This is a genomic window from Campylobacter sp. CFSAN093249 (genome assembly GCF_011067895.1).
Classification (GTDB): Bacteria; Campylobacterota; Campylobacteria; order Campylobacterales; family Campylobacteraceae; genus Campylobacter_D; species Campylobacter_D jejuni.
In genome coordinates this window covers 57,672-112,178 of the sequence record NZ_JAAMWM010000002.1, presented here as the reverse complement: position 1 = coordinate 112,178, position 54,507 = coordinate 57,672, and the positions used below count along the sequence as shown (strand labels likewise).

The following is a 54,507-nucleotide window of genomic DNA, read 5'->3' as shown; positions in this document are numbered from 1 at the left end:
CATATAAATTAAGATAAGTATCAAGTTTTTCTTCATCAACACGGATAAGTTTTCTTTCCATAAGCATAGGGGCTAAAATTTTACGATTTGCATCGGCAATTTTTACAGCATTGGTTAAATCTCTTTCGATCTTAATCGCATCGCTTAAAGGCAAAGAACGACGCAAAGCCATTCCACCTAAAGGCAAAGGCAAATTTTCTTTAGCAAATTCAAGCCATATATCCCAAAGTTCTGCTTCCACGCAAAGACTTTGATCAAATTCTAAAATGCTTTCATGGATCAAAACTCCTGCATCTACTTCGCCACTTAAAACTACATTTTCAATGTCTAAAAAATTCTTATAAATAATTCTTGCTTCAGGGTATTTCATACGAAAAATCAAAGCATTGGTGGTATTTGCTCCACTCAAAGCGACTTTAAAATTTCTTTTTAAATGCGTGTCTTTTTTCTTGATGAGTTTTGGCCCATAACCTTCACCAAAACTCACTGCTGTGCGTAAAAGCGCATACTCAGAAGCGATTAAAGGATAAAGCCCAAAAGAAATAGCCGTAGCATCAAATTCATTTTTCAAGGCAAATTCATTTAAAGTTTGTATATCTAAAGCTGTATTTTCATAAGCAAAATCATTCCCTATCCACCCAAATTTAATAGCCATATACATAAAAATATCATCAGCATCAGGAGAATGTGCAATAGTAATTTTTTTCATCTATGCTTCCTTTAAATCTTTGCTTTAATTCTAGCAAAATAAATCATTATTTAATTTTATTTTGTTAGAATTCTAACTAAAAATTTAGAATTTTTAAGGAAAGTTATGGATGATAATAAAAGAAAATCTCTAGACGCTGCCCTAAAAAGTTTAGATAAAACCTTTGGAAAAGGCACTATCTTAAGACTAGGGGATAAAGAAGTCGAGCAAATCGATAGCATAGGCACAGGTTCAGTTGGACTTGATCTTGCTTTAGGTATAGGCGGTGTTCCAAAAGGAAGAATTATAGAAATTTATGGGCCTGAAAGTTCAGGTAAAACCACTCTAACTCTACACATTATCGCAGAATGCCAAAAAGCAGGTGGAGTTTGTGCTTTTATCGATGCAGAACATGCGCTTGATGTAAAATATGCTAAAAATTTGGGTGTAAATACAGATGATTTGTATGTTTCTCAGCCTGATTTTGGAGAACAAGCCTTAGAAATTGTAGAAACTATAGCAAGAAGTGGCGCAGTAGATCTTATCGTAGTAGATAGCGTTGCAGCACTTACCCCAAAAGCAGAAATTGAAGGCGATATGGGCGATCAACATGTAGGACTTCAAGCAAGACTTATGTCTCAAGCTCTAAGAAAACTTACAGGTATAGTTCATAAAATGAATACCACAGTAATTTTTATCAACCAAATTCGTATGAAAATCGGTGCTATGGGTTATGGTACTCCTGAAACCACAACAGGTGGAAATGCATTAAAATTTTATGCTTCTGTGCGTTTAGATGTTAGAAAAGTAGCAACCTTAAAACAAAACGAAGAACCTATAGGAAACCGCGTTAAAGTAAAAGTAGTTAAAAATAAAGTTGCTCCTCCATTCAGACAAGCTGAATTTGATGTGATGTTTGGAGAGGGTTTAAGCCGTGAAGGTGAATTGATCGATTATGGTGTAAAACTTGATATCGTAGATAAAAGTGGTGCGTGGTTTTCTTATAAAGATAAAAAACTTGGACAAGGTAGAGAAAATTCAAAAGCTTTCTTAAAAGAAAACCCTGAAATTGCAGATGAAATCACAAAAGCAATTCAAAATTCTATGGGAATAGAAGGTATGATCAGCGGTAGCGAAGATGACGAAGGAGAAGAATAATGTTAGTAATTGAAGATGTTAGAGCCTATGAAGTTCTTGATAGTAGAGGAAATCCAACCGTAAAAGCCGAAGTTACGCTAAACGATGGAAGTGTAGGTGCGGCCATAGTTCCAAGTGGTGCAAGTACAGGTTCAAAAGAAGCCTTAGAATTGCGTGATAATGATGAAAGATTTGGCGGAAAAGGCGTTTTAAAAGCTGTTGCAAATGTCAATGAGACCATTGCAGATGAAATTTTAGGACTAGATGCTTTTAATCAAACTCAACTTGATGATACTTTGCGTGAGCTTGATGGAACAAATAATTACTCAAATTTAGGTGCAAATGCGACTTTAGGCGTATCTATGGCAACAGCTCGTGCGGCTGCAGCTGCTTTGGGAATGCCTTTATATCGCTACTTAGGTGGTGCAAATGCGAGCATTTTACCCGTGCCAATGTGTAATATCATAAATGGCGGTGCTCATGCAAACAACAATGTAGATTTTCAAGAATTTATGATCATGCCTTTTGGTTTTACTAGCTTTAAAGAAGCTTTGCGTTCAGTTTGTGAAATTTATGCGATATTAAAAAAAGAACTCGCAAATTCTGGACATTCTACGGCTTTAGGTGATGAAGGCGGTTTTGCTCCAAATTTAGCTAACAACACAGAACCTATCGATCTTTTAATGACTTGTATCAAAAAAGCAGGTTATGAAAATCGTGTAAAAATCGCTCTTGATGTGGCAAGTACAGAATTTTTCAAAGATGGCAAATATCACATGGAAGGCAAGGCTTTTTCAAGCGAGGATTTGATCGAACGCTATGTAGAACTTTGTGCAAAATATCCAATTTGCAGTATCGAAGATGGCTTAGCTGAAAATGACTTTGAAGGCTGGATCAAGCTGACTGAAAAATTAGGCAATAAAATTCAGCTTGTAGGCGATGATTTGTTTGTAACTAATGAAGATATTTTAAGAGAAGGCATCATCAAAAAAATGGCAAATGCTGTGCTTATTAAACCAAATCAAATCGGAACTATTACCCAAACTATGAGAACTGTGCGTTTAGCGCAAAGAAATAACTATAAATGTGTGATGAGTCATAGAAGCGGCGAAAGTGAAGATGCTTTTATAGCGGATTTTGCTGTGGCTTTAAATACAGGACAAATCAAAACAGGAGCCCTAGCGAGAGGTGAAAGAACCGCAAAATACAATCGCTTGCTTGAAATTGAACTTGAAAGCGATGAATACTTAGGAGAAAAGCTCTGAGCGATTTACTTAAAGAATACGACGAAAGCACAAGAAAAAAAAGTTTTTATACCCATGTTATAAAAATGATTTTTTGGGCTTTTCTTGTTGTAATTGGAGCGATTTATTTTGGCAATATGTTTTTTGGGCAGTATTCTTTAGATACTTTATTAAGCTTAGAAAATACCAAAGAAGAGCTTAATAAAAAGATTATTTTGCTCAAAGAACAAAATGCTAAAGCACAAAAAGATTATTTTGAATTAAAAGGATTATACCCAAATGAAAACTAGAATTTTGGCAATATTTTTTATTTTTACCTCTCTTTTATATGCTGATGAAAATCCTTTCAAGACAGATCAAAATATAACCTTGGTTGCTCCACCTGAATTTCAAAAAGAGGAAGTTAAATTTAATTCTAGTGCAAGAATTTTAAAAAGCATCACTTTTAATTATATCAATTTAGACGGAAGTGAAGATAAGATCGATTTAGATGTCAATAAAAGTATTGATTGGCACGATACTTATACTATATCAAGATTTAAAAGTCCTGATCCTTCAAAAGTACTCGATGTTTCAGTTACTATACCTGAAAAAAATAGCTCCAAACAAGAATCAAACTCAACAGCCAATGTTGAAATACCTTTACAGGTTGCAAAGATTTATGATTTTATTTCTTATGCGGTTTATAAAAATAAAATAAAACTTAACACTAGTGATGAAATGATTACAGATTTTTCAGTAGGAAATCCAAGTAAAATCGTTATAGATTTTAGATCTAAAATGATTAGCCCTACAAAAAACATACGCCTTAGCAATTCTATTTTTAAACGCATAGACTTTGGATCTCATAAAGGATATTATCGACTTGTAATATATCTTGATGGAACTTATAATTATAGTATTCAAAAAGATGCAACTGGATATATGATTAATCTGCTTTGATGAGGTTTGTTTTTTTAATATGTTGTGCTTGTTTAGTTTTTGCTAATGAAATTTTACTTCTTAGCAAATTCGATAAGCAAGATTTTAACTCTAAAGATTTTAATGCTTATTTGATGAGCGAAAAACTTGATGGAGTGCGTGGAATTTGGGATGGGAAATATCTAAAAACTCGCCAAAATTACAAAATAAAAACTCCTGACTTTTTTACAAAAAATTTCCCTCCTTTTGCTATTGATGGTGAGCTTTGGCTAGCAAGAAATAAATTTGATGAAATTTCAGCTTTAATTCGTAGTGGCGATAGTAATTTGACCTTATGGAAGGAAGTAACTTATAATATTTTTGATGTACCAAATGCTTGCGAAGAATTTCAAATTTCTACTTGCACTCTTAAAAATCGTTTGGCTGTTTTAGAAGAGTATTTGCAAAAATATCCTAGTGCCTATATAAAAATTATTCCTCAAATTCCAGTTGAAAATCAAAATAATTTAAATCAATTTTACGAAAGCATTATAAAAAATCAAGGTGAAGGTATTGTCATACGCAAAAATTTAAGTCCTTATGAAAAAGGCAGAAGTAAAAATGCTATGAAATTAAAACCCTATGATGATGCAGAGTGTGAGTTAGTAGGATTTCGCAAGGGCAAGGGTAAATTTGAAAATCAAGTAGGTGCCTTACTTTGTAAAATGCCTAATGGACAAATCATTAAAATAGGCAGTGGTTTAAAAGATGAAGATAGAAAAAATCCTCCAAAAATTGGTAGTATTGTGACTTATAAATTTAATGGATTGACCAAAAATTCCTTACCTCGCTTTCCGGTGTTTTTAAGAATAAGAGATGAAAATCCTTGACTTTAAAATTATTTTGTGATAAAATATTTCCTTTTATTTATTCGGGGTGTAGCGCAGTCTGGTTAGCGCACTTGGTTTGGGACCAAGGGGCCGAAGGTTCGAATCCTTTCACCCCGACCATTTTTTATAAATTTATACAAAATGGTGAGTGTAGCTCAGTCGGTTAGAGCATCAGATTGTGGTCCTGAGGGTCGTGGGTTCAATTCCCATCACTCACCCCACTAGCGCTCGTAGCTCAACTGGATAGAGCGACAGACTTCGGATCTGTAGGTTATGGGTTCGATTCCTATCGGGCGCACCACCAAGATTTTATATGCGTTCATAGCTCAGCTGGATAGAGCAACGGCCTTCTAAGCCGTAGGTCAGAGGTTCGAATCCTCTTGGGCGTACCACTTTGCGGATGTGGTGAAATTGGCAGACACGCCAGACTTAGGATCTGGTGCAGCAATGCGTGAAGGTTCAAGTCCTTTCATCCGCACCACTCTAAACCCCATTTTACCATACTTTTAGAGATTTTGCTTAAATTACGCTGAAGCCTTTGAAGTCCCATTGTATCATTTCGAATTATTTCAAAAAGGCAACCTTTTAGCAGGTAACTTTTAATAGTAACCGGATGAAAGGATAGCTATAAAATAGTCCTTTTCATCCATTTAAGTTTAGCGGTAAAAAAATATCAAATTTGGCAAGACAAGAAGCCAAAATAAGAGAACTTAGCGGAGTAAAAGAATGGACGCCCCATTTTTCAAGGCACATAAAGGCTAGTTTTTTAATGCAAAATGGAGTTAATCCCGCAGTTATTAGTGGAGCTTTAGGGCATAGGGATTTAAGTACTATAAATATTTATGCGACTAATGATACACTTAAAGCAAGTCAAAGAGCTAATGAAGCTTTAAAAAAGCTACAAGAAAAAGATTAAAAATGTTAGGTTTAGAATTTATCTTTTCAAAGCAAAGATTAGAGCATTATAAAGATATAAACGAACATTTTGAGAACTTGAAATTAATATCTAAGATAATGCCTAAAATAGCAATACTTGAAATTTATCTAAGAAATGCCCTAGATTATGAATTAAATAGTAATTGCAAAGAATGGATAAAAACTAGCGATAATCCTTTTTTATCGGCTAAAATAAATGAGTTTAAAGATAAAGATAGTTTAAAACCTCATCAAATCTTATCACGCCTTAGCTTAGGTGTAGTGGCTAAATTAATCATATCTTACAAGGTGCAAAATAAGATTTTAGATTTAAGGGCTTTTGATTTTAGGAAGTATAGCAGTAGTAATAGAAACTTTTTTATTTACGAAAATACAAAACAAGGCTTTGATAATATAGATAAAGTTAATATAGTTTTAAACTTGCTACATACTTTAAGGAATAGAGCCTGTCATTTTGAAAATCTTTTAAAAATTAGAGAAAATGATAATAAATTATATCCACGCATAAGCACAAAAGAAAAAAAGGGACTAATATAGGTTTAATGCCTGATAAGATAGAAAACTTTTTAAATGATTTGATTTGTTTAATAAATAAAGATTTGTTAGATTATCTTAGGTTGAGCCCCCCCCCCCTTTTTTTTGAATGTAAAAGAATTATAAAATACAAATACTTAATAAAATATAAAATACTTTGCAAGGCTTTGAATGCATTTAAAATATTTTAAGATAATTATATATATAATACATATATGAACAACAAAGAAAAGTTAATCAAAGAATTAGAAAATAACCCCAAAAATGCAAGTTTTGCTAACATAGAAAAGCTTTTAAGTTGGTATGGTTATAAACTAGTTAGCATTAGGGGAAGTCATCATAAATTTAAAAAAGATAATAAAAGCATTATTGTGCCTTTGCATAAACATATAAAAGAATTTTATGTAAAGCAAATATTAAAACTTTTAAAGGATGAAAAATGAAAAAAGATATAAATTATTATTTGAATTTGCCTTATAAGATTAATTTAGTAAAACTTGATGATGGCGATTATTTCGCACAATTTGATGATAAAGAACTTAATAAACTTGTCTTAATGGCAGGAGATGGTAAAACACCAAACGAAGCAATAGAAGATTTAAAAAATGCCTTTGCTTGTTATTTAGAAGAAGCTTTGGCTAAAAATGAGTTTATCCCAGAACCCATACAAAAAGACAAAAGTAAAAATCTAGCTATTACCTTAAAAAATAGTCTTGTAGATGAGATAGATTTTTATTCTAAAAAAATGGGCTTATCAAGAAGTGCATTTCTAGCGGTATCGGCTAAAGCATATATTAAAACACTTTAAGGGGTTAAAAATGAACTTGATTTTAGAAAATGTAAGCGATGATTTGGCAAAAGTCATTAAAGCAATGGCAAAAATAGAAAATACAAAAGTAAAGTTAAAAAAAGAAAAGAAACTTACTATTAATGGTTTTAATTTAAGTTTATTTTAATAAGTGGTTAAATGGGAAAAAGAGAGTAAAATAAGCGATGTTACCAAGTTTTAAAGCTGATTTTGAAGTGGCGATAAAATGGGAAAAAGAAAGAGAATGTCAAGAAGCCATTAATGATAAAATAGAGCCATATTATAATATAGAAATAGAAAAAGCAAAAGATGAAAACTATTTATATGATTATTTATGTAATAGTTGGCTTGAAAATCCTTTATATTTTATCTTTCAAAGTGAAGAATGCACAATTTTAAATAATAAGATAGAAGAACAAAAAATAGTCTTATGTGATTTTTTACTTAATAATGATATTCTTTTTAATAGCCTTAAGATTTTTAACAAATTATCCCCAAGAGAAAGAGTAAAAGAAAGAGAAAATATAATACATAATTTATCACATTTTGTAAAATTTTCAATGGAAAAGTTTTTATATAATACTATATTTAAAAGCGAAATAAAAAAAACTTCAACACAAATAAAAAAAGATAATGAAATATTAGTCAAAGCTTTAAAAATATTAGATGAAAATTTGAAAGATGAAAATATACTAAAAAATACAAAAATAGTCCAATATCATTTTTATAAATTTTGTAATGCTTGTAGAAAAATACCAGCAGCAGAAGAATTGAAAAATTATATATTTACCAATAGACTGCTAAGTAGAAATATAAAAGAATATATCAATTTTTACATAAAGCTAGCTATTAATAAAAATATTTTATTTTCTATAGATTTTAACAATAACAAAAATTACATCAATGCTTGTAATAATAATTTCGATGATTTTATGTTTAAAATGCAAGAAAAATATAAACTGAATAAAAGAGAAGTTAAAAGAAAAGAGCTTAAAAATGCTATTATAAAAGCTTTTGATAATTATTTAAGATATAATTAATATATAATACAATTAATTAAAATATTTTAATTTTAATTTTGTCTTGTCTTTTATTTTAAAAACTGCTAAAATACTTCTTAAATATTTCAAATAATATTTTTTAATTTAATGAAATTTGAAAAGCTTTAAACTTTTTGATCTAGTGCGTTTCAATCAAGTCGCCAAACAAAGAATTAAAACGCACAATTTCATTATAAGAGCCATAGTTTAAGCCCTTAAAAGAAATTGTAATAAATTTAAACTTACTAATTCCTTTTTAATGGCTTTATTAATTGCATTAATAAAATTTAGAAAGGATACAAAATGCAAGACACAAACAAAGACTTTTTAACTATACAAGAAGTAATTACACTTTACAGCTTAAGCAAAGATACTCAAAATAAATACAGAATGCAAAAGAAAATACCTTATATTAAAATAGGTAAAAAAATCTTTTATGAAAAAGTTAAGCTTGATGAGTGGTTTAAAAACCATACTATCAATTAGGGCGGTAGTTATGAATAATAAACAAGCCTTAGAATATTTAAAAAGCGAATTATGTTTTATATTTAATACTAGATTTAGATACTTTGACTTTGAAATTTTTAATTTACTTGAGAAAAAAATACAAATTTTGCAAAAATTACCAGACTTTGAAAGAGAAATAAAAGAGCTTTTAGTAATTTTAGAAAGTAATAAAAAACTTTTTCTTAAAAAGAATACTTTCATTAAAAAAGAACAAAAAAGGCAAATTCTTTTAAATGCTTGTAAGGCAACTTATGAAGCTTTAAAACACAAATTAAAGCCTTAAAATGAGCATAAGTCTTTTTAATGATGAAATAAAGGCGTATATAAAAAATTATTATTCTATAGTTGATTTTTTATATTTACGCTATGGTTTGGAATTTGACAAAGCAGGAAATGAAAGACACAATAAAAGCCTTAAAATAAAAACTAACACTTGCTTGATTACTGATTTTAATGGAAGTTTTAGTGGGGATATAATCGATTTTATAGCCTTTAAAGAAAATGTAGAGTTAAAAGAAGCTTTGATTATATTTAGTGATTTTAACAGGTTGCCCACGCAAAAGGTGGGTAGCTTTAAACCACAAAAAGAGCCTTTAAAAGATAATAGCTATTTAAAAAATATAGCTTATTCTTTACAGGCTAATTTTATTTAGCTAATAGCGATTTTATAGAATGTAAGGCTTTAGAAAAAGCTTTTTTTAATGATTTTAGACTTTTTATGCACTTATGTAAATTAAATTTTTCAAAAGATGATGAGTTTGAAAGTATTTTAAAAGACTATTTTGCTTTTTCAAAAGATGATAAAAGTTTGGCTTTTATCTTGAAAGATAAAAACGAAATTAAAAGCGTGGCTATTAGAGAAAAGCTTTTTAAAAATGAATTAGTCAAATGGTTTAAAGTTAAAGGTAGTAGCAATAAATTTATAAAACTTATAAAAGCCAAAGAAAAAGGCTTATTAAAAGATTATTGTTTTATCTTTAGTGGCATAAAAGAAATTATAGTAAGTGAATTGCTAGGATTAAACGCTGTTTGTTTTCAAAGTGATAGCATGATGAAAAATATACACTCACACGAGCAAATCAATGAGCTTTTAAACCTCATCGATAATAAAAGAATAGTTTTTATAGTTGAAAACGATGAGAGCAGTTTTAAAGCTAATTTAGAGCTTTTAAAAGAATTAATACAAATAAATCCTTTGGAAAAAGGCTATTGTGTTTTTAATTATGATGAGGTAAAAAACGCTGATTTTATAGATTTTTTAGCTTATTTAATGAAAGAGTTAAGACAAGACTACCAAAGAGATAAAAAAGGCTTAAATAGTTTTTTTTCTTATATGGAAAAATACTTTAAGAATTATTTTAATAAAAAAATGAATTTATTTTTAAAGGTAATAAAATGAAAGATTATAGTAAAGAAATTAATGATTTAAAAAAAATAAAAAGCCAAGTTATAGATAAACTTGACTTTAAAGAATTTGAAAATATTAAAAGTCAAATAAATGAAACAAGTTGCAACCCTAGTAAAATTATATCACAAAAAAATGCAAATATAAAAAATAATTCTTTTGTAGATTTAACACAATGGGCTATAAGAAGCGTTGATTTAGAAAAAATAGAATTTACATCTTTAATCGATGATTTTTTGGATAAAGGAAGTATTAGTTTTTTAACAAGTGAAGCTAATAAGGGTAAAACTTTTTTAAGTTTTGCTATTTGCAAGCATTTATTAGAATTTAACAAGATTAGAAAAATTATTTATTTTGATGGTGATAATAGCAAAATAACCATTAAAAGCAGGATTAAAAAAAGTATGCAAATAGGGGGATATTATTTTTTAGATTATCCTGCTTTTAATTATATACAAACAAGCAATGCTTTAGAGTGTGGAACTGATGAGATAGAAGTTGATTTTAACTTTATTGTTGAAAAATATCTAGAACCTTTAATGCAAAGCGGTGGTTTGGTTAATGTTTTTATCGTATTTGATAGCCTTTTTAACTTTTTTAATGGTGATATGAATGATAATAAAAAAGTAGTTGAATTTATGAAAATAATTAAAAAAATAAGTCATAAAGGCGAAGCTACTTTTTTATTTATACATCACAAGGGAAAGAGTGCTAAAAGTGAGTTCATGGGTGGGGTTAATTTCTTAAATGCGACCGATAACCTTTTTAAAATACAAACAAGTAATAACGATGGAGAAATTTTAAATATAGAATTAAATACAAAAAAGGCAAGAAATTTTTTACCTTATAATTTAAAGGTAGATATAGACTTAAATACGCTTGATTTAAAAATAGAAAGAGCAATAAATGAAAACGATACAAACTTTCTTACAAAAGCTAAAGAAATCATAGAACAAAAAGGCGAGATTTTGCAAGGGGGAGTTATTAGAGCTTTTAGAAAAATCAAAAACCGATACACATGCCATTAAAAAGCTAGAAAGTGGAAAAGGGTTATATTTTAATATAATAGAAAAATCAAGAGCAACGGGTGGAAAAGCTTTAAAATATTATGTGCCTTTAAAAGAGAATAAAACCATCATTAACGGCATAGAAATAAATGCCGAGCAAACTTTATTTAGCGAATAAGTAAAAAGCTATGTGAGTTTAATTCATATAGCTTTTTACTTAATTATTATCTTATAGCCATAGCTTAATAAAAACACTCCTAAAATCAAAAAAGTATTTTTACCGATAAAACACCTTAGACAAAAAATAAAAACGCTTAAAATCGCTTATTTTAATATTAGTTTATTTTTATATTTTAATTTAGTATTTTTTATAAAAAGTGGTTGAAGGGGGTGTCTTCAAATTTGAAGACACCTAGCAATTAGCACTGCTCAATTTTGAGCACACATCATCAAAACTTACAAATCATCTTTTATTAAGTCTTTAATCTTATTGTATTTTTGAGCTTTGATATAGTTTTCAAGCCAAGATTTAACCCAGTTAGGCGTTTTATCGGCTTTAACCCAATTCATCAAAGTAGGATAGGGCAAGTCGCAAAGAGTAGCAAACTCTTTTTTAGATAGGTTGCATTTTTTTAAAATGCTTTCAAAATCGTTATTAGTCATAATTAAGCCTTTATATTAATTTAATAGCTATATTGTAGCATATAGCATTAAAATAATACTTTAATACTTGACTTATAGATTAAAACAATATATAATTATGATTTTTAATTATTAAATCAATACAAAAGGATAAAAAAAATGGAAAAGTAAGATTTTTTGTTTTTCCATAGATGGAAAAACATAGTATGGAAAAAGAAAAGATTTTAAAAAAATGTAAGAATTTTAAGAGTGAAAATAAACTTTTAAAGGCTTATTCTAACTTCTCTTTGTTTTTGTATTTTTCTAGTATTTTTAATAACTCATCTAAGGCTAAACCTTTTTCATAATAATATAAAAAAGGCTCCACCCACGATGGAATTTCTTTGTCATCTTTCCAATTTGTAGAAATTCCGCTATAACTTACTTTTGCTATATCTGCAAATATTTTTCTTGTTAATCCTAATTGCTTAATTTTTTCATCAAATTCTAATCTTGTCATTTTATAACCTTTTTAGTTAATTACAAAATAATTATAACATTTTTTTATTAAATAACATAAAAATATATTGACTTTTTTAGTAAAAAACTATAAAATTACACTTTATTTTTAGTTAAATACATAAAAAAAGGAGAAAAAAATGGAAAAGGTAGATTATTGTAGAATGAGTTGCCTAGATGGCAAAATAAACGCTTTTAAATATCTTTTAGATTTATTTTTAAGTGATTTGGAAAACGAAAACGATGTTAAAACTTGTAATATGTTTGACAATGATACAAGTATAGAGTATGTAAAAGATATGCTTATGATGATGCTTGATAAGATAAAAGAAATTGTTATCGACCAAGATAATTGTCATCACAATATAGATATGTACGCAAGTGTTTATCATGAAATTATAAAAGATGAGTTAGGTAAAGAATTTACCCCTAAAGAGCTTAAAGAACTGCATAAGAAACAAGAAGAGAGATTATTAAAAGAATTACTTGAAGGGAGTAAAAAGAAATAAAACAAGGTAGTAAGTTTAACTTGCTACCCTTACCTTTAAGGGCAAAAATCTATTTTTAATCTTCTAAATTCAAATACAAATAAACCACGCAATAAAATCCTTATAAAGTATATAAAAAAGATGATGTAAATAAAATTTACTCCATATAAAACAAACTTTGAAATATACAAAAATTAATTTAATATTTAAGATAATTTTAAGAAAGGTTGAAACGATAAAAGAAGCTAATTTTAGGGCTTTTGTATAAAACACCACTTAAAAAGATGAGCTAATTAGTGGGGGGGCTAATGGGTAGATTAAACCTAGGGCTTAAAAGCTACCTAACTTTAACTTATATAGATTTGTCAAAGTATTTTAATTAAATAGCCTTTCTTTTAAAGGCTTATAAAATAAAATAAGTTATAATAACTAAACTTTGAATCAGTAAAGGAAAAGCTATGCAAACCATAACAATAAAAGCAAAAGAACAAGAAATAAACAAGCTTTTAGATATTTTAAAAGAGTTAAATATCAGTTATGAACTAGAAAGCAACAACTATAAAAAGGCTTTAAATGATTATGAAAGCGGTAAAAGTTGGCAAGAAACAAAACAAGAACTACATAAGGCTTTAAATGATTATGAAAGCGGTAAGGCTAAATTAACGCCATTAGGCAGTGAATGGCTGTAATGCAAATCCTAGAAAGCGATTTATTTACAAATGAATTAAATATTATTTTATCCTTTATTGTGAGAAAGGAAAGTATAAAAGTTAAAAACACTTTTAAAAATGATTTATACAAGGCTTTAAAAAAGCTTGATTTTATGCCTTATAAGTTTAGAAAGTCTTTAGCCTTTGATGATGAGAATGTAAGAGATTTTATATTTAAAGGTTATGTAATACCTTACAAAATAGACAAAGAAAAAGATTTAATTATTATCTTAGGTATTTATAAAGAAAACCTACCAAACTTTTAAAAAATTACTTTTTAAGCTTTTGAAAAAATGAGTTTAAGTTTCAAGCTAAAAAAGCTTAAAAAAATGAGAAAACTTAAATAAAAAAAGCGTGAAACATTCTATTTAAGCTAAATAAACTTAAATGGCTTTAAAAATACCTTAATATAATTTTTAATAACCCTATAAAATAGGGCTTTAATGATGATATAAATAAATAAAGCTTGAAAAGTGTAGTTTTCAAATTTGATTTAAGTTTTCAAAGGATATTCTTTAAATTTCTATACAAATAAAAAGGTAACTTAATAAAGGTAACTATTATAAAAATACTATAAAATAGGTATTTATTTTTAGTTATATATTTCAAGTCCTTTCATCTGCACCACTTACTTTTATCATTTTCAAACAAGAGTTGATTTCTCATAAATTTTTATTTCATTTTAAAATTTCTTATGATTGTTAGATAAAATGCAAATTTAATTTAAATAAATTTAAAAATTATCTTGCAAAAGATTTGAAAAATAATTCAAATATACAAAATTCAATTCAAGGAGATAAAATGAAAAAATTAGGTTTAGTTTTAGCAGCTTTAGTTGCTTTAAATGTGTCAGCATTTGCAGATTTGATAGTTATCAATAAAAAAGATTTAGTTCCAGTTTCAGCAAGCGAAATGCAAAACAAATATTTCCAAGAGAGTATAAAATCAACTTTAACTGAGCCACTTTTTAAAAAGGCAACTTTTTATGAAGCAGATATTGTTGCAAAAGTTGATCCAAGAACTTATAATTCAACTCAAGCTATAATACAAAAAGAATATTCAGATAAAAGCAATTATGTTTATTATAAACAAGTTCTTATATTAACTAGTAATGGTAAAAGAGCTAGATTATCTACTCTTTCTTGCGAAATTGCAAGTTTTGATAAGAAGGGGTATTTATGTGGAGGCACAGCTGATCATAATTATTCTATTAAGTAAATATTGCAAATAAAAATCCGCCTTGAGTTTTCACTCTTGGCGGAAATCCACCATTAGAACATACTATGAAAAAACATAGTAAGTATAAAATATATCTAAATTTTAAGCTTTTTAAGTTAAAAATTTCTAGTTTTTTAAATCGTTTTATCTTTTATATCTTTGCTGCAAAGACAAATCAACACTCATTAAAAGTCTTTTCTTGATTAAATTTTTGTAAATTCATTTTTAGTGTTAAAAATGTGATGATATTAACTTTATAAAAGTATTATTATATACTTTTTACTTAGGATAGCAATTATGAAAAAAACAATTTTAACCATTCTTTTTTTACTCACTCTTACGCAGGCTAAGGAAATACAAGTTTATGAAAGTCCTACTTGTGGCTGTTGTGATCTTTGGGCTGATTATATGAAAGCTAAGGGTTATGAGGTTAGTGTTCATAAAACCAATGATTTTCTTAAAATCAAAGAAAAAATGGGTATAAAAGATGAGTATCAAAGTTGCCATACAGGTGTGATTGAAGGCTATGCTATTGAAGGGCATGTTCCTGAAAGTGCTATAGCATGGTTGCTTGAAAACAAACCTAAAGATGTTATAGGAATTTCAGCTCCTGGCATGCCGCAAGGAAGTCCAGGAATGGAACAAGGTTACAGTGAAAAATATCCTGTAATTTTGATGAAAAAAGATGGAAGCTATGAGCTTTATGGATATTTTATAGGGGGTAAAAAGCTTTAAAGTAAATTTTTAGCTTTTTACTTTTTTGATTTCTTTTTCAAGTATGCTATAAGGAGTTAAGCCTATGAATTTTTCATCCATTTTTCCTTCTTTGAAAAAACTAAGCACAGGTACTCCATATATTTCCCCAATGGCACTTGAAAGGTATTTAGCTGCTCTTTTTTCATAAAACATTGCTAAATTAGATAAACCTTTTTCATCAGCCCAAGCTTTTGCATCATTTGCATCATTTGCATCGCCTAAAACCACAAAGATATTAAAATCATAATTTTTAGCCAAATTCTGCAAAATAGGAATTTGTTCTTTACAAACTCCGCAATCTTTTGTGAAAAATACTAAGGCAAAATTTTGTGCTTTATCATTTAGTTTTAGGCTTTTTTCAAAACCATTGTAGGCAAAATTATAGGTTTTATCGCTATTTAAAGCTTTAAAATTTTCTCCACTATCACAAGCTACAAAAAATAAAGCTATGATTAAAGCAAAGAAATAAGCTTGGATTCGAAAAATTCCCATGGTTTTTCTCCTAAAATTCTATCTTTTATCATCCCATCTTTAATGATGATGGTAGTAGGGGTTGCAAACACAGCGTAACGATCATTGGTGATTTTAAGATCGTCTTTTAAAACTTTTACATTTTTAAAGTTAAATTGTTCGGCTAAAACCTTAACCACATTGGCATTATCGATGGAATTTATAGCATAAACACTGATTTTATTGGGGTGATTTTGTATGAATTCATCTAAAGAAGGGAGTTCTTTTAAGCAAGAAGGGCAGCCATTTTGAAAAAAGACTAAGACTTTTAAACTTGTATTATCATCAGCAAGTTTTACAGCTTTTCCTAAGGTATCTTTAGCTGAAATTTCAGCGCTTTTTTCTCCAACTTTTCCAGTATCTTTTGAATTTTCAAAAGAACAAGCATTGAGCAAAAACAAAATGCTTAAGATTAAAAGGCTTTTTTTCATTTTAACACCCCATGTTGTAAGATAAGGGTTCGATCTGCGAATTTGGCTAAATCAGGATTGTGTGTGATTAAAACTATGGTTTTACCTTCATTTTTTAATTTTTGCAAGGTTTGAAGAACGATTTGTTCATTGGCTTCATCTAAATTTCCTGTGGGTTCATCTGCGAGTAAAAGCTCTGGGTTGTTGATTAAAGCTCTTGCTATACAAACTCTTTGTTGTTCTCCGCCACTTAATTGGCTAGGTAAATGAGTGAGTCTATGCGAAAGTCCTACTTTTTCAAGAACCATTTTGGCATCTTCTTCATCTACACTTGAGTGATAATGCTGAGAGAGCATAACATTTTCTAAGGCGTTAAGATAGGGGATAAGATGAAATTGTTGAAAGACAAGCCCTATTTTTTCACGACGCAAGGTGATTTTTTGCTCTTCATCCATTTGCTCTAGGTTTTCATTATCCAAGATATACTCTCCAGAGCTTGGAGTATCCATGAGTGATAGTATGTTTAAAAGCGTTGATTTTCCACTTCCTGATGGACCCATGATGGCAAGCCATTCTCCTTCATAGACGCTTAAGTTGATATTGTTTAAGGCTTTAACTTTGCCAAATTCTTTATTTAAATTGTTGATTTTAATAAGTTCTTTTTTCATCATTCACCTTTCAAATTTTCACACACATTGATTTTTAATGCTCTTTTTATAGGAAAAAATGCAGCCAAAAAGGCAAAAATCAAAGAAATGATTAAGGCTATAAAAACAGCTATAAATCTAAAATCAATACCAGAATTAAAAATCAAATAACCAAAGACATTGGCTAAAAATATCCCACAAAAAGCTCCGATTAAACTAGCAAAAAAACTTACTATAAAGCATTCACTAGCAAAAAGTTTAAAAATTTCACTTTTTTTCGCACCCAAGGCTAAACGCAGTGCGATTTCTTTTTTGCGAGAAAATACAATAGAACTTAAAGTTGTATTAACGCTAGTAGTAACTATGATCAATACTACAAGTATGATTAAAAACATTAAAGCTTTGATTTTTCCAAGCACTAAACCTTCACTTAAGGATACTGAAGATATAGGTTTTGCATCGATGAATTCATTACTGATTGCTTGTGTTTTGGCTTTAACTTCATCAAAATTTCCATAAACTACAGCATTAGCATAGTTAATACCGGCTCTATCGCTTAAATTTTGCACCACGCTTAAAGGGGCTAAAACAATGCTATCAAATTCATCATTGCTTGAAAGTATGCCTTTTATGGTAAGTTTTATGCTTTTTCCATTGTTTGGATTGTAAATTTGAAGTTCATTACCTGTTTTTAGGCCTAGTTGCTTGGCTAAATTAACCCCTAAAAAGGCTGAATTTTCATCAAAATCATTTAGAGAAAAGCTTCCTTCTTTAACTTCTAAAAAAGGTTTAGTGATTTTTAAAGCCTTAAAATCAGTGCCTAAAACCACTCCGCTTGTACTGCCTAAATTTAAAAAATCATACAAAAAAGGAGTTAAAGCCCTAGCCTTTAAATTTTCTTTTATTTTTTCATACTCAGCATTGGAGATAAAATTTTCATCCTGTTTAGGGCTTATCATTACATTTGCTCCATAAGCTTTTAATTCTTTAGAAAGTTTGGTGTCAATATCAAAATAAATATTTAAAAAAGCTGAGCAAGTAAGTGCTCCTATAAAAACACTTAAAACTATTATAAAAAGTCTTTGATAAGAAAAGCTAATGCTTTTAAAAAGCTCATTAAGGAAAAACTTATCTACCATAAAGCACTCCTGCAGCTGAAAGTTGTGTGATATTTTTTATAGGAAGCAAGCAACCAAGTAAGGCAATAAGTCCTCCAAAAATAAAGCTTAAAGGTAAAGCTATAAAGGCTATATCAATAAAATATCCAAAAATACTAAGACTGATGATTTGAGAAAGTGCTGTGCCAAAAATAAAGCCAAATAAAGCAGCAAATAAAGCTACGATTAAATTTTCACTAGCAAAGATGAGATAAATTTGAAAAGTATTAGCACCAAGTACTTTTAAAAGTCCTATTTCTTTCTTTCTGCGATGAATTTCAGAACTCATTAGACTTGAAATCGCAATGCTTGCAACAATAAGACAAATAATGCAAGTAATGCCCATTAAGGATTGGATCTTTTTAACCACCAAGCTTTGAGCATCACTTATAGCATTTAGAGCTTTTGCATCAGCACCTGGTAAGCCATCGCTAATTTGACTAGCGATTGAGCCTACATAAGCTGAGCAATACCATTTGTCATATTCTAACTGATCTAATTTTTCTTCTCCCATGCGACGTACTTTTTCAGAAAGGGCTGATTCAGGTATGGTAAAAGCTCTTACTTCTGCACTTGAGTAAAGCCCTTGTTTGTTGAGTAAATCTTGAGCTAAATTTAAAGGAGCGATGATTTTATTTGACATTTTAGGATTGGCATGAAGTAAAATGCCTACGATTTTTGCTTCTTTGCTTTGATTGTTTTCTCCTATGAGTTTGATAGTATCTCCTAATTTTAATTTATTGTTTTTAGCAAAGTCTTCGCCTAGCATGATTTCATTGCTATCATCTTTTGCCCATTCTCCTTGCACTGCTAAATAAGGATAAAGACTTTTTATACCTGTGATAAAATCATCATCATCTTTAATTTTTATGGCTTTTTGAAAATAAGTACCATAAATAAGTGCTTTTTGTTGGGAGTTTTCAATTGTGATTTTACCTTCCAAAAAAGGAGCAAGTGCGGTGATGTTGTTACGCCAATAAATGTCTTTAATCATATATAAATTTTTTTCTTCTAGGTAGTTTTTGTTTTTTAAGGGTTCATAAAGTTCATTACCTATTTCTATACTAAGGCTTGAGCCTTTGGGTAAAACAAGGATATTAGAGCCATAGCTTTTGAGTTGTTTAGTTACTTCATCACCTATACTTAGGGTAATATTTAGCATAGTAGAGAGCAAAAGCGTGGCTAAAAAACAAGTAAGAAAGGCTAAAAATTTTTGAATTTTGTTTTTAAATATAGAGTTAAAAATCATTTTAGCCAACATCATTTCTCCTTTGGATTAAAAATTGGGCTTCGTTTTCTTCTACATATTTTGTAGGATCTTTTTTAAATTCTTCATAGTTGTTTTGATTTGAAAAATAATAAGTAATCCCTTTATAGCTATAAGAAAAAGGAGCTTGGGTGTTTATAACCTTTGTTTTTGATACAGGATCTTGCACTTCAATTTCTTTGATTTGACTAAAATAATTAGATCCCGCTATTACATCTTTAACATCTATGGTGATTTTTTTACCATCGTATTCGTATTTGAGTGGGATAGGATTGCAACCCCCGCTTTTACCTACACTTGGCAAGAAAATACGCACATTGCAAGAAATGCAAATGAGTTGTCCATCTTTTTTGATATAGCCCATATCTCCACAAATCATACAAGCATCAAAAACAGCTACAGGAGAATCCTTATCTTCTCTTTTGTTGATAAGAAAAAACCTTATCACTTTGCCTTCAGCACTGATATAAGCAAAGCGGTGGAGTTTGTTATCCCTTAAAAGAGCTATATCAAAGATAAATTTGCCATTCTTATCGGGTAAAATTTCTTTAGGCTCATCTATGGTTAAAGGCTTAGAGCTTACCATAAAAAAGTATAAAACAATGCAAAAACTTATAACACAGGAGATAAAAACACTGGAAAAATAGCGATTAATAAGACTTGTTTTAGCTTCGTTTTTGCGATAATTTATATCTAAAATTTGTTTTTTGCTTATATTTTTTTTGCGAATTTTTAAGCTTAAGAATGCTAAAAAAGTGATGAAAATTAAATAAACATAAATTCCAAAAACACCAAAATAATTACTTTTTCCTACAAAACTCACCAAAAAAGTATGAGTTTCTATGATAGAATTTCGCATTAAAGTAAGCAAGATATTGGCTAGAGCTTTATCGCTTTCTATAAGGATAAGCAGTAAAAACAGCATAAAGCTTGTTTTTTGATTAAAATTTTTTTGCCATTTTAAAAAGAAGAAAATCAAAATACAAACAAGCAAGGCTAAAGCAATAAAACCTAAAGAACTTATACCTTCGCTATCGATTAAAGAGCTAGTAAAAATAGGGAAATCTTGACTTAAAAAATAATAATGCAAAGCGGTGCAAAAACTTAAAATTCCCAATAAAATAAAATTTAAAATTTCAATTTTTTTCCAAAAATAAAATATAAAGCTTACTAGCAATAAACCTATAAAAACAAAATCAAAATTAAAGATTAAATTTTCGGTTTTTAAAAATTGTGCTGCGATAAAAAAAGCAAAATATCCAAATAAAAAGCCCAAAAAAACTACTAAAAAACTTTTAAAAATATATTTTTTATTAGGAGTGATAAAGGCCATTAAAATACTTAGCGGTAAAACACTGATAAGAAAATGCACAAAATATATACTCATAATTTACTCTTTAAACATTGTTATTTTAATTTTTCAAATAAAAATAAAAATATTCAAACACTCGGAAAATCCGAGCGTAAAATTATTTTGGCGTGCCTGTGTATTTGAATTTATAATCTACTTTAAAAGGTTCAAACCACTTACCCACACCTGTTTCTTCATCAACATGGCGTCCAAAACCTTGTTTTTCTGGATTTGAGATATAAAAAGTAAGTTCATAATTTCCTACGCCAAAGCCACCTTTTTTATCTTTTTCCATAGCAATATTTGCACCATAGTGAGGACCATCATCAGCCACCATAGGCATCAAAGTTCCACGTTTAATTGCACCTGTGTCGGTATTTTTAAGTTCATAAGCTATAGTTAAATAAGGCATCCAAAAACCTTCTGGAAAACCATTTGGATTGTTTTTAAGTGCGTGAATGTCAGCTTCTAGGTGAATATCTGCTAAAGATGCAGCTAAATCAATACCTCTTGGCTCCATTTCAATAGGTTGTAAATAAACAGCGGCTATTTCCATGCCATTAAGTTCTTTTGGATCGCCGATCGGCACTTCGCCTGCAAATAAATTTGTACTAATAACCGCAGCTGCAGCAACTACTGATAAAACTTTTTTTATCATGATTTTACTCCTTTTTTTGAAATTTGTTTTGTTATTAAAATGCCAATAATTAGCATAATTAAAACTATAAATTGAGGGATTAAAGTTTCATAGTAAGGATAAATTCCAAGCCATAAAATCGGTTCAAAATTCATAGGTATAAGACCAGGAATGATGACTTTTCCTTCTATGAGTTCGGCTATGCCTTTGCCTGTAAAAACAAAAACCATGTAAAAAATAATGTAAGAAGTGATATAGAAAAATTGTTTTACAGGTATGCGAATGGCTCCTGCTTTTAAAAGAAAATATAAAACAATAAGTATTAAAATTCCAAGTCCAAGTCCGCCAAAAACAGCGCCAAAATCAGTGCTTGTTTTAGCATCAAAAAGCAAGGCTTGATAAAAAAGCACAGTTTCTGCACCTTCTCTATAAACAGCTAAAAATACGGTAATCCAAAGGGTTTTTGCACTATTGTTTGATATAGCATCTATAGCACCTTGTTTGATAAAGCTTGTCCATTTTTTATTTTGTGCGTTTGAAAGTAGCCAAAAGCCCACATAAAAGAGTAGCAATACGGCTATAAGCATGGTAATACCCTCTATAAGCTCTCTACTTTGTCCTGCATTTTCTTTAAATAGCCAAGAAACTCCAAAAGCGGTAACAAAACTTAAAATTACTCCTGTAAAAAGAGCACTATAGGCGATATTTAAACGATTTTTGTTGCCACTTTGCACAAGATAAGAAACAATGGCTACAACGATAATCAAAGCTTCCAAGCCTTCACGCAAAATAATACCTAAAGCCCATATAAACAGCGAATAAGGAGTAGAATATTGAATTTTATCCACACTGCTTGCTATGAGTTGTTCTAAGTCATTAAAAGTAGCTTCAAGCTCTTTTTTATCTGCACTTGCTTTAATCAGTGCCACGCCTTTGGAAAATAAACTTTCTATTTTAAGTTTTAAGCCGCTATCTACAGCACCGATTTTATTTTCCATACCGCTTGCTTCAAAAATATCTAGATAAATTCCTTGTAAATCATCTACTATAGAAGCACTAAAGCCATCATAATTTTTTAAAATTTCATCTAAAGCAAGTTTGATATCATTAGAAACTTTGGCATAATCTTTGCCTTTTGTTTCATCATTAAAGCCTGAAATTTGCAAACTTGAAAGTTCTGAATTTGGAATTTGTAAGAAAACATCAAAAATTTGTTCTTCTATGTTATCTAAGCCATCTCTTAAGCCTTTTTCATCTATTTTTGCATCGTTGATTTGGCGTATAAGGGTGCGTATGGCTTGTTGAATTTTTTGATCGTTTCCTGCTTTGGTAAATTTATTTACTAAAATTTCTACTTTGGTATTGCGATAATCACTAAATAAGGCATCATTTAAAAAATCTTTACTAGTTTGGTAGTTTTTTTCTTTAAAAGCATTAGCTGCCTGTGAAAATTTGGTAGAGATATTATCTAGTATAAATTGCAATCTTACGTCCATTGCAGCGGCAGCTTGTAAATCAGTGCTTGCATTATCATCTATAAGTTTGCTTGTATCATTATTTACAGGTATAGGAGCTTGGGTGGTTAAAGAGCTTTGTGCTAAATCTTTTTTATCTACACCCATCATTTGTGCGATTAAAGCTTCTGCATCAGCTTCGCGTTTGGCATTGGCTTCTAGGCTTGATTTTTCAGCTTTAGTCTTATCATAGTTTATATCGCTTGCTTCTGCTTTTAAACGATATCCATTTTGTAAAATCGGAGCTACTTCATCAAGATCATAATAAAGACTATCAATTAAAGCATTAATTTGTGTTAAAGGAGCTTCATCTTTATACATGCGACGCAAATTTACAAATTTACGCTCCATAGTGATGGCTTTTCTTCCTATGTTTCTTCCTATTGGGCCTTCCATATTTTCAAAATGTTGAAAATACGCATCTTCGCTAAGCTTTTTGGCGCCTAGATTATCGCCCTTTTTATAAGTTTCTATGCTTTGTTTTAGCATATCTTTGATAAGATTTGCTTCATTAATATAATCATCTACCCTAGCAAAAGCTGAGCTTGATAAAAAAATACCTATAATTAAAAATATAATTTTAAAAATTTTCATTATCATTATCCTTGATTTTTGATAAAAATAATATTTATTATCAAAATAAATAATGGCTAGTATAATACTAAAAATCTTAAATAGAACTAAAAAATAAGCTTTTATGTTGATAATATTTTTTTTATTAAATTATAAAATGTATTTTAATAAATATTTAAATATATTTTATTTTTGTGATTTAATATGGGTTGTTTTTAAGTATCGCAAGGTCTTCTTCTAAGCTATGGACTTTGGGATATTGTTTTTGTGTTTTTTAATTTTTCCTTTTTTCGATGTTTTAAAAGCTTAATAAAAATCAAAAAATCATTTATTGCGTATTCTTTAAGGAGATATAGCTATAGTATATTTTAGACTAAGCAGATATATCCAAAAGTTTATCTTTTTTATTGGTATTTGTGTTTGTAGAATTGCTATTGTCTTTATTTGCTTCTTCTTTCTCAGCCTTAGCTTCTACTTTTTCTTTTTTTCTTGAAATTTTAAAGTTGAAGTTATGCTAATTCTTTTGCTTTCAAAATTTGTATCTACTATCCCCCTGCAAGGCGTGTTAAGTAACATTAGCAAGCTCCTGATTTCTCATTTAAAATTATAATTTTAGATTATATTAAAAATTGTATAAAATAAGATAAAACTTAAATTTATTGAAATAAATTTTTATCCATTTAATTCGCTTTTAAAAGCATCAATCATTTATATTTTGCTTATTGTTTCATAGTGTAAAAATTTTTAAAATAGGATTTTATCTTAAAAAATTTATGATTTTTAATTTCAGATATTGGTTCCTTTGAAAAATTTTAAAAAGTTTAGTAAAAAATATTAAGTTTTAAAAATATCATCCGATTTAAATAAAGTCTTAAGACTCAATCTAAAAGGAGGATGTATGGTTTCAGATGTTTCTATGGGTAATGTTAATTTAATGACTGCTGTTAATACTTCAGTTTTGAAAAAATCTATGGACACAAACGAGGCATTGATGAATGAACTCATCGAAGGTATGGAAGGTGTCTCTCAAGCCTCCGCTCTACAAGCGTCTAGCTCTAGTGGTTTGGATATTTACGCTTAAATATCTTAAGAACAAGCTTAAGAACTTTTTGGTATCTTGGGCTTGTTTTTTTAAATAATTATTTCTTTAGTATTTTTTCGTTATAATTTTATCATTTTATTTATCGTATTAAATTTTTACAAATATTTACTTAGGAGCAAGGATGCAAATGATAAAGAAGATGGTTTTAAGTGAAACTTTCCCTGGTATTTTGCTTATATTTTTTACATTTTTAGCTTTATTATGTAAAAATTCTTCTTTAAGTGTTATTTATACAGATTTTTTTCATGCTAATTTTACAGTAGGATTTGATCATTTTCAAATTTCAAAATCGTTGGATTTATGGATAAATGATGGTTTGATAGCTATATTTTTTCTATGTATAGGGCTTGAGTTAAAATATGAAATTTTATGTGGGCAACTTAAAAATATAAGAGCTGTATCTTTACCTATATTTGGAGCTTTAGGGGGTATGATTACTCCGGCTTTAATTTTTATTGCTATTAATTATTCTCATGATTTTGCTATGAAAGGTTGGGCAATACCTACAGCAACTGATATAGCTTTTGCAGTGGGTATTTTAATGCTTTTGGGAAATAAAATTCCTACAAGTTTAAAACTTTTTTTACTCTCTTTAGCTATTTTTGATGATTTGGGTGCTATTGTTATTATTGCTTTGTTTTATACAGATCAGCTTTCAGCTTTAGCAATTATTATTTGTTTGTTTTGTATATTTGCTCTGCTTTTGTTAAATTATTATCACATCACCCATCTTTCTTTGTACGTGTTGGTAGGTGTTGTGTTGTGGATAGCTATGCTTAAAAGTGGAGTGCATGCAACTTTGGCTGGTGTGATCATTTCTTTGTTTATACCTCTTGATACAAAAAATAAAAAACCTTATTTACATGAAGTTCTTAAGGATTTAAATCCTTGGGTAGTTTATTTTATTTTACCTTTATTTGCTTTTGCCAATGCTGGAATTGATATTAGAGATATGCATCTTGGTTCAGTATTTTCTCCTGTAAGTCTTGGGATTATTTTAGGACTATTTTTAGGAAAACAATTAGGTGTTTTCACTTTTTGTTTTATTGCTATCAAACTTAAACTTGCAAAATTACCTGAAAATATTAAATATGGAAAATTTTATGGTATATGTATTTTAACAGGCATCGGTTTTACGATGAGCTTGTTTATTGATGGTTTGGCTTATAAAAATAGTGATATTTTTGAATATGCGGATAAACTTGCTATTTTAGTAGCTAGTTTTTTAAGTGCCATTGTTGGTTTTATTTATCTTAAGATTGTTAAATGAATAATATAGTACATAAATTAAAAACTTTAGTTTTAAATGAGGCTTTTGGCGGCGTTTTACTTATAGTTTGTACTTTGCTTGCTTTGCTTGTGCAAAATGGATCTTTTAGCGAACATTATCGAGAATTTCTAAATTTAAAAGTCGGATTTAGCGTAGGTGAATTTGAGCTTAATAAGCCTTTTTTACTTTGGATAAATGATGGGCTTATATCTATATTTTTCTTTGCTATAGGGCTTGAGCTTAAGAAGGAATTTTTGCACGGGGATTTTAAAAATCCTAAAAATATTGTTTTACCTTTTATGGCTGCTTTAGGCGGTATACTTATACCTGCGATGTTGTTTGCTTTGGTAAATATAGGAGATGCTTATACTTTAAAAGGTTGGGCTATACCTACAGCCACAGATACAGCGTTTGCCTTAGCGATTTTAATGATGTGTGGCAAGCACATTCCATCAAGTTTAAAAATTTTCTTACTTTCTTTGGCTATTTTTGATGATGTGGGTGCTATTTTAATTATAGCTATTTTTTATACGACAAAATTATCAATAGTTGCTTTTGTCGTTGCAGGACTTGCTATTTTGGTAATGCTTATTTTAAATCTTTTGGGGATAACAAGAAAGTCTTTTTATTTTATTTGCTCAGTTATTCTTTGGATTAGTGTTTTAAAAAGTGGAGTACATGCAACTTTAGCTGGAATTGTAACAGCATTTTTTATACCGATGCAAACTAAAAATGGGGAAGCATTTTTAGAAGAAATTTATGAAAGCTTAAAATTTTGGATTGCTTTTATTATTTTACCTTTATTTGCTTTTGCTAACGCTGGAGTAAATTTATCCAATATCGATATAGGAGCAATTTTTTCAGGTGTAAGTGTAGGTATTTTCTTAGGGCTTTTTGTAGGTAAACAAGTGGGTGTATTTTTATTTTCTTATTTGGCAATCCGCTTTAAATTTGCAGCTTTGCCCCAAGGTTCAAATTTGAAACAACTTTATGGGGTTTGCATACTTACAGGAATTGGTTTTACAATGAGTTTGTTTATTGATGGATTGGCGTATGAAGTTAGTGATATTTTTAATTATGCAGATAACTTAGCTATTCTTATAGCCTCATTTTGTTCTGGGATTTGGGGTTTTATTTATCTTAAATTCTTTACTACTCGATCTTAAGGGGATTGATGAGGCATATTTTTTTTATTATTACGATTATATTTTTTATAAGTGGATGTAGTTTTTATCAGAATCTAAACTATCATCCTAGTTACAACACAAATAAAGAAGCAAGGCTCAAGGTTATTGCAAATGAATGGAAAAAAACCCCTTATGTTTTAGGTGGAACTAGTAAAAAAGGTGCTGATTGTTCAGGATTTACACAGAGCGCATTAGCTCAGCTTAATATACGCATACCTCGCACTACAAAAACTCAATTAGGTTCTGGAAGAAAAGTTTCTAAATCAAAATTGCAAACAGGAGATTTGGTATTTTTTAAGACAGGTAGAGGGCCAAATGGTATGCATGTTGGTATTTATATGAGCAAGGGAAAATTTATACATTTATCTACTAAAGGTGGAGTAAAAGAAGTCGAGCTAAATAGTTCTTATTGGAAGGCTCGTTATATAGGAGCAAGAAGGTATTAAAGTGAAAATAGGTGTATTTGATAGCGGAGTAGGAGGGCTTAGTGTTTTAAAATCTCTCTATGAAGCTAGGCTTTTTGATGAAATTATCTATTATGGAGATACCGCAAGAGTTCCTTATGGAGTGAAAGATAAAGATACTATTATAAAGTTCTGTCTTGAAGCATTGGATTTTTTTGAACAATTTCAAATTGATATGCTTATCATTGCATGTAATACCGCTAGTGCTTATGCTTTAGATGCTTTAAGAGCAAAAGCACATTTTCCAGTATATGGCGTAATTGATGCAGGGGTTGAAGCAACGATAAAAGCTTTGCATGATAAAAATAAAGAAATTTTAGTCATTGCGACAAAAGCAACCATTAAATCAGAAGAATATCAAAAGCGTTTGTTATCTCAAGGATATACAAATATAAATGCTTTAGCTACAGGGCTTTTTGTGCCTATGGTTGAAGAAGGTATTTTTGAAGGAGATTTTTTGCAAAGTGCTATGGAATATTATTTTAAAAATATCACAACTCCAGATGCTTTGATACTCGCTTGCACTCATTTCCCTTTACTAGGATGTTCTTTAAGTAAGTATTTTGGTGATAAAACAAAATTAATTCATTCAGGAGATGCTATAGTTGAATTTCTTAAAGAAAGAGAAAATATAGATTTGAAAAATCATAAAGCAAAATTACATTTTTATGCTTCAAGCGATGTTGAATCTTTAAAAAATACTGCTAAAATTTGGCTAAATTTATTAAGGAAATAAAATGATAGAATTGAAAAAACCAGATGAAATAGAAAAATTAAGAATAGCAAATCAAATTGTAGCAAAAACTTTAAATTTTTTAGAGAATGAAATTAAAATAGGAATGAGCTTAAAACAAATCGATAAAATGGCAGAAGATTATATTTTAAGCCTTGGCGCCAAGCCATCATTTAAGGGACTTTATGGTTTTCCAGGTGCCATTTGCACATCTTTAAATCAAGTTTGTATCCATGGAATTCCAGATGATAAAATTATCAAAGAGGGTGATATTTTAGGTCTTGATGTGGGAAGTTTGATTGATGGGTATTATGGGGATGCAGCAAGAACTATTGCTATAGGAGAAGTTTCACCCGCTGATAAAGCTTTAATCTCTTGTGCTAAAGACGCGTTATATCATGCTATAGATATTATTCGTGATGGAATGCGTTTTAAGGAACTTTCAGCTGCTTTAGGCGAATTTATCCATGTAAGAGGTTTTGTCCCGCTTCGTGGATATTGCGGGCATGGTATAGGACGAAAGCCCCATGGAGAGCCTGAAATTTTAAACTATTTAGAAAAAGGTGCGAGTGCAAAAAGTGGCCCTAAAATTAAAAATGGAATGGTGTTTTGCATAGAGCCTATGATATGCCAAAAAGATGGAACACCAAAGCATTATAATGGAAAATGGGATGCTGGAAGTATTGATGGGCTGAATGCGGCTCATTATGAACATTGTGTTGCCGTGATTAATGGGCGTGCTGAAATTCTTTCTATGATATGATATTAAATTATAAAAATAATATTTTTTTCTTAAAATCCTAAAAATTTAAAATTTTTTAATAATATTGTAGTAATATTCTTTAATAAGTTAAGTTACTAAATGATATTTTATAGCAGATTAAGTGTTTTTAGAATAAAATGTCACATCGTATTAAACTAAAACATAAATATGGTTTAGATAATTTAATAAAAATTGTTAAATTATCTAAATATTTATTTTAGTTTAAAGAGATCTTTTAAGATCTCGTTTGGGTTAGGCTATTTCCCTCCCCCTTTTTATTCGTAGCCTAACTCTCTTTTAGAGTTTGGAAAATCTCTTTAAGCTAAAATATATTATATTTGCTTAAAGAGAACAAACGATTACTATTCTTATTTAAATAAATTTTTAAAATCCATTGTAGAGTTATAAATTCCAGCATTATCCATAGTTTCGCCCATGGTAATTGCGGTTGCTAATTCTGATAGAATGATTTTTATTTCATCTCTTTTATCTTGTATATAGGCCAATACACCTCCGTAATTACTTGTTTGAAGAATTAAAAGTGGATTAGCAATTTCAAATTCAAAAAGTTTTTTACCAACATAAACATTGAAAATATTTCCAAAAAGAGCTGTTCCCATGAAAGAGCAGTTTTGTATAAGTTGTGACGCTGTGGCATCAAGAGTTCTTTTTTGCATATCATCTGAATTTTCATCTATTCTTTCTAGAATGCTTTTTTCTATTTTTTTTAAAGACATATCAAGCACTTGAAGTGCTCCTATAAAATCATTTGCATCATTGATTTGAGAGCAAATTTGATTTGCTTTAAATTCATTCACGCCCTGAATTTCACCTAAGTGTTTTTTAAATATATCTAAATCACTTTTCATTGTTTACCTTTCAAAAATATTGCTAAATATTTAAAAAGCAAAAAGTGTTCCTAAATTAGGATAAGTTAGAATTTACCCAAAAAACAATCTCATTGCCAATTTTATTCAAGGCTTTTTGAAAAGCATTATAAGTAGAGCGGATATCTTTTTTTTCTATTTTTTCTTTGGTATTGAAAATTTTATGAGCTATTATTTGATTGTTTTCAAGATTTATGAAATTTACGCTTATAGAAATTTGAGCGTAGTTTTCATTGTTATTAAGAATTTGCTCAAAAGAGTTAATCCTGCTTTCAAGAGCATAATCCGCACTTAAAGAGCTTGTTGAAGAAAGTAAGGTTGTAAAAATATTGCTTTGTTCAAATTTTGATAAAATTAAAAAAGAATAAAGATTGCTTGGCAAATCTCCCCAGAAATAATGTGCGTATTTGTTGCTAAAACCATTATCTATATAAACAATAGCTCGCGAGTTTAAATACAAAGGTGCATTTGTATTGCGAATTTTAAGAATTTTACCGGTTTTTTTAAAAAAAATATTTGAGTCTATTCCTTCGTCTTTTAATATGATATTTTCATTTTTATTGATGGTTTCGTGTCTTAAAGAGCATCCGCATAACATAAAAATAAAAGTCAAAATACAGAATAATTGCTTTAGCATTATTTTTCTCCTGGTCCTAGTTTAGGTTTGGTTTCTTTAAAAATCAAATCAGCAGGGCTGTTTTGTAAATTTTCTATTAGAATATTGCTTTCAATTAAAACTCGTTTAAAAAGCTCTAAATTTTGAATCAAAGATGCTTTAATATCATCATAAGTGTTTAATTTTTCATCAGCTTTTTTTATGAAATTTTTTAAAATCATTGTGCTTTCTTTTATGTCTTTAAGACTGGAGTTGAAATTTTGTGCACTAAGGCTTATATTATCAGCCATTTTTCCTATTTTTAAACTTGCGTTTGAAAGATTAAGGCTTAAATTTTTAGAATTAGCGTTTAAATTTGCACTTAGTTCTGCTAGATTTTGCAAAAGGATTTCTAGATTTTTAAGATTTTTTTCGCTTAAAAGTTCTTTTGATTTATCATCGGCCGTTTTAACCAAAGAAAAAATATGTTCACTTTGTCTGTCTATGGTCGCTAAAAAACTTTCTTTAAAAGGAATGACTGGAAGTTTTCCCTGTATAGATACTAGATCTTTGCTATTTTTACTTCCGCCTTGAAGTTGGACAAATTTAAGTCCTGTAATACCTTGAAGTTGCAAAGTAGCAAAAGTATCTTCTTTTATAGGGGTGTTATTTTTAACCTTAATGCGTATGTTAACGCCGAGTTCATCTTGATTATAAATGCCAATTTCTTCTACACTACCTACTTCCACGCCCAAAAGCCTTACGGGTGCTTTTACGCCAAGTCCTGCAACGGATTCTTGTGTGTGAATTTCATAATACTTAAAACTTTCTTCTTTAGAGTATCCACCAAGCCAAAGTATGAAACCAAGGCTTGCAAAAAATACTCCAAAAACAAAAAGTCCTACAAAAAAATAATTTGCTCTATTTTCCACTTTTACTCCATAAATCTTTTAAAAAGTCGTTCATTTTGCAAGCGTAATTCTTCATAAGTGCCGCAAAATCCAACTTTTTTATTTTCTAAAATGATAAAACGATCGAGTAAATTTTTCATACTTTCTTTATCATGTGTAACCAAAATGATATTTAGATCAAAACTTTTTTTTAACTCTAAAACCAAATCGTCAAATTCACGACTACTATGAGGGTCAAGTCCTGAAGTAGGTTCATCTAAAAAAAGCAATTTACTATCAAGTGCTAAAGCTCTAGCAATTGCCACTCTTTTTTGCATACCGCCACTAAGTTCGCTTGGAAATTGTTTTAAAACACTTTCGTTTAAGCCTACCATTTTTAGCTTCATTAAAACCAGTTCTTGTATGCTATTTTCATCTAAATGAGTGTATTCTTTTAAAGGAATGGCGATATTTTCATAAACATTAAAAAAGCTAAAAAGTGCAGCAAACTGAAAAACCACACCCCATTTTTTACGCAAAGCAAGTGCATCTTTTTCGTTGATGTTTTTAAGTTTATAGCCTAAAATTTCATATTCTCCACCATCAAAATGTTCAAGCATAAGCATTTGTTTTAAAAGGACGGATTTTCCACTTCCACTACCTCCTAAAATACCAAAAATTTCGTTTTTTTTGATTTCAAAACTTACGCCATCATGGACAATTTTTTCTCCAAATTTTGTAATGATATTTTGCGCTTTAATAACCATTTAAATTCCTGCAGAAGTTAAAACAACAGAGAATAAAGCATCAAAAGCTATCACCCAAAAAATAGCATTTACAACGCTTTTTGTTGTATAAATTCCTATGCTTTGTGTAGTGTTTTTTACCTCAAAACCACGAAAACAAGCAATAAGTCCTATCAAAAATCCAAAAATAGGTGCTTTTGCAAGTCCTATAAAGATATGTTTTATATCTACAGCTTCTCTAAAGCGTCTTAAAAATTCGGCAAAAGAAATATCAAGATTTAATTTTGCAACCATCATTCCACCTATAATACTGATCGCATCACTAATGGCAACGATTAAAGGCATAGCCACTATCAAAGCCATGACACGTGGAATAATAATAAATTCAAAAGAACGAAAACCCATAGTATTCATAGCTGCAATTTCATCAGTAATTTTCATCACTCCAATTTGTGCGGTATAAGAACTTGCACTTCTTCCTGCGATCACTATGGCAGCGATTAAAGGTGCAAGTTCTCTAGTGGCTGAAATTCCCATCAAATCCACTATGAAAATATTGGCTCCAAATTGTGCGAGTTGATAAGCAGCCTGATAGGCTAAAACCACTCCTACTAAAAGAGCAGTTAAAATAACTATAGGTAAGGCTTTAAAAGCAGAATTTTCTATATGATATAAAAAAGCAATAAAGCGAAAATTTTTAGGATTTTTAAGGCATAAAAAAAGACTTGTGAAAAAAGCTCCTGTGAAATTGATGAATTTTCTTAAAATTTTTAAAAGTTCTAAACTTAATTTTCCAAGATCGATAAAGTATTCACTGAAATTTTTATGTGATTTTTTTGTTTTGCTTAGTCTTTGGTAGTTTTTTTCACAAAGTTCAAAAAGGGTTTGAAAGCGTGAATTTAAGCCTTCTTTGGCGATTTTAATATTTTTATCTTTAAGATCATTTTCCAAAGCAAGGAAAAATCTCACTCCAGCGGTATCGATTGCTTTTAGATCTTTAAAATCAAAAATCACTTCCTTGCTTTGGATCAAAGCTAAAAAATCTTTTATTTTTAACTTATAAATGCTTGTTTTATCCCAAATTCCAAAGATAAAAAGAGTGTTATTTTGAAATTTGAAATTTGTATTCATTTTATTTGCTAAGGATAAAATTTACAAGCTTTGAAACGCTAAATCCAAAGTGTTCAAACACATCTTTGTCTTTGCCACTTTCTCCAAAACTTTCTATGCCATACACTTTATGGCAAAATTTATAAAGTTCATTAGAATGTGCTGCTTCAACACCTATAACTTCACCTTTTAACAATCTTTCTTGATAAGCTTTATCTTGTTTTTCAAAAAGTTCAAAACAAGGCATGGAAACAACATTACAAGCAAAACCTTGTTTTTCAAGTTCGTTTGCACTTTCTAAACAAAGCCAAACTTCACTTCCACTTGCTAAAAGTGTAAATTTAGCCTCTTTGCTTTCTTTGAGTAAATACGCTCCATTTTTTACATCTCCAAAAACAGGTTCATTTAGAGCTTTGAGTTTTTGGCGTGAAAGCAGAAAAGCACTCGGAATATCAGCATTTAGGGCTATTTGCCAAGCTTTGACATTTTCCACCCCATCAGCAGGTCTAAAGGTTAAAAAATTTGGCATAGCTCTAAAAGTGCTAAGTTGTTCTATAGGTTGGTGTGTTGGTCCATCTTCGCCCACGCCTATGCTATCGTGTGTGAAAATGAAAAAATGTTTGATTTTCATTAGAGCTGCTATTCTTGCGGCAGGTTTTAAGTACTCGCTAAAGATGAAAAAAGTTGCCGAAAATGGTAAGAAAATTCCATATCTTGCAAAAGCATTGTTAATCGCTGCCATAGCGTGTTCTCTGATACCAAAATGGATATTTTTACCTTCTACAAAGTCTCCCATACTGTGAAGTTCTGTTTTATTCGAAGGGCCTAAATCTGCACTTCCACCTAAAAATCCTTCTAAATTTTTAGCTAAAACATTTAAAATTTCACCATTACTATCTCTTGTAGCAAGATCTTTTCCTTTAAAATCAGGATAAGCTATCTTGTTAAAATCAGGATTTAATAGCCTTTCTAAAAGTTCTTTTTTAGCACTTTTTTCAAGCTTATCTTTCCATTTTGCTTCTTCTAAATCCCCAAGTTCTACAGCACTTTCAAAGCGGATTTTGCTTGCTTGTGGGATATGAAAACTGATATTTGGATCAAAACCTGCTTGTTCTTTGGCTTTTTTAATCACTTCTTCACCCAAAGGTGCGCCATGGCTTTTATGACTGCCTTCAAGCTCTCCTGCACCCTTTGCTATAGTTGTTTTTGCGATGATAAGACAAGGTTTTGTGGATTTTTTAGCTTGTTCTAAGGCTTTATTGATTTCTTCATAATCGTGTCCATTTATACTTAAAACTTCAAATCCTTGTGCTTCAAAACGCATTTTTACATTTTCGTTAAAGGCTAAACCTACATCGCCTTCTATGGAGATATTGTTGCTATCATAAATAAGTATGAAGTTATCAAGTTTGTGAAGTCCTGCTAAAGAACAAGCTTCATAAGAAATGCCTTCTTGTAAATCCCCATCTCCGCAAAGACAATAAATTTTATGATCGATTAAATCACTGCCTAGCAAATTTTGTGCTTTTTTTGCTGCCATAGCAAAGCCTACAGCATTGGCAACGCCTTGTCCTAAAGGGCCTGTAGCGATTTCTACTCCAAGAGTTGAAATTTCAGGGTGTCCAGGGGTTTTAGAATGAAGTTGGCGGAAATTTTTAAGATCTTCTAAGCTTAAGTCATAGCCGCTTAAATGTAAAAAACTATAAAGCAAAGCACTTGCATGTCCGCCTGAAAATACAAGTCTATCGCGGTTTAGCCAAGTGGGATTTTTAGGATTGTGTTTTAAATGATAACTTAAAACACTTAAAATATCTGCTAAACCCAAAGGTGCACCTGGGTGTCCTGAGTTTGCTTTTTGCACCATATCGGCACTTAAAAATCTTAGAGTATTTGCCTGTTCTTGTAAAATTTGAATGTCCATTTTTTGCCTTTATAAGTATTGAATTATTAAATTTTGTATCATTTGTGCGAGTTTTTCATTAAGTTTTTCTAAGTCTTGTTCGCATTCACTAAGAAGATTTTCTTTTGTTTTTATGGCTTGTTCAAGTCCAAGTAAATTGACAAAAGAATTTTTATGAATATCGTTGTTAGTAGGCTTTCCGCTTTGTTCTTGACTTGTGGTTACATCGATAATATCATCATTGATTTGAAAAATCAGTCCTAGTTTTAAACCAAGTTTGTAAATTTGATTGCTTTCTTCGTTGTTAAGTTCGCAAATTTCACAACCCATTTTTAAAGCTGCAGCGATTAATCTTGCGGTTTTATGTGTGTGTAAAAACTCAAGTTCATTTAAACTCAGTCTTTTGTCTTCAAAAAAACAATCAATAGCTTGTCCTATGACCATTCCATTAAGTCCTGCATTAAAGGCAAGGGTTTTGATGAGTTTGATTTTGATTTCATCTTTTAAATGAGCATGACTTAGAACTAAAAAAGCTTCAGTATTTAAAGCATCACCCACTAAGATGGCTGTAGTTTCATCGTAGCTTTTGTGTAAGGTTGGAATTCCTCGTCTAAAGTCTGCATTATCCATAGCGGGTAAATCATCGTGTATGAGTGAATAAGTATGGATAAACTCCAAAGCTAAAGCCACATCTAAAGCTTGATTTAAAAGTTCAGGTTTATTGCTTTGTACTACGCTTAAAAGCAATTGTGCGCGAAAATGCTTTCCCCCCGCTTTTAACATAAGTGCTAAAGCTTCATTAAAAAAAGGATGAAAGCTTTCAACTTTAGGTAGATTTTTTTCTAAGTGATGGATAAAAAGTTCTTTTAAATTCACTTAGTAAGCCTTATGAAAAATTGAAATTTACCATCGCCACCTGAGTTGGCATTTCCGCCTAGTTCATTGTTGAAATTTGATAAAGGTAATTTAGTACTTTTGCGTTCAATTAAGATGCTAAAGTCATTACCAGCACTTAAAATATTTTGTAATTCTTTAAAATTATTTAAAATAATATTATTAACGCGTAAAATTTTATCTCCTACCATAAATCCTGCATTTGATGCTTTTGATTTTGGATCTATTTTGGTTACAACAAGACTAGTATTAACCGTTAAACCAAGATTGCTTGTGAAATTTGTAATTTTTGGTTTTGGTTTAGAATCAGGAAGGTTAAATTTGCTCAAATCTTTTGCAAAAACTTCAGTAGAAATATTTAAATCCATATTATCACGCAACACTTGAAAATAAAGAGTGCTTCCGCGATCTGCAAAAAGAATTTTTTCATTGAGTTTTCTTAAATCATTGGCGGGCAAGCCATCAACACTTATAACTTGATCGTTGATTAAAAATTGTGGATTTTTTCTTACATTGTTAACATAAATTTTATTTTCTCGAACAACAAAATCAACGCCAATATCCCCCCAATAAACATCGTTATATTTCATAAAATGTTTTAAATAGCGATTGCCTATAAAAGAGCTATTATTTAAAGCAATCCCCATCATTTCACAGCATGGAGTCCCTAAAAGTCCTATTTTAGAATTAAAATCAAGTTGATCTTTTTCATCAATATTTTGAGCTAAATACTTAATATGCCCTATATAAGGTTTATTAGGATCCCAAATTCCAACCCAATCATTACGAGTAAGTTTTTCTTCATCACCCATAGGAGTAGGGATTAGGCTAAAGTCAGTTCTTACAAGATATAAATTTAAAAATGGATCGTATTTTACATATTTGTTAAGCTTAGCATTAGGCTGTTTTAACACAGCAAGTAAATTTTCACTGAGTGCAAAAGCTGGCATTCCTTCATAGTTGAGCATGCTTGCCTTATTTCTTTCATAACCTGCTAAAAAATCTTCAAATTTAGGTCTTTCTATACCAAAAGACAAAGTAAAAAGCATGCAAATAATTAAAATTTTTTTCATAATTTCATACCTCCAAAACCGCCTAAAACATCATTCGCCATACTTGAACGATTTTGTGCAACCATAGCCAAAACATCATTAATTGCAGAAATAAGTAAAATTTGCAAGGATTCTTTATCTTCAAGTAAAGAATCATCAATGCTAACATCGATAATTTCACCCTTTCCATTGGCACTTATTTTAACAAGTCCTGCTCCACTTTTGGCACTAAATTCACGATTTGCAAGTTCTAGTTCTATATTTTTTGCTTTTTCTTGAACTTGATTTAAAAGTTCTCCCATTTTAGAAAAATCCATATTTTCAAACATTGATTATCCTTGATTTTTTAAAATTTCATTAACAACTACTTTATCACTAAAAGGATATTTTATCCCTTTAATTTCTTGAGTAGTTTCATCACCTTTGCCTAAAATAACGACTAAATCGTCATTTTCTTTTAGTTCTAAAGCTCTTTTTATAGCTTCTTTTCTATCTTCTATCATTAAAACTTTTTCTTTTTTAGTAAAGCCTGATAAAATTTCTTCCATGATGGTTTTTGGTTCTTCGCTGCGTGGATTGTCACTTGTAATGATAGCAATTTTTGCAAAATGTTCGACGATTTTTCCCATTAAAGGGCGTTTGGTTTTATCTCTATCTCCACCTGCTCCAAAAACAACGATGAGTTTTTTATTTTTAAGAGTGTCAAGCACTTTTTCAATGCCATCGGGCGTATGAGCAAAATCTACAATCACACCTTTTGCTACTTGTTCTACCCTGCCACAAACCCCGCCAAATCCACTGATAGCTTTTTCCAAGTCTTTTAAATCAGGCTTTACGAGTTCATTCACACAAGCACTAGCAACTAGAAGATTGTAAAGATTAAAAAGTCCTAGCAAGGGCGAGTCTATGTGAAAAGTTTGATTTTTATTTGTTACAATAGCACTAATGCCTTCTTCTAAAGAATAAGCTTTGATTTGATATAAAGCAGGATTTTCTATGCCATAAGTAAAAGCATTACGCACATTAAATTTAATAGCCAAAGCATCTTTGTTGATAAATTTTAAACTCTCATCGGTAAAAAAAAGTTCTTTTGCTTCTTTATAATTTTCAAAAGTACCGTGAAAATCTAAATGATCTTGAGTGATATTGGTAAAAATTTTAGCAGCAAAATTTAAGCCTTCGATGCGGTTTTGAACGAGCGCGTGTGAGCTTACTTCCATGATGAAAAAATCACATTTTTTTTGAGTGGCTATTTGTAGGTATTCTAAGGTTTTAAGAATAGGGGAGGTGGTTAAGGATTTTTCATCGATTTGTTCATCGTTGATAAAAGCTCCTCTTGTCCCACAAAGCCCGCATTTATAACCTAAATCCAATAAGATAGAATAAATCGCTGCTGCGGTTGTGGTTTTGCCATTGGTTCCTGTGATTCCTATGATTTGAATCTTTTCATCGATTTTTAAAAGTTTTTTACACTCATTTACATCAATGATTTTTGCACCTTTTTCTAAGGCTTGAGCGTGAAATTTAGCATTTTGTGTGGTTTGCAAAAAAAAGCATTCTTTTTCACACTCTAAGGTGTTATCTGTAATGAATGAATTTTCAAGTTTTAATTTCACTTTTAAATCCCATGAGTTTTTCTTGGAGTTTGATAAATCTATTATTTGCCCAAAAATGAGGCATAACATTTTCTATGTAATTTAAAGTCATATCTTTATAGCCATTATCAAGTAATTTTTCCAAAAAATCTAAAAAATCATCACGATTATCAATAACTAATTTAGTGCTGTTAATGATATTTTCAAAACTTTTTTGAAAGCCAAGTTCTTCTTCGCTTTTTAAAAAATCTTGATAATTTAACGCATGCCCATCTTCAAATTCGTTTTCAAATTCGTTTTCCTGTTTGTTTTCTTGTTTTTTAAATTCAATTGTACTTAAAATTTCTTCTAAGTCTTTATCAATGCTAGAGATTTTGTAATGTTCTATATAAAAATCAAAAAGTAAAGAAGCTTCTTTAGGAGATTTTAAAGCAAGATCACAAAGGCAGATAAAATTTAGCAAGCGTTTATTTTTGCGTTTTTCATAAGCCATAGAAAAATACATTTTTGCAGTTTTAAAATCTTTTTTGTAAAAATGTTCAATTCCAAGTTTTTTATAATTTTGCAAATTCGTCTGCTCCGCCGTTTAAATTGATTATAGTGATTTCCGGATGAATATCAATCTTAAGTTGCCTTTCAAGACCGTATTTTAGCGTTGTTCCACTCGATGCACAGCCTTTACAAGCTCCTATTAAATGGACATAAACGATCCCATTTTTAATTCCTAAAAATTCAAGCCCTCCGCCATCATGTTCAAGCATAGGTAAGCTCTTTTCTAAACTTGCTTTAACAGGATTTATAAGCTCTTCATCACTAAAAGGCATCATAATTTATCCTTAAAAATTTTTATATACTTTAGCGTGATTGTGTTTAAAAAAAGGTAAATTAAGGCTTGAAATTTAAATAAATTAAAAAGGTTCGTCATTATTTTGTATGCTAAATCCTAAATCATAAGCTGTAAAGTTTTTGTTACCAAAAATTCCATTTAAGTTTCTAAATGATTGTTGCAGAATTTCTTCGTTTTTTTCATATTTTAAGAAGCTTAAATATTCTTTTAAAAAATTATTTAATTCTTCGGTATTTAAATTTTTAATTAAAAGATTTAAATTTTTATCAATAAGCGTAAAAAGTTGTTTTTTTAATGCGAGTGTAGAATTTTTAATTTTTACATTGTTTAAAAAAGCTAAATTAACCTTGCAAATACCTAACAAGAATTCGCTATAGTTTAAATTTTTTCGAATATTTTTACTTTCAAATTCTCTAATATCACTATCTTCATAACCTTTTTTTTCTAAAATTTTATCCAATAAAATCTTATGTTTAAAACAAACACTATCACTAATTTGCTTAAAATCGTTACATATATCTGGATGCTGTTTTAAAAAGGCTATAAGTTCTAATTCTGCAATGTGAATTTTTTCTTTAGGAAAATTGTATTTATTTTGAGAAATTAAAGGGGTTTGTATGGTTTTTTTTGAATTTTGTGATAAGACAATAAATTTTTCATCCACTTTTAATAAATTTGAAACTAGACTAGTGTAAGAATTTGCCACTAAAGGTTCAAGATTAAAGGTGAATTTTTGTATAGTTTCTAAAGCTTTTTGTTTATCAAGAGCAGAAATTATGGAATGAGTGGATATTAAGCGTCTGATATAAAATTCACCAAGCTCTATTCCTTCATCGAGTATATTATGGAGTTTTGTGCTTTCATTTTTTGCTACGAGCTCAGCAGGATCTTTTCCGCCTTGCAAAATTGCCACTTTACCGTCTATTTTGTTTGTGCTTAATAAAAATGCAGATCGTGTCGCAGCTTTTAATCCTGCTTCATCATTGTCAAAACATAAAATCACTTTTGCATCATAACGGCGGATTAAGGGTAGATGATGTTCGGTTAATGCTGTTCCAAGAACTGCTACAGCATTGTTAAACCCTGCTTTGTGAAAAGCTATTGCATCCATGTAGCCTTCACATACTATTATTTCTTTTTTTTTGGCTATATTTTCTTTAGCGATGTTAAAAGCATAAAAAATTCTACTTTTATCAAAAAGTATATTTTGGGGTGAATTTACATACTTTGCCGGTACATTGGGATTTAAAGTGCGCCCTCCAAACCCTACCAATAAGTCTTTATGATCGTAGATTGGAAAGGTGATACGCCATATAAAACTTGCGTAAAATTCATTATTTTCATCTTTTTTTAAAGCTCCAACACTCATAGCATCTTCTAAAGGAATTTTTTGATTTTGCAATAATCTTATACTATCTTCACTTGCTCCTGCAAAACCTAATTCGAATTTGGCTATATCTTTGTCATTTAAAGCTCTCTGGTAAAGATAGGTTAAAACTTCTTTGTGGTGTTTGAGATTATCTTTAAAATACGCATTTAAGCTTGGTAGTATAGACTTTAGCTCTTTTTTATTTTCTTGTTTTTCTTTTGTATAACTCAAAGTAAAATTACTAAGGCTTGCAACTTTTTCAACTGCATCGGCAAAACTTAATTTTTCATAATCCATTACAAATTTAAAAGCATCTCCACCAGCTTTGCAAGCAAAACAATGATAAAAACCTTTGGTAGGATTGATATGCATAGACGGGTTTTTATCTGCATGAAAAGGACAGATACATACAAAACTAGAGCCTTGTTTTTTTACTTCAATATAATTTTCTATAATATCAACAATATTAAGTCTTTGGGATAAATTTTCTATACTTTCTTTAGTTATCATTTTACAAACCTTGTTAAAATTATACAAAGATTTGGCTATAATTTGGCATAAAATTTTTAGAGCGAGACTATGGATTTTTTCTTTGTAGAATACAGAGACCCTTTAGTAGGGCTTATAATTTTAACCATTTTAGTATTTGTTGTAGCTGTTGCAAATTATATTTGGAAAATATTTGCTAGCAAAGATGAAGAACAAAAGCTTGAAAAATTTATAAAAAAATTTGAAATGGATAACGCTCATAAAGAGTTATTAAGAAATAGTAGCTTGAGTTTTGGAAATTTAAGTTTTTTGGCCGAAATTTTTACCAAAAGTGGGGAATTTGAAAAAGCAACTCAAATTTATTTGATTGCTCTTGAAAAATGTAAAGATAAACAAGAAAGAGAATTTATTTTCCTTTCTTTAGCAAAAGTTTATTTTAAAGCAGGATTTTTAGAGCGTGCAAAAGAAGTTTTATTACAAGCTTTAAAACTGCGTCCAAGAAATATACAAGCCTTAAAACTTTTAAAAATTGTTTATTTAAAACTTCGTTCTTATAAAGAAAATTTAGAACTTTTAGAATGTCTTTTTGAACTTAATGAAGATGTACAAAAAGAGAGTGATTTTATCAAAGCTTTAGAACTTTGTACTTTTAATATTACTGATGAAGAAAAAAAGAAAAAACTTTTAGAATTTAAAATAGAAGATAATCCTATGTTGGGGCGTTTAGTTTTTGAAAAATATCATATGTTTTTAGGGCAAAATTTTTTTGATATTTGTGATTTGCTTTATAGAGAAAATGAAGCGTTTAATTTAGAAAATCAAGATTTTTTAGAATTCTTTTATGCTTTGGGTAAAATTTCAAAGCATGATGATACGCACCAGTTTGTTTTTAAAAATTCTAACTTTAAAATGTTAAAAATTTTAAAAGATAATTCTTTTAATGCGGGGTTAGAATTTTCATATCGTTGTTCTGAGTGTAAAAATGTTATGCCTTTGTTTTTTTATCACTGTCCTGTTTGTTATGAGTTTAATACTTGTAAAATTATTTATGAAGTGAAAAACAATGAAACACATTGAAATTTATACAGATGGCTCATGTCTTAATAATCCAGGTTTTGGCGGATGGGCTTATATTTTGCGTTATAAGGAGTATCAAAAGGAAGGTTTTGGAGCTGAGGCTAATACCACTAACAATAGAATGGAGTTAATGGCAATTATTGAATCTTTGAAGGCTTTAAAAGAGCCTTGTGAAATTTCGCTTTTTACAGATTCTAACCTAATGGTTCAAAGTATTAATGAATGGCTAGAAGGATGGATAAAAAAGGATTTTAAAGGTAAAAAAAATATAGATTTATGGAAGGAATATATTAAAGTGGCAAAATCTCATAAGATTAAGGCTTTTTGGGTAAAAGCACATAATGGACATTTGGAAAATGAAAGGTGTGATACATTGGCGCGTGAAGCTGCTTTGAAAATTGCAAGGGAAAATGATGAAAAACATTGAAAAACTAGAGCAGAGTTTAACTTATGAATTTAAAGATAAAAATCTTCTTATACATGCTTTAACCCATAAAAGTTTTAAAAAATCTTACAACAACGAACGCTTGGAATTTTTAGGTGATGCTGTGCTTGATTTAGTTGTGGGTGAATACCTTTTTCATAAATTCGCTAAAGATGCCGAAGGAGATTTATCTAAGCTTAGAGCGGCTTTAGTGAATGAAAAGTCTTTTGCAAAAATTGCAAATAGTTTAAATTTGGGCGATTTTATTCTTATGAGTGTTGCTGAGGAAAACAATGGAGGAAAAGAAAAGCCTTCTATACTTTCAGATGCGTTAGAAGCTATTATAGGTGCTATACATTTAGAAGCTGGGTTTGAGTTTGCAAAAACTATTGCTTTAAGGCTTATAGAAAAAAATTTCCCTCAAATTGATGCAAAAATTCTTATAAAAGATTATAAAACAAAATTACAAGAGATTACACAGGGAAAAATCGGACAAACTCCGCAGTATGAAACAGTGCGTGCTTTTGGCCCTGATCATTTAAAGCAATTTGAAATTGCTTTAATGCTTGATGGTAAAGAACTTGCAAGAGCTATTGCAGGAAGCAAAAAAGAAGCACAGCAAATGGCAGCAAAAATTGCACTTGAGAAATTAGGAGCTTTATAGTGAATACCTTTGGTACGAGATTGAAATTTACAAGTTTTGGTGAGTCTCATGGTGTGGCTGTTGGATGTATTATTGATGGAATACCTGCTGGAGTTAAATTTGATGAAGAATTTTTGCAAAATGAGCTTGATAAACGCAAAGGCGGAAGTAAATTTGCAACACCAAGAAAAGAAAGCGATAAAGCTCAGGTTTTAAGCGGGGTTTTTGAAGGATATACAACGGGTCATCCCATAGCTATAGTGGTTTTTAATGAAAATGCCCATTCTAAGGATTATGATAATTTAAAAGATCTATTTCGTCCTGCTCATGCGGATTTTACTTATTTTTATAAATATGGCATAAGAGATCATAGGGGTGGGGGTAGATCAAGTGCTAGGGAAAGTGTTGCTAGAGTGGCTGGTGGTGCAGTTGCAGCGATGCTTTTGCGTGAATTTGGCATTTGTGTTCAAAGTGGTGTTTTTGGGGTAGGAACTTTTGTATCAAATTTGAAAGAAAAAGAATTTGATTTTGAATTTGCTAAGAAAAGTGAAATTTTTTGCCTTGATCCAAAACTAGAAAGTGACTTTAAAAATGAAATTTTAAATGCTAGAAATTCAAAAGATAGCGTAGGCGCTGCTGTTTTTACAAAAGTTAGTGGTATGCTTATAGGACTTGGAGAAGTTCTTTATGATAAGTTAGACTCTAAATTAGCTCATGCTTTAATGGGAATTAATGCTGTTAAAGCAGTTGAAATAGGCGAAGGTATTAATGCAAGCAAAATGCGCGGATCGTGTAATAATGATGCTTTAAAAGATGGCAAGTTTTTAAGCAATCATAGCGGAGGAATTTTAGGAGGAATTTCAAATGGAGAAAATCTTATTTTAAAAACTTATTTTAAACCTACTCCTTCTATTTTTGCCAAGCAAGAAAGTATAGATAAATTTGGCAATAATTTGGAATTTGAACTCAAAGGTAGGCATGATCCTTGTGTAGGTGTTAGAGGAAGTGTTGTAGCTAGTGCTATGGTGCGTTTAGTTTTGGCTGATTGTTTGCTTTTGAATGCGAGTGCGAATTTAAACAATTTAAAAAATGCTTATGGATTAAAATAAAAAAAGCCCATTTTCATGGGCTTGATTGCAATATTTTGAAAAGATTCAAATACTATATCGCTTGTTTTGCTAAATACTTTATACTTTAACTAATAAAAAATTGATTAATATCAGCCTTATTTTCAAAAGCTATACTTGTATAAGCTTGATTTTTAAATTTAAGTTCATAGCTTTTTCCTACTTCGTGTTTAGTATAGGTAAGGGCTATTTTTAAGGCAAGTTCTAAGTCTTTTTCTGAAATTTTTTCATCTACCAAAGAGTAAGCTCCGATTAAATCTCCAAGTTCTATTACTTCATATTTAGGAGTTTTTAAACCTTTTAAAAGAGTATTTTCAAGTTCATTTCTACCTATGATCATTTTAGCTCCATTGGGTAATCTTAAATGACGACCATATTTTAAAAGTTGTGCGTCATTAACCTGCATATCTTTGTCAAATTCTATAAAATCTCGAATTTTTTTAGCAAAACTATCAAGGGTCAGCAAACAACCTCCGCCTGGGCTTTCAAAATCTTCTAAGCCAAATTTAGTTGCAAGTTCAAGTTGTCTTTTGCGACTTCTTCCGCTAATGCCTTCGAGTTTTTCTCTATCTACCCAACCTTCTCTTTCAGGTTTGGTTAGAGGTAGGTTTTTTGCGCACATAGGACGCAAGATTAAATCTTCTTCATCAAGAGCAAGTTTTTTAACCTTTGCCATTGCATCACTTCTTTGACTCATAGGGCGTTGTCCTAAAACTTCTCCTGTGATGATAAAACTTGCATTTTCTTCTTTTAACATAGCAAGAGCAGTTTTAAACATAAAAGCATGACAATCTATACAAGGATTAAAATGTTTGCCATAGCCATATTGTGGATTAAAAAGCACTTCTTGAAGATAGGAATTTCTTACATCTATCATTTCAAAATCTGCACCTACCATCGCTGCACGCTTTTTCATGATTTCGCTTTTATCACTTGTACTTCCAAAACCTATGTTGATATTTAGAGCTTTAACTTCTATGCCTTGTGCAGTGATGAGTTTCATTGCAAGCATACTATCAAGCCCACCGCTAAAAAGAGCTAATGCTTTCATTGATTCCTTTCTAAGAATATAAAATTTTTTAAGATTTTGTCGATTATAAAAGATATAATTTTAACTAAAAAATCTTTAAAATAAGGATTGGAAAGTGTTAAAAATAATTTTGGTTTTAAGCATTTTGAGTTCTTTTGCTTTTGCAAATTCTTGTGTTAACTACGAGCAAGAACTTAAAAAGTGTAATTCTTTAAAAAATTCACATGAGAGAAAAATGTGTCGTTTAGGCTTATTTGCAAAATGTAAAAAAGGATAAATAATGAAAATCGATACTTCTGCTAGTTTAACCCATTCTTTAACTAATAATGTTGATAAAAAAGAGCTTAGCGTATTAAAAAAAGAAGATCAAGATAAAATTCCCGTGCAAGATCTTTCGAGTTTAAATAGCGATGGTGTTAAGGTTGTTTTTGAAAATAAGCAAGGTGAACTTATAGCTTTAAATTTAAGCGATGAAAATTATAGTAGTTTACAAAAAAATTTCGGTTCTTATACGAATTATGTTGCTAGAAATGATGGTAGTATAAGGCTTAATGGCGAAGCAAACCAATTTGTTTCAAATTGGTTTGAAAGTGTAAAAGATAATTTTGGTTCTTTAAATTCAAATTTAAATAATAAACAACAAAGTGTAAAATTAAATTTTAATACAAATACCCTTCAACAAAGTATGCAAAATTTAGGCTTTAAAACAAGCGATGAAAAAATATCTGATGATGCAAATATAGAAGAAAAATTAAATTTTTTTATTGATAAAGATGTAAATAAAGATGGTAAAGTTGATGATAGTGATGTTAAAGAACCTAGCATGAGAGAAATTTTAAGCGACATTAAAGAAGCATCAGGTAGTGGAGCTAGTGCTATGAAAACCATAGATCCGCAAAAAATCAATAAAAAAGATGATAAGGAAAATAATATCAAAGAAAAAGAAGACGAAGATTTGCTTCAAAAAGCCCAAGAAAAAGGTTTAAATGCTTTAAGTGCTGATGAGCAGGCAAAGCTTGAGGCTAGCAATCCTGAAGAATTTGAAAAACTGAAGCAAAAATCTTTGCAAGAATTAAGTCAGAATTTAAGTAAAGATTTTCAAAATAAAATTGAAAATCAAGAAGCACAAATTGTAGATAAGAGAGTGTAGCAAATTATAATTTTACCCTCTTAGGGTTTTAAAATCATATATAATAGGTAGTGTAATTCTTAAATCTCCATTATAGTGTGGAAAATTTAAAGAAGCTTTTCTTATGCTTTCTAAAGCACTTTTATCTAACAAATCATATCCCGAGCTTTCGATGATTTTTAAATCTGCTAAAGTTTTGTTTTCTTTCCATAAAAATTCTACTTTTACAGTTCCTTGCATACGCATTTTTTTGCTTGCCTTGGATAAAATTGTGCTTGTTGTATAGCTTTTTGGATTTCTTTTAATACAGGGTGATTATCTTTTCCTTGTGTTAATTGAGTGATCTTAGGTTTGACATTTGTATCAGTTGTTTTTGTAAAAGTTTTAACTTCTTGAGTTGGTGCTATTGGGGTTTTATTTGGTATTGGGTGTGGAGGTGTTTTTTTTATCTTTTTTTGCATTTTTTCAGGAGTTTTTTAATAACTTTTGGCTGAGGTTTTGGTTTGATAGGTTCTATAATGGACTCTGTTGGTTTAGTCTCATTTGTTGGATTAGTTTGGGTAAATTGTTTTATTGCCAAAGAAAAAGAATCTTCATTTTTAATTTCCATTTTAAAAAAGTCATTCGAGTGAAAAATGACAAAAAGTAAAGGTATAAAGACTATAAAAGTTATATAAGAAGCTTGGTATTTATGATTTAAAAATAAAGTTTTCATTTGTTTTTCTCAGTAAGAATCTGAAAATTTTCATGTTCTTTGGCTTTTAAAAAATCTATAATTTTTACAAAGCTTTCAAATTTAGCATTTTTATCGCTTTTTAGTTCTACTATGGTTTTTTTATCAAGTGAAAAAATAGCATTTTGAACTTCATTTAAATCAGCTAATTTATCATTTAAATAAAAAGTATTTTTTTCGTCTATGGTTATAAGAAGTTTTTTTTCATTATTGCTTATATTGGTAGCATTTTCACTTGAAGGAAGTGAGATTTGAATTTTTCCATGCGCAATAAAGGTTGAAATACTAAGCACTATAGCAAGCAAAACAAGCATAATGTCTATAAATGGGACTATATTTAAACCTTCATTTTTTGGTAGTTTAAGCATTTTTATTTGCCTTATAAGCATTGCTTAAGAGGGAAACTTTTCTAAGTAAGGCATTATAAGCCATTAAAGCAGGAATAGCAACCAAAAGTCCTAAGGCTGTAGCTTTAAGAGCTAAAGAAAGCCCCACGATTATAGATTTGACATCTATATTGCCCGCCAAGCCCATTTCGTAAAATGTAACCATGATGCCTATTACAGTGCCTAAAAGTCCTATATAAGGGGCATTGGAATAGATGATATATATAGTGGTTAAATTTTCACTAATCGCATCATCAAATTGCTCTTGATTCTCATAATTTTTAAAGTTAATTTTTCTAAAAAATAGCATTCTTTCTACAACACACCAAAAAGCTATAAATGCCATAATTCCTAGAATTAAAAAGATAATTAAATCGATGTAATCTTTTAAAAATTCCATATTTTTCTCCAAAAATATACTTATAAATTTTAAAAGATTATACTGTATAAAAAATAAATTTATAATTAATATCAATTATCATAATTTTTAAGAAATTCTTGTTTATAGTATTTATTTTTATTAGGTTATAATTTATAAAAATTTAATAGGGTTTAACATGACTATAGATTTAAATCACAATTTTACCTCTTTTGTTCTTCTTGATGAAGTTGATTTTAATTTTTCGGAGTTAAAAAGCATTTTAGAAGATAAATTTAATATAAAAATAGCTGATGAAAATTTTACCAAAGAGGGCGTGATTTTTTCATATGAAAATATGTTAGTTACTCTAAATTTGATTAAAAATCCTATACCTAATCACGAAGCAGAATACTATGCAAATTTTAATTTTATGTGGAAAGATGCCTTAGAGCAAACTAAAAAACATAAAGCTCATCTTCTTATAGCGGTGCTAAGTCAAGATCAAAGCAAATTAGAACAAGCTAAAATGTTTACGAAAATTGCAGCTTTATGTTTGGAAAATAAACATGCTTTAGGTTTTTATACAGGTGCAGTTGTTTTAGAGCCCAGTTTTTATATAGAAAATGCAAAAATGTTAGATGATAATCGCTTGCCGGTATATAATTGGATATATGTTAGTGTTTATCCTAGTGAAAATGGAGTTAATGCTTATACTTATGGGCTTAGAAATTTTGATAAATTAGAACTTGAAGTTTGTGATTTAAACATAGAAGAAAAAGAACTTTTCTTTTGTATTTATGATATTGTTTTGCATATTTTAACTTATGATATTAATCTAAAAGATAAAGATATTTTAAAATTTGAAGATGGAAAAGAAATAAAATTTATAAAAAGTCAAGGTATAAGTGTTGAGAATGAAAGTTTGAAAATTATTTTTTAAGTTTCACATTCACTTCACAGTTTTGAGTTAAACTTTCGCCAACCAAGACAAAAAAAGGAGAAATTATGAAAGCAAAACTAACTTTACTTGCTTTGTTGGGTACTACGGTGCTTTTAGCTAAAGATATGGTTGTTCCTGCTAGCGAACTTCCAAATAATGCCAAAGAATTTATTTCTAAAAATTTTAAAACCGCTCAAATTGGTTTGGTGAAAAAAGATATAGATTCTTATGATGTGATTTTAAATGATGGAACTGAAATTGATTTTATGATCAATGGAGAGTGGAAAGAAGTTGATGGAAAATATAAGGCTTTGCCACATACTATCTTACCTAATGTTATGAAAAAAGTGAGTGCAACTCAATCAAATGCTCAAATTCTTGAAGTAGACAAAGAAATTAATGGTTATAAATTTAAGTTTAATAACAATATGGAAGTTTATACAGATATGCAAGGAAATATCCTAGGTCAAAAATTAGATTAATTTTTGAAAATTTAACTCCCTTAGAAAATTTGATGCAAAAATTTGGAAGCATAGTCTTCCAAATTTTTATTTTTTGATTGCAAAACCCAAAATATATTTAGTTTTAAAATAATACTTTATTGATACAAGTGATTGTTTTTTTATAAAATTAAATTTATAAAATGTTACATAAGATTTAAAATATTTTTTTTAAAAAATAATTATTTATAAATATTTTGCTAAAATAAAAGAGATGTAATCTTAAATTTAAGGAAGAATAATGAATACTCCTAAATGGACTAGTCACGATACAAGGTGGGTTTTATCTCTTTTTGGAACAGCTATTGGAGCCGGCGTACTTTTGTTACCTATTAGTGCTGGGCTTGGTGGATTGATACCTTTGTTAGTTATACTTGTTTTAGCTTTTCCTATGACTTACTTAGCTCATAGAAATTTATGTCGCTTTGTGCTTTCAAGTTCTAATCCAAAAGATGATATTACTTTTGTTGCAGAAAGTTATTTTGGCAAGGGCGGTGGATTTTTAATTACACTTTTGTATTTTTTTGCTATTTTGCCTATTTTATTGGTTTATAGTGCTAATCTTACAACAACTTTGCTTGAGTTCTTAATCAATCAGTTCAATTTCAATGCAGATCTTACTCATGCTGCTCGTTGGTGGGTGAGTTTTTTGATTGTTGGAGTTTTGGTTTTGATTTCTATTCTTGGTGAAAATGTTGTAACAAAAGCAATGAGTTTTCTTGTTTTTCCTTTTATTATATTTTTATTTATTTTTTCATTGCTTTTAATTCCACAATGGAATTTATCGTTATTTGCAAATGTTGATTTTTCCGTAATTTCAACAAGTAATTTTTGGGTTACTTTATGGCTTGTTATTCCTGTGATGGTATTTAGTTTTAATCACTCTCCTATCATTTCTTCACTTGCTTGTTATTGTAAAAAAGAATATGGTGGTTATGCTGAACCTCGCGCTAGAAAAATTATTTCTTTGGCAATTATTCTTATGGTTTTTGTTGTAATGTTTTTTGTTTTTTCTTGTGCTTTAACCTTTACACCAGAAGATTTTGCATCAGCAAAAGATCAAAATATCAATATTCTTACTTTTATAGCAAATAAATTTCCTGAAGTTTCTTTACTAGCTTATGTTGGACCTATTGTTGCACTTGTGGCTATTAGCAAAAGTTTCTTAGGGCATTATCTTGGTTCTCAAGAAGGCTTAAATGGTATTTTATATAAAGCAAGTAATGGTAGAATTCAAGGTAAATTCGCTCAAACTTTAACAGCGATCATTACCTTTGCTATCGCGTGGCTTGTTGCGTATAAAAATCCAAGTGTTATAGGAATTATCGAGGCTATTGGTGGCCCTGTTTTGGCTATTTTGCTTTTTTTAATGCCACTTTATTGTATTTATCGTTTTGATATTTTGGCAAGATTTCGTAATAAATTTTTAGATCTTTTTATTTTGGTAATGGGGATAGTTGCAATTTCTGCTGCAATTCATGATCTTTTATAAATTAAGGATAAAAAATGAGTAATTTAAGCATTTTTAAAATAGGTGTTGGTCCTTCTTCTTCTCATACTTTAGGGCCTATGCTTGCTGGAAATTTATTTTGTAAAAAAGTCGCTAAAAAGCTTGATGAAATTGATAGAGTTGAGGTTACTCTTTATGGTTCTTTGTCATTAACAGGTAAAGGACACTTGAGTGATAAGGCTGTAATTTGGGGGTTAAATGGCCTAGAAGCTAAAAATTTAAGCACAGCAATACAAGATGAAGTAAATAAAAATGCTATTGAAAATGCTCAAATTGATTTTTGTGGTGAGAAAAAACTTTGTTTTAATTATGAAAAAGATTTGATATTTTCCAAAGATTTTTTACCTTTACATGAGAATGGTATGAAGATTAAAGCTTATGATTGTAAAGGTGGGTTAGTTGATGAAGAAACTTATTATTCTGTAGGTGGAGGCTTTGTTTTAACAGCTGCACAATTAGAAAAAAAAGATAAAAATTCCAACCAAAATAAAAAGAAAAAACTAGATATAGAGCTTAACAATGCAAAAGAAGCTTTAGAGCTTTGCGATAAAAGAGATTGGGATTTAGCAGAGCTTTCTTATCGTTACGAATTGCAATTTCACACTAAAGAGGAAATTCGTGCTTATTGTCTTGAAATTTGGGAAGTAATGCAAGAAGTGTATTATAATGGCACTCATCCAAATGAAGATTATTTGCCTGGAAAACTTCATTTAAAGCGTAGAGCTAAAGGACTTAAAGAAAGAGTGGCGATGACAGCTGATCCTATGGGCATTATCGATTTTATTTCTTTATATGCTATTGCGATTGCTGAAGAAAATGCTAGCGGAGCAAAAGTTGTAACCGCACCAACAAATGGAGCATGTGCTGTTATCCCTGCTGTTATGCTTTATCTTAAAAACCATACTATAGGTTTTAGTGATGAAAAGGCTATAGAGTTTTTATTAACAGCAATGCTTATAGGTTCTTTTTATAAGAAAAATGCAAGCATTAGCGGAGCAGAAGCAGGCTGTCAAGCAGAAATTGGTAGTGCTAGCTCTATGGCAGCTGCAGCTATGGCAACAGTTTTAGGGGCTAATGCTTTTAAAGCATGCAACGCTGCTGAAATGGCAATGGAACATCATCTAGGTTTAACTTGCGATCCAGTTGCAGGGCTTGTGCAAATTCCTTGCATAGAAAGAAATGCCTTTGGAGCTATTAAGGCTATAAGTGCTGCTAGAATGGCAATGACACGCAAATCTACTCCTATGGTAAGCCTTGATGAGGTTATAGAAACCATGTATGAAACAGGAAAAGATATGAATTATAAATACAAAGAAACTTCTTTAGGTGGTCTTGCTACAAATTTAAAAACAGTATGCTAAAGTGTTTTTACACTTTAGTGTATTTTTTCATTCTTAGACTTAAAAATTCTTTCATTTCTTCTTTGGAAAAACTTTTAAGAATACGAATTTGCTTAAAAAGCAAGCCAAGATTGATTACTCCCATCACTAAAAGCAATAAGCAAATCATTAAAAAAACAAGATCTATGGCTCCAAATTCATTAATCATAGCCAAACTTGCAAAAAATACGCTCGCTAATAACAAAAAAAATAAAAGCAATATTTGTTTTAATTTTGCCTCATTAAAATTATCGCAATTTTGAGTGAAATTTCTAAAAAGTATGATCTTTTTACCCAAATTTGAAACTAAAATTTCATCATTTTCTTTAAATAAGCCTTCTTTTAAACTTTGATAAAAAAAGATTTCATTGTTTAAATTTAAATCATCTTTGTAGCTTGATAAGGTGTAGTCTTTGTAAAAAAAGGATTTTAATTCATTTTTCTTTTCTATTTTAAATAATCTTAAATCATTTCTTGCATAAAAAAATCCACTAAAGTTCATAAATGCCATAAGTATCACTCCCTAAAAAATTCCTATAAAGTGGCTTGAAATTTAAAGGTATTGTAACATTTTTTTCATCATTTAAACTTGAACTTTGAAAAATCAAAAACATATCTATTCCATCTTTAAAGATTTTGAGAAAATTTTCTCCACCCTCATACATTAAAAATTTAGCCTCACTTGGAATTTGGGTATAAATTTGGCGGTTTGGAACTTTAAATAAAGGGATATTTTTATCAAAATTATCTATATTTTGACGGCTTAAGATACAAAGATTAGGCGCTTTTGCTTTGCAAAGCCTAGTATCTAGTATAGGGCGATCTTTTCTTATGGTTTCTCCACCGACTACAAGCAAATCAATCACCGCTCTAATTTTATGTGCATAAGTGCGACTTAGCTCATTGCTTACGATTTTGCCAAAAGGCGAGCCATTCATAGAAAGGGCTAATTTAAAAAGTTTAAATTGCCCTTTTTGCCATTTTAAAAAAGGTTTTAAAAGTTTTTTTCCTTCTTCTTTAAGTATGTCAAATTCAACCTCTATGCCTTGTTTTTTTAAAAATTCAGCCCCACCACTTGCGATTTTATTTCCATCTTTAACGCTGATGAAAATTTTTTTAAAACCTAACTCGCTAAAGAGTTTTGCACAAGGAGGCGTTTTTCCTTGATGAGAGCAAGGCTCAAGTGTGACAAAAGCTATGCTATCTTTAAATACACCTTGATGGTTTTTGCAAATAAACTCATGCAAGGCGTTTGCTTCTTTAGGCAATGAAATTTCAGGTCTTAAGCTTTTAAAAGCATGAGCTATGGCATTAAGTTCCGCATGAGCTAATCCAGCTTTTTCATGAGCTTTTATGGCTAAAATTTTTTCATTTTTATCTAAGATTACACAGCCTACAGCCGGATTTGGATAGGTTAAAAACTGATATTTCCAAGCCTCATTTAAAGCTAAATTCATATAAAATTCTTTCATTTGCCTACCTTGTATTTTAAAATTTGACATATTTTTAAAATTTTATATTTTTGTTTTAAGATAACAAATTCTAAATTTTCCATTTGTATTTCTTATTTTTAATTATATTAGCCATAGTTTTTCTAAGTTTTTTTAGGATATAACAAAAATAGTAAGACCGAAGTATTATTTTTCATTTGTAGTATCCTTTATAATTTCAGGAATGATATAAGCTTGATAAACTAGAAAGTCTTGGTGGCCGGGAGAAAGGGATTCGAACCCCTGGAGGTGTGACCCTCAACGGTTTTCAAGACCGCCGCTTTCGACCACTCAGCCATCTCCCGATAAAGTAAAGTTTTGCCTTTTGGAGGCGACATCCGGATTCGAACCGGAGATCAAGGCTTTGCAGGCCCATGCCTTACCGCTTGGCTATGTCGCCCTGATAATGTT

The 54,507-nt window shown here is 29.9% G+C and carries 66 protein-coding genes, 7 tRNA genes and 2 pseudogenes (1 of these 75 cut by a window edge); 42 read left to right on the top strand and 33 right to left on the bottom strand.

What is annotated here, in order from left to right; genetic code table 11:
* On the bottom strand, positions 1-709 hold the 5' portion of the coding sequence (locus tag FBF10_RS01495; protein WP_002860117.1) for a menaquinone biosynthesis family protein. The gene continues 152 nt to the left of window position 1, outside the view; 709 of the gene's 861 nt are visible here — the first part of the coding sequence; the start codon lies at positions 707-709; its stop codon lies beyond the left edge, outside the window.
* 105 nt (positions 710-814) lie between these two features.
* On the opposite strand from FBF10_RS01495, the gene recA reads away from it, so the two are divergent.
* The 21 genes from recA to FBF10_RS01395 all read left to right on the top strand — a co-directional run bounded on the left by recA (position 815) and on the right by FBF10_RS01395 (position 11,117).
* Positions 815-1,846 (top strand): recombinase RecA, encoded by a 1,032-nt coding sequence (gene recA, locus FBF10_RS01490; RefSeq protein ID WP_002851424.1) that lies wholly within the window; start codon positions 815-817, stop codon positions 1,844-1,846.
* Positions 1,846-3,090 carry a phosphopyruvate hydratase gene (eno, locus tag FBF10_RS01485; protein ID WP_002888833.1) on the top strand — a complete coding sequence of 415 codons (1,245 nt, stop codon included), beginning with the start codon at positions 1,846-1,848 and terminating at the stop codon, positions 3,088-3,090. Before recA ends, eno begins: the two co-directional genes overlap by 1 nt.
* A 65-nt stretch (positions 3,091-3,155) precedes the next feature.
* Positions 3,156-3,359: a hypothetical protein gene (locus tag FBF10_RS01480; RefSeq protein ID WP_002839177.1), complete on the top strand. Its 204-nt coding sequence runs from the start codon at positions 3,156-3,158 to the stop codon at positions 3,357-3,359.
* Complete coding sequence (cgpA, locus tag FBF10_RS01475; RefSeq protein ID WP_002867529.1) at positions 3,349-4,011, top strand: glycoprotein CgpA; 663 nt, start codon at positions 3,349-3,351, stop codon at positions 4,009-4,011. The genes FBF10_RS01480 and cgpA overlap by 11 nt, the downstream gene beginning before the upstream one ends.
* A complete protein-coding gene (locus tag FBF10_RS01470) occupies positions 4,011-4,859 on the top strand; it encodes a DNA ligase (RefSeq protein ID WP_002888836.1) in 849 nt (282 codons plus the stop codon). Before cgpA ends, FBF10_RS01470 begins: the two co-directional genes overlap by 1 nt.
* A 42-nt stretch (positions 4,860-4,901) precedes the next feature.
* Positions 4,902-4,979: transfer RNA gene (locus tag FBF10_RS01465), tRNA-Pro, on the top strand.
* Between the two features lie 24 nt (positions 4,980-5,003).
* Positions 5,004-5,080: transfer RNA gene (locus FBF10_RS01460), tRNA-His, on the top strand.
* Between the two features lie 3 nt (positions 5,081-5,083).
* Positions 5,084-5,160: transfer RNA gene (locus FBF10_RS01455), tRNA-Arg, on the top strand.
* A 14-nt stretch (positions 5,161-5,174) separates the two neighbouring features.
* Positions 5,175-5,251 (top strand) — tRNA-Arg (locus FBF10_RS01450).
* A gap of 4 nt (positions 5,252-5,255) precedes the next feature.
* Positions 5,256-5,340, top strand: a tRNA-Leu gene (locus tag FBF10_RS01445).
* A 198-nt stretch (positions 5,341-5,538) separates the two neighbouring features.
* On the top strand, positions 5,539-5,775 hold the full coding sequence (locus FBF10_RS01440) for a tyrosine-type recombinase/integrase (protein ID WP_002888837.1): 237 nt from the start codon (positions 5,539-5,541) through the stop codon (positions 5,773-5,775).
* Between the two features lie 2 nt (positions 5,776-5,777).
* Positions 5,778-6,332, top strand: a complete 555-nt coding sequence (locus tag FBF10_RS01435) for a hypothetical protein (protein ID WP_002888838.1) — start codon at positions 5,778-5,780, stop codon at positions 6,330-6,332.
* Positions 6,333-6,544: 212 nt separating this feature from the next.
* Positions 6,545-6,772 carry a type II toxin-antitoxin system HicA family toxin gene (locus FBF10_RS01430; protein WP_020247164.1) on the top strand — a complete coding sequence of 76 codons (228 nt, stop codon included), beginning with the start codon at positions 6,545-6,547 and terminating at the stop codon, positions 6,770-6,772.
* On the top strand, positions 6,769-7,137 hold the full coding sequence (locus tag FBF10_RS01425; RefSeq protein ID WP_002860113.1) for a hypothetical protein: 369 nt from the start codon (positions 6,769-6,771) through the stop codon (positions 7,135-7,137). Before FBF10_RS01430 ends, FBF10_RS01425 begins: the two co-directional genes overlap by 4 nt.
* Positions 7,138-7,147: 10 nt before the next feature.
* The gene (locus tag FBF10_RS01420) at positions 7,148-7,285 is read left to right on the top strand and encodes a hypothetical protein (protein ID WP_002869697.1); all 138 of its coding nucleotides are present in this window, start codon (positions 7,148-7,150) and stop codon (positions 7,283-7,285) included.
* A 37-nt stretch (positions 7,286-7,322) separates the two neighbouring features.
* Positions 7,323-8,177, top strand: coding sequence for a hypothetical protein (locus FBF10_RS01415; RefSeq protein WP_020247165.1), 855 nt, complete (start codon positions 7,323-7,325; stop codon positions 8,175-8,177).
* Positions 8,178-8,480: 303 nt separating this feature from the next.
* Complete coding sequence (locus FBF10_RS01410; protein ID WP_002869698.1) at positions 8,481-8,663, top strand: helix-turn-helix domain-containing protein; 183 nt, start codon at positions 8,481-8,483, stop codon at positions 8,661-8,663.
* 10 nt (positions 8,664-8,673) lie between these two features.
* Complete coding sequence (locus tag FBF10_RS01405) at positions 8,674-8,967, top strand: hypothetical protein (protein ID WP_002888674.1); 294 nt, start codon at positions 8,674-8,676, stop codon at positions 8,965-8,967.
* Between the two features lies 1 nt (position 8,968).
* Positions 8,969-9,337: a hypothetical protein gene (locus FBF10_RS08695; RefSeq protein ID WP_002888672.1), complete on the top strand. Its 369-nt coding sequence runs from the start codon at positions 8,969-8,971 to the stop codon at positions 9,335-9,337.
* A 65-nt stretch (positions 9,338-9,402) separates the two neighbouring features.
* The gene (locus FBF10_RS08690) at positions 9,403-10,083 is read left to right on the top strand and encodes a hypothetical protein (protein WP_002888671.1); all 681 of its coding nucleotides are present in this window, start codon (positions 9,403-9,405) and stop codon (positions 10,081-10,083) included.
* Positions 10,080-11,117 carry an AAA family ATPase gene (locus FBF10_RS01395; RefSeq protein ID WP_240367379.1) on the top strand — a complete coding sequence of 346 codons (1,038 nt, stop codon included), beginning with the start codon at positions 10,080-10,082 and terminating at the stop codon, positions 11,115-11,117. The genes FBF10_RS08690 and FBF10_RS01395 overlap by 4 nt, the downstream gene beginning before the upstream one ends.
* A 435-nt stretch (positions 11,118-11,552) precedes the next feature.
* On the opposite strand, the gene FBF10_RS01390 is transcribed toward FBF10_RS01395, so the two are convergent.
* Both FBF10_RS01390 and FBF10_RS01385 read right to left on the bottom strand, forming a co-directional pair.
* Entirely contained in the window at positions 11,553-11,759 is a 207-nt protein-coding gene (locus FBF10_RS01390; protein WP_002870306.1) for a hypothetical protein, read from the bottom strand.
* 250 nt (positions 11,760-12,009) lie between these two features.
* Positions 12,010-12,237: a hypothetical protein gene (locus FBF10_RS01385; protein WP_002870305.1), complete on the bottom strand. Its 228-nt coding sequence runs from the start codon at positions 12,235-12,237 to the stop codon at positions 12,010-12,012.
* A gap of 139 nt (positions 12,238-12,376) precedes the next feature.
* Between FBF10_RS01385 and FBF10_RS01380 the strand changes: the two genes are divergently transcribed.
* The 5 genes from FBF10_RS01380 (at position 12,377) to FBF10_RS01360 (ending at position 15,387) form a co-directional block, all read left to right on the top strand.
* The gene (locus FBF10_RS01380; RefSeq protein WP_002889423.1) at positions 12,377-12,745 is read left to right on the top strand and encodes a hypothetical protein; all 369 of its coding nucleotides are present in this window, start codon (positions 12,377-12,379) and stop codon (positions 12,743-12,745) included.
* 437 nt (positions 12,746-13,182) lie between these two features.
* Positions 13,183-13,413 carry a hypothetical protein gene (locus tag FBF10_RS01375; protein ID WP_002876069.1) on the top strand — a complete coding sequence of 77 codons (231 nt, stop codon included), beginning with the start codon at positions 13,183-13,185 and terminating at the stop codon, positions 13,411-13,413.
* Positions 13,413-13,700 carry a type II toxin-antitoxin system RelE/ParE family toxin gene (locus tag FBF10_RS01370; protein ID WP_002782344.1) on the top strand — a complete coding sequence of 96 codons (288 nt, stop codon included), beginning with the start codon at positions 13,413-13,415 and terminating at the stop codon, positions 13,698-13,700. The genes FBF10_RS01375 and FBF10_RS01370 overlap by 1 nt, the downstream gene beginning before the upstream one ends.
* A 535-nt stretch (positions 13,701-14,235) precedes the next feature.
* A complete protein-coding gene (locus FBF10_RS01365; RefSeq protein ID WP_002888678.1) occupies positions 14,236-14,652 on the top strand; it encodes a hypothetical protein in 417 nt (138 codons plus the stop codon).
* A gap of 297 nt (positions 14,653-14,949) precedes the next feature.
* Positions 14,950-15,387, top strand: coding sequence for a DUF411 domain-containing protein (locus FBF10_RS01360; protein WP_002888679.1), 438 nt, complete (start codon positions 14,950-14,952; stop codon positions 15,385-15,387).
* A gap of 9 nt (positions 15,388-15,396) precedes the next feature.
* Here the strand turns inward: FBF10_RS01360 and traF are convergent, their stop codons facing one another.
* The 9 genes and pseudogenes from traF to FBF10_RS08685 form a co-directional block, all read right to left on the bottom strand.
* Positions 15,397-15,900: a conjugal transfer protein TraF gene (traF, locus tag FBF10_RS01355; RefSeq protein WP_002851157.1), complete on the bottom strand. Its 504-nt coding sequence runs from the start codon at positions 15,898-15,900 to the stop codon at positions 15,397-15,399.
* The gene (locus FBF10_RS01350) at positions 15,861-16,349 is read right to left on the bottom strand and encodes a TlpA disulfide reductase family protein (protein ID WP_002884226.1); all 489 of its coding nucleotides are present in this window, start codon (positions 16,347-16,349) and stop codon (positions 15,861-15,863) included. The genes traF and FBF10_RS01350 overlap by 40 nt, the downstream gene beginning before the upstream one ends.
* A complete protein-coding gene (locus FBF10_RS01345) occupies positions 16,346-16,999 on the bottom strand; it encodes an ABC transporter ATP-binding protein (RefSeq protein ID WP_002858988.1) in 654 nt (217 codons plus the stop codon). Before FBF10_RS01345 ends, FBF10_RS01350 begins: the two co-directional genes overlap by 4 nt.
* The gene (locus FBF10_RS01340) at positions 16,996-18,114 is read right to left on the bottom strand and encodes an FtsX-like permease family protein (RefSeq protein ID WP_002858987.1); all 1,119 of its coding nucleotides are present in this window, start codon (positions 18,112-18,114) and stop codon (positions 16,996-16,998) included. The genes FBF10_RS01345 and FBF10_RS01340 overlap by 4 nt, the downstream gene beginning before the upstream one ends.
* Positions 18,104-19,396 (bottom strand): ABC transporter permease, encoded by a 1,293-nt coding sequence (locus tag FBF10_RS01335; protein WP_074470802.1) that lies wholly within the window; start codon positions 19,394-19,396, stop codon positions 18,104-18,106. The genes FBF10_RS01340 and FBF10_RS01335 overlap by 11 nt, the downstream gene beginning before the upstream one ends.
* Positions 19,383-20,786 carry a Fe-S-containing protein gene (locus FBF10_RS01330; RefSeq protein WP_002888685.1) on the bottom strand — a complete coding sequence of 468 codons (1,404 nt, stop codon included), beginning with the start codon at positions 20,784-20,786 and terminating at the stop codon, positions 19,383-19,385. The genes FBF10_RS01335 and FBF10_RS01330 overlap by 14 nt, the downstream gene beginning before the upstream one ends.
* An 82-nt stretch (positions 20,787-20,868) precedes the next feature.
* The gene (locus tag FBF10_RS01325) at positions 20,869-21,408 is read right to left on the bottom strand and encodes an iron transporter (RefSeq protein WP_002778842.1); all 540 of its coding nucleotides are present in this window, start codon (positions 21,406-21,408) and stop codon (positions 20,869-20,871) included.
* On the bottom strand, positions 21,405-23,495 hold the full coding sequence (locus tag FBF10_RS01320; RefSeq protein ID WP_002888687.1) for an FTR1 family protein: 2,091 nt from the start codon (positions 23,493-23,495) through the stop codon (positions 21,405-21,407). The genes FBF10_RS01325 and FBF10_RS01320 overlap by 4 nt, the downstream gene beginning before the upstream one ends.
* Before the next feature lie 352 nt (positions 23,496-23,847).
* Positions 23,848-24,050, bottom strand: a pseudogene (locus FBF10_RS08685) (hypothetical protein).
* A 322-nt stretch (positions 24,051-24,372) separates the two neighbouring features.
* Here FBF10_RS08685 and FBF10_RS01310 point away from each other — a divergent pair.
* The 6 genes from FBF10_RS01310 (at position 24,373) to map (ending at position 28,993) form a co-directional block, all read left to right on the top strand.
* Positions 24,373-24,555, top strand: coding sequence for a YjfB family protein (locus FBF10_RS01310; RefSeq protein WP_002860099.1), 183 nt, complete (start codon positions 24,373-24,375; stop codon positions 24,553-24,555).
* Positions 24,556-24,697: 142 nt separating this feature from the next.
* Positions 24,698-25,846 carry a Na+/H+ antiporter NhaA gene (gene nhaA / locus FBF10_RS01305; RefSeq protein WP_020247151.1) on the top strand — a complete coding sequence of 383 codons (1,149 nt, stop codon included), beginning with the start codon at positions 24,698-24,700 and terminating at the stop codon, positions 25,844-25,846.
* Positions 25,843-27,012, top strand: a complete 1,170-nt coding sequence (nhaA, locus tag FBF10_RS01300; protein WP_020247150.1) for a Na+/H+ antiporter NhaA — start codon at positions 25,843-25,845, stop codon at positions 27,010-27,012. Before nhaA (FBF10_RS01305) ends, nhaA (FBF10_RS01300) begins: the two co-directional genes overlap by 4 nt.
* 8 nt (positions 27,013-27,020) lie before the next feature.
* Positions 27,021-27,479 (top strand): C40 family peptidase, encoded by a 459-nt coding sequence (locus tag FBF10_RS01295; protein WP_002860097.1) that lies wholly within the window; start codon positions 27,021-27,023, stop codon positions 27,477-27,479.
* A gap of 1 nt (position 27,480) precedes the next feature.
* Positions 27,481-28,233 (top strand): glutamate racemase, encoded by a 753-nt coding sequence (gene murI / locus FBF10_RS01290; RefSeq protein ID WP_165433888.1) that lies wholly within the window; start codon positions 27,481-27,483, stop codon positions 28,231-28,233.
* A gap of 1 nt (position 28,234) precedes the next feature.
* Complete coding sequence (gene map, locus FBF10_RS01285) at positions 28,235-28,993, top strand: type I methionyl aminopeptidase (RefSeq protein ID WP_002858416.1); 759 nt, start codon at positions 28,235-28,237, stop codon at positions 28,991-28,993.
* 368 nt (positions 28,994-29,361) lie between these two features.
* Here map and FBF10_RS01280 read toward each other — a convergent pair whose 3' ends face one another.
* From FBF10_RS01280 to dnaG, 13 genes are all read right to left on the bottom strand, one after another.
* The gene (locus FBF10_RS01280; protein ID WP_002858979.1) at positions 29,362-29,862 is read right to left on the bottom strand and encodes a flagellar FLiS export co-chaperone; all 501 of its coding nucleotides are present in this window, start codon (positions 29,860-29,862) and stop codon (positions 29,362-29,364) included.
* A gap of 55 nt (positions 29,863-29,917) precedes the next feature.
* On the bottom strand, positions 29,918-30,517 hold the full coding sequence (locus FBF10_RS01275; RefSeq protein ID WP_002871891.1) for an ABC-type transport auxiliary lipoprotein family protein: 600 nt from the start codon (positions 30,515-30,517) through the stop codon (positions 29,918-29,920).
* Positions 30,517-31,407 (bottom strand): MlaD family protein, encoded by an 891-nt coding sequence (locus tag FBF10_RS01270; RefSeq protein ID WP_002871890.1) that lies wholly within the window; start codon positions 31,405-31,407, stop codon positions 30,517-30,519. The genes FBF10_RS01275 and FBF10_RS01270 overlap by 1 nt, the downstream gene beginning before the upstream one ends.
* Positions 31,408-31,409: 2 nt before the next feature.
* Positions 31,410-32,132 carry an ATP-binding cassette domain-containing protein gene (locus tag FBF10_RS01265; protein WP_002860093.1) on the bottom strand — a complete coding sequence of 241 codons (723 nt, stop codon included), beginning with the start codon at positions 32,130-32,132 and terminating at the stop codon, positions 31,410-31,412.
* Positions 32,133-33,242 carry an ABC transporter permease gene (locus FBF10_RS01260; RefSeq protein WP_002889058.1) on the bottom strand — a complete coding sequence of 370 codons (1,110 nt, stop codon included), beginning with the start codon at positions 33,240-33,242 and terminating at the stop codon, positions 32,133-32,135.
* Position 33,243: 1 nt separating this feature from the next.
* Entirely contained in the window at positions 33,244-35,142 is a 1,899-nt protein-coding gene (tkt, locus tag FBF10_RS01255; RefSeq protein ID WP_002858974.1) for a transketolase, read from the bottom strand.
* 9 nt (positions 35,143-35,151) lie between these two features.
* The gene (locus FBF10_RS01250) at positions 35,152-35,997 is read right to left on the bottom strand and encodes a polyprenyl synthetase family protein (RefSeq protein ID WP_002851379.1); all 846 of its coding nucleotides are present in this window, start codon (positions 35,995-35,997) and stop codon (positions 35,152-35,154) included.
* Positions 35,994-37,088 carry a PDZ domain-containing protein gene (locus tag FBF10_RS01245; protein WP_002870243.1) on the bottom strand — a complete coding sequence of 365 codons (1,095 nt, stop codon included), beginning with the start codon at positions 37,086-37,088 and terminating at the stop codon, positions 35,994-35,996. The genes FBF10_RS01250 and FBF10_RS01245 overlap by 4 nt, the downstream gene beginning before the upstream one ends.
* The gene (locus tag FBF10_RS01240) at positions 37,085-37,396 is read right to left on the bottom strand and encodes a YbaB/EbfC family nucleoid-associated protein (RefSeq protein ID WP_002870244.1); all 312 of its coding nucleotides are present in this window, start codon (positions 37,394-37,396) and stop codon (positions 37,085-37,087) included. Before FBF10_RS01240 ends, FBF10_RS01245 begins: the two co-directional genes overlap by 4 nt.
* A 3-nt stretch (positions 37,397-37,399) precedes the next feature.
* Positions 37,400-38,683 carry a UDP-N-acetylmuramoyl-L-alanyl-D-glutamate--2,6-diaminopimelate ligase gene (locus FBF10_RS01235; RefSeq protein WP_002889067.1) on the bottom strand — a complete coding sequence of 428 codons (1,284 nt, stop codon included), beginning with the start codon at positions 38,681-38,683 and terminating at the stop codon, positions 37,400-37,402.
* Complete coding sequence (locus tag FBF10_RS01230) at positions 38,667-39,230, bottom strand: hypothetical protein (RefSeq protein WP_002889069.1); 564 nt, start codon at positions 39,228-39,230, stop codon at positions 38,667-38,669. The genes FBF10_RS01235 and FBF10_RS01230 overlap by 17 nt, the downstream gene beginning before the upstream one ends.
* Positions 39,217-39,489: a NifU family protein gene (locus FBF10_RS01225; protein ID WP_002872273.1), complete on the bottom strand. Its 273-nt coding sequence runs from the start codon at positions 39,487-39,489 to the stop codon at positions 39,217-39,219. Before FBF10_RS01225 ends, FBF10_RS01230 begins: the two co-directional genes overlap by 14 nt.
* 81 nt (positions 39,490-39,570) lie before the next feature.
* The gene (gene dnaG / locus FBF10_RS01220) at positions 39,571-41,388 is read right to left on the bottom strand and encodes a DNA primase (RefSeq protein WP_002889071.1); all 1,818 of its coding nucleotides are present in this window, start codon (positions 41,386-41,388) and stop codon (positions 39,571-39,573) included.
* A gap of 69 nt (positions 41,389-41,457) precedes the next feature.
* Between dnaG and FBF10_RS01215 the strand changes: the two genes are divergently transcribed.
* The 4 genes from FBF10_RS01215 to aroC are packed head-to-tail and all read left to right on the top strand — an operon-like array spanning position 41,458 to position 44,620.
* Entirely contained in the window at positions 41,458-42,444 is a 987-nt protein-coding gene (locus tag FBF10_RS01215; RefSeq protein WP_002858970.1) for a CDC27 family protein, read from the top strand.
* Positions 42,431-42,871: a ribonuclease HI gene (gene rnhA / locus FBF10_RS01210; protein ID WP_002851277.1), complete on the top strand. Its 441-nt coding sequence runs from the start codon at positions 42,431-42,433 to the stop codon at positions 42,869-42,871. Before FBF10_RS01215 ends, rnhA begins: the two co-directional genes overlap by 14 nt.
* On the top strand, positions 42,858-43,532 hold the full coding sequence (gene rnc, locus FBF10_RS01205) for a ribonuclease III (RefSeq protein WP_002851153.1): 675 nt from the start codon (positions 42,858-42,860) through the stop codon (positions 43,530-43,532). The genes rnhA and rnc overlap by 14 nt, the downstream gene beginning before the upstream one ends.
* Positions 43,532-44,620: a chorismate synthase gene (gene aroC, locus FBF10_RS01200; RefSeq protein WP_002889073.1), complete on the top strand. Its 1,089-nt coding sequence runs from the start codon at positions 43,532-43,534 to the stop codon at positions 44,618-44,620. Before rnc ends, aroC begins: the two co-directional genes overlap by 1 nt.
* 85 nt (positions 44,621-44,705) lie before the next feature.
* On the opposite strand, the gene FBF10_RS01195 is transcribed toward aroC, so the two are convergent.
* Complete coding sequence (locus FBF10_RS01195) at positions 44,706-45,689, bottom strand: MnmA/TRMU family protein (protein ID WP_002889080.1); 984 nt, start codon at positions 45,687-45,689, stop codon at positions 44,706-44,708.
* A gap of 94 nt (positions 45,690-45,783) precedes the next feature.
* On the opposite strand from FBF10_RS01195, the gene FBF10_RS01190 reads away from it, so the two are divergent.
* Both FBF10_RS01190 and FBF10_RS01185 read left to right on the top strand, forming a co-directional pair.
* Positions 45,784-45,945, top strand: coding sequence for a hypothetical protein (locus FBF10_RS01190; protein WP_002870203.1), 162 nt, complete (start codon positions 45,784-45,786; stop codon positions 45,943-45,945).
* Between the two features lie 3 nt (positions 45,946-45,948).
* Positions 45,949-46,818, top strand: coding sequence for a hypothetical protein (locus FBF10_RS01185; protein ID WP_002889088.1), 870 nt, complete (start codon positions 45,949-45,951; stop codon positions 46,816-46,818).
* Positions 46,819-46,830: 12 nt separating this feature from the next.
* Here FBF10_RS01185 and FBF10_RS01180 read toward each other — a convergent pair.
* From FBF10_RS01180 to exbB, 3 genes and pseudogenes are all read right to left on the bottom strand, one after another.
* Positions 46,831-47,512 (bottom strand): annotated as a pseudogene (locus tag FBF10_RS01180) (energy transducer TonB).
* Positions 47,509-47,898, bottom strand: coding sequence for a TonB system transport protein ExbD (exbD, locus tag FBF10_RS01175; protein ID WP_002851470.1), 390 nt, complete (start codon positions 47,896-47,898; stop codon positions 47,509-47,511). The pseudogene FBF10_RS01180 and the gene exbD overlap by 4 nt, the downstream one beginning before the upstream one ends.
* Positions 47,891-48,316, bottom strand: a complete 426-nt coding sequence (exbB, locus tag FBF10_RS01170; protein WP_002871878.1) for a TonB-system energizer ExbB — start codon at positions 48,314-48,316, stop codon at positions 47,891-47,893. The genes exbD and exbB overlap by 8 nt, the downstream gene beginning before the upstream one ends.
* 157 nt (positions 48,317-48,473) lie before the next feature.
* Between exbB and FBF10_RS01165 the strand changes: the two genes are divergently transcribed.
* The 4 genes from FBF10_RS01165 to FBF10_RS01150 all read left to right on the top strand — a co-directional run bounded on the left by FBF10_RS01165 (position 48,474) and on the right by FBF10_RS01150 (position 52,588).
* Positions 48,474-49,217 (top strand): DUF4261 domain-containing protein, encoded by a 744-nt coding sequence (locus tag FBF10_RS01165; RefSeq protein WP_002889175.1) that lies wholly within the window; start codon positions 48,474-48,476, stop codon positions 49,215-49,217.
* Between the two features lie 65 nt (positions 49,218-49,282).
* Positions 49,283-49,699, top strand: coding sequence for a PepSY-like domain-containing protein (locus FBF10_RS01160; RefSeq protein ID WP_002860079.1), 417 nt, complete (start codon positions 49,283-49,285; stop codon positions 49,697-49,699).
* A gap of 259 nt (positions 49,700-49,958) precedes the next feature.
* A complete protein-coding gene (locus FBF10_RS01155; RefSeq protein WP_002889173.1) occupies positions 49,959-51,209 on the top strand; it encodes a serine/threonine transporter in 1,251 nt (416 codons plus the stop codon).
* A 14-nt stretch (positions 51,210-51,223) separates the two neighbouring features.
* The gene (locus tag FBF10_RS01150) at positions 51,224-52,588 is read left to right on the top strand and encodes an L-serine ammonia-lyase (RefSeq protein ID WP_020247147.1); all 1,365 of its coding nucleotides are present in this window, start codon (positions 51,224-51,226) and stop codon (positions 52,586-52,588) included.
* Positions 52,589-52,595: 7 nt separating this feature from the next.
* On the opposite strand, the gene FBF10_RS01145 is transcribed toward FBF10_RS01150, so the two are convergent.
* The 4 genes from FBF10_RS01145 to FBF10_RS01130 all read right to left on the bottom strand — a co-directional run bounded on the left by FBF10_RS01145 (position 52,596) and on the right by FBF10_RS01130 (position 54,496).
* Complete coding sequence (locus FBF10_RS01145) at positions 52,596-53,117, bottom strand: hypothetical protein (protein WP_002860077.1); 522 nt, start codon at positions 53,115-53,117, stop codon at positions 52,596-52,598.
* Positions 53,098-54,108: a bifunctional diaminohydroxyphosphoribosylaminopyrimidine deaminase/5-amino-6-(5-phosphoribosylamino)uracil reductase RibD gene (gene ribD, locus FBF10_RS01140; protein WP_079263731.1), complete on the bottom strand. Its 1,011-nt coding sequence runs from the start codon at positions 54,106-54,108 to the stop codon at positions 53,098-53,100. The genes FBF10_RS01145 and ribD overlap by 20 nt, the downstream gene beginning before the upstream one ends.
* Positions 54,109-54,313: 205 nt before the next feature.
* Positions 54,314-54,401: transfer RNA gene (locus tag FBF10_RS01135), tRNA-Ser, on the bottom strand.
* 21 nt (positions 54,402-54,422) lie between these two features.
* Positions 54,423-54,496: transfer RNA gene (locus FBF10_RS01130), tRNA-Cys, on the bottom strand.
* Positions 54,497-54,507 lie beyond the last annotated feature (11 nt).

What these genes read in the sequence shown, in the direction of transcription:
- FBF10_RS01340 (WP_002858987.1), bottom strand. Translation starts at nt 18,114, where the DNA reads ATGGTAGATAAGTTTTTCCTTAATGAGCTTTTTAAAAGCATTAGCTTT.
- FBF10_RS01375 (WP_002876069.1), top strand. Translation starts at nt 13,183, where the DNA reads ATGCAAACCATAACAATAAAAGCAAAAGAACAAGAAATAAACAAGCTT.
- FBF10_RS01415 (WP_020247165.1), top strand. Translation starts at nt 7,323, where the DNA reads ATGTTACCAAGTTTTAAAGCTGATTTTGAAGTGGCGATAAAATGGGAA.
- FBF10_RS01160 (WP_002860079.1), top strand. Translation starts at nt 49,283, where the DNA reads ATGAAAGCAAAACTAACTTTACTTGCTTTGTTGGGTACTACGGTGCTT.
- rnhA (WP_002851277.1), top strand. Translation starts at nt 42,431, where the DNA reads ATGAAACACATTGAAATTTATACAGATGGCTCATGTCTTAATAATCCA.
- FBF10_RS01410 (WP_002869698.1), top strand. Translation starts at nt 8,481, where the DNA reads ATGCAAGACACAAACAAAGACTTTTTAACTATACAAGAAGTAATTACA.
- FBF10_RS01165 (WP_002889175.1), top strand. Translation starts at nt 48,474, where the DNA reads ATGACTATAGATTTAAATCACAATTTTACCTCTTTTGTTCTTCTTGAT.
- exbB (WP_002871878.1), bottom strand. Translation starts at nt 48,316, where the DNA reads ATGGAATTTTTAAAAGATTACATCGATTTAATTATCTTTTTAATTCTA.
- FBF10_RS01405 (WP_002888674.1), top strand. Translation starts at nt 8,674, where the DNA reads ATGAATAATAAACAAGCCTTAGAATATTTAAAAAGCGAATTATGTTTT.
- FBF10_RS01360 (WP_002888679.1), top strand. Translation starts at nt 14,950, where the DNA reads ATGAAAAAAACAATTTTAACCATTCTTTTTTTACTCACTCTTACGCAG.
- FBF10_RS01390 (WP_002870306.1), bottom strand. Translation starts at nt 11,759, where the DNA reads ATGACTAATAACGATTTTGAAAGCATTTTAAAAAAATGCAACCTATCT.
- FBF10_RS01425 (WP_002860113.1), top strand. Translation starts at nt 6,769, where the DNA reads ATGAAAAAAGATATAAATTATTATTTGAATTTGCCTTATAAGATTAAT.
- FBF10_RS01295 (WP_002860097.1), top strand. Translation starts at nt 27,021, where the DNA reads ATGAGGCATATTTTTTTTATTATTACGATTATATTTTTTATAAGTGGA.
- ribD (WP_079263731.1), bottom strand. Translation starts at nt 54,108, where the DNA reads ATGTCAAATTTTAAAATACAAGGTAGGCAAATGAAAGAATTTTATATG.
- FBF10_RS01365 (WP_002888678.1), top strand. Translation starts at nt 14,236, where the DNA reads ATGAAAAAATTAGGTTTAGTTTTAGCAGCTTTAGTTGCTTTAAATGTG.
- exbD (WP_002851470.1), bottom strand. Translation starts at nt 47,898, where the DNA reads ATGCTTAAACTACCAAAAAATGAAGGTTTAAATATAGTCCCATTTATA.
- FBF10_RS01260 (WP_002889058.1), bottom strand. Translation starts at nt 33,242, where the DNA reads ATGAATACAAATTTCAAATTTCAAAATAACACTCTTTTTATCTTTGGA.
- FBF10_RS01345 (WP_002858988.1), bottom strand. Translation starts at nt 16,999, where the DNA reads ATGATGAAAAAAGAACTTATTAAAATCAACAATTTAAATAAAGAATTT.
- dnaG (WP_002889071.1), bottom strand. Translation starts at nt 41,388, where the DNA reads ATGATAACTAAAGAAAGTATAGAAAATTTATCCCAAAGACTTAATATT.
- FBF10_RS01225 (WP_002872273.1), bottom strand. Translation starts at nt 39,489, where the DNA reads ATGATGCCTTTTAGTGATGAAGAGCTTATAAATCCTGTTAAAGCAAGT.
- rnc (WP_002851153.1), top strand. Translation starts at nt 42,858, where the DNA reads ATGAAAAACATTGAAAAACTAGAGCAGAGTTTAACTTATGAATTTAAA.
- FBF10_RS01195 (WP_002889080.1), bottom strand. Translation starts at nt 45,689, where the DNA reads ATGAAAGCATTAGCTCTTTTTAGCGGTGGGCTTGATAGTATGCTTGCA.
- FBF10_RS01150 (WP_020247147.1), top strand. Translation starts at nt 51,224, where the DNA reads ATGAGTAATTTAAGCATTTTTAAAATAGGTGTTGGTCCTTCTTCTTCT.
- FBF10_RS01395 (WP_240367379.1), top strand. Translation starts at nt 10,080, where the DNA reads ATGAAAGATTATAGTAAAGAAATTAATGATTTAAAAAAAATAAAAAGC.
- nhaA (WP_020247151.1), top strand. Translation starts at nt 24,698, where the DNA reads ATGCAAATGATAAAGAAGATGGTTTTAAGTGAAACTTTCCCTGGTATT.
- FBF10_RS01430 (WP_020247164.1), top strand. Translation starts at nt 6,545, where the DNA reads ATGAACAACAAAGAAAAGTTAATCAAAGAATTAGAAAATAACCCCAAA.
- recA (WP_002851424.1), top strand. Translation starts at nt 815, where the DNA reads ATGGATGATAATAAAAGAAAATCTCTAGACGCTGCCCTAAAAAGTTTA.
- FBF10_RS01275 (WP_002871891.1), bottom strand. Translation starts at nt 30,517, where the DNA reads ATGCTAAAGCAATTATTCTGTATTTTGACTTTTATTTTTATGTTATGC.
- nhaA (WP_020247150.1), top strand. Translation starts at nt 25,843, where the DNA reads ATGAATAATATAGTACATAAATTAAAAACTTTAGTTTTAAATGAGGCT.
- FBF10_RS01385 (WP_002870305.1), bottom strand. Translation starts at nt 12,237, where the DNA reads ATGACAAGATTAGAATTTGATGAAAAAATTAAGCAATTAGGATTAACA.
- eno (WP_002888833.1), top strand. Translation starts at nt 1,846, where the DNA reads ATGTTAGTAATTGAAGATGTTAGAGCCTATGAAGTTCTTGATAGTAGA.
- traF (WP_002851157.1), bottom strand. Translation starts at nt 15,900, where the DNA reads ATGGGAATTTTTCGAATCCAAGCTTATTTCTTTGCTTTAATCATAGCT.
- FBF10_RS01480 (WP_002839177.1), top strand. Translation starts at nt 3,156, where the DNA reads ATGATTTTTTGGGCTTTTCTTGTTGTAATTGGAGCGATTTATTTTGGC.
- FBF10_RS01350 (WP_002884226.1), bottom strand. Translation starts at nt 16,349, where the DNA reads ATGAAAAAAAGCCTTTTAATCTTAAGCATTTTGTTTTTGCTCAATGCT.
- FBF10_RS01335 (WP_074470802.1), bottom strand. Translation starts at nt 19,396, where the DNA reads ATGATGTTGGCTAAAATGATTTTTAACTCTATATTTAAAAACAAAATT.
- FBF10_RS01330 (WP_002888685.1), bottom strand. Translation starts at nt 20,786, where the DNA reads ATGAGTATATATTTTGTGCATTTTCTTATCAGTGTTTTACCGCTAAGT.
- tkt (WP_002858974.1), bottom strand. Translation starts at nt 35,142, where the DNA reads ATGGACATTCAAATTTTACAAGAACAGGCAAATACTCTAAGATTTTTA.
- FBF10_RS01320 (WP_002888687.1), bottom strand. Translation starts at nt 23,495, where the DNA reads ATGAAAATTTTTAAAATTATATTTTTAATTATAGGTATTTTTTTATCA.
- FBF10_RS08690 (WP_002888671.1), top strand. Translation starts at nt 9,403, where the DNA reads ATGCACTTATGTAAATTAAATTTTTCAAAAGATGATGAGTTTGAAAGT.
- FBF10_RS01155 (WP_002889173.1), top strand. Translation starts at nt 49,959, where the DNA reads ATGAATACTCCTAAATGGACTAGTCACGATACAAGGTGGGTTTTATCT.
- FBF10_RS01380 (WP_002889423.1), top strand. Translation starts at nt 12,377, where the DNA reads ATGGAAAAGGTAGATTATTGTAGAATGAGTTGCCTAGATGGCAAAATA.
- FBF10_RS01145 (WP_002860077.1), bottom strand. Translation starts at nt 53,117, where the DNA reads ATGGCATTTATGAACTTTAGTGGATTTTTTTATGCAAGAAATGATTTA.
- FBF10_RS08695 (WP_002888672.1), top strand. Translation starts at nt 8,969, where the DNA reads ATGAGCATAAGTCTTTTTAATGATGAAATAAAGGCGTATATAAAAAAT.
- FBF10_RS01240 (WP_002870244.1), bottom strand. Translation starts at nt 37,396, where the DNA reads ATGTTTGAAAATATGGATTTTTCTAAAATGGGAGAACTTTTAAATCAA.
- FBF10_RS01420 (WP_002869697.1), top strand. Translation starts at nt 7,148, where the DNA reads ATGAACTTGATTTTAGAAAATGTAAGCGATGATTTGGCAAAAGTCATT.
- FBF10_RS01310 (WP_002860099.1), top strand. Translation starts at nt 24,373, where the DNA reads ATGGTTTCAGATGTTTCTATGGGTAATGTTAATTTAATGACTGCTGTT.
- map (WP_002858416.1), top strand. Translation starts at nt 28,235, where the DNA reads ATGATAGAATTGAAAAAACCAGATGAAATAGAAAAATTAAGAATAGCA.
- cgpA (WP_002867529.1), top strand. Translation starts at nt 3,349, where the DNA reads ATGAAAACTAGAATTTTGGCAATATTTTTTATTTTTACCTCTCTTTTA.
- FBF10_RS01280 (WP_002858979.1), bottom strand. Translation starts at nt 29,862, where the DNA reads ATGAAAAGTGATTTAGATATATTTAAAAAACACTTAGGTGAAATTCAG.
- FBF10_RS01215 (WP_002858970.1), top strand. Translation starts at nt 41,458, where the DNA reads ATGGATTTTTTCTTTGTAGAATACAGAGACCCTTTAGTAGGGCTTATA.
- FBF10_RS01185 (WP_002889088.1), top strand. Translation starts at nt 45,949, where the DNA reads ATGAAAATCGATACTTCTGCTAGTTTAACCCATTCTTTAACTAATAAT.
- FBF10_RS01470 (WP_002888836.1), top strand. Translation starts at nt 4,011, where the DNA reads ATGAGGTTTGTTTTTTTAATATGTTGTGCTTGTTTAGTTTTTGCTAAT.
- FBF10_RS01325 (WP_002778842.1), bottom strand. Translation starts at nt 21,408, where the DNA reads ATGATAAAAAAAGTTTTATCAGTAGTTGCTGCAGCTGCGGTTATTAGT.
- FBF10_RS01265 (WP_002860093.1), bottom strand. Translation starts at nt 32,132, where the DNA reads ATGGTTATTAAAGCGCAAAATATCATTACAAAATTTGGAGAAAAAATT.
- FBF10_RS01435 (WP_002888838.1), top strand. Translation starts at nt 5,778, where the DNA reads ATGTTAGGTTTAGAATTTATCTTTTCAAAGCAAAGATTAGAGCATTAT.
- FBF10_RS01370 (WP_002782344.1), top strand. Translation starts at nt 13,413, where the DNA reads ATGCAAATCCTAGAAAGCGATTTATTTACAAATGAATTAAATATTATT.
- FBF10_RS01245 (WP_002870243.1), bottom strand. Translation starts at nt 37,088, where the DNA reads ATGAAAAAAATTTTAATTATTTGCATGCTTTTTACTTTGTCTTTTGGT.